The sequence below is a fragment of the Mycobacterium sp. 1482292.6 genome, assembly GCF_001672995.1.
GTDB classification, from domain to species: Bacteria; Actinomycetota; Actinomycetes; order Mycobacteriales; family Mycobacteriaceae; genus Mycobacterium; species Mycobacterium europaeum_A.
Genome location: NZ_LZKV01000038.1, coordinates 1 through 56,258, shown reverse-complemented (window position 1 = coordinate 56,258; position 56,258 = coordinate 1). Strand labels below are relative to the sequence as shown.

Annotated in this window: 61 protein-coding genes (1 of these 61 running past the window's edge); 20 read left to right on the top strand and 41 right to left on the bottom strand. The window is 65.9% G+C overall.

Features of this window, described 5'->3' with window-relative positions:
- Positions 1–894 carry the 3' portion of an MFS transporter gene (locus A5624_RS02900; RefSeq protein WP_066861218.1) on the top strand. 561 nt of this gene lie to the left of the window's left edge, so 894 of the gene's 1,455 nt are visible here — the last part of the coding sequence; its start codon lies off the left edge, out of view; its stop codon occupies positions 892–894.
- Positions 895–909: 15 nt separating this feature from the next.
- On the opposite strand, the gene A5624_RS02895 is transcribed toward A5624_RS02900, so the two are convergent.
- Positions 910–1,794, bottom strand: a complete 885-nt coding sequence (locus tag A5624_RS02895; RefSeq protein ID WP_066861215.1) for a cyclopropane mycolic acid synthase family methyltransferase — start codon at positions 1,792–1,794, stop codon at positions 910–912.
- Between the two features lie 347 nt (positions 1,795–2,141).
- Between A5624_RS02895 and A5624_RS02890 the strand changes: the two genes are divergently transcribed.
- The 3 genes from A5624_RS02890 (at position 2,142) to phoU (ending at position 5,044) form a co-directional block, all read left to right on the top strand.
- Positions 2,142–2,717 carry a hemerythrin domain-containing protein gene (locus A5624_RS02890; RefSeq protein ID WP_066861212.1) on the top strand — a complete coding sequence of 192 codons (576 nt, stop codon included), beginning with the start codon at positions 2,142–2,144 and terminating at the stop codon, positions 2,715–2,717.
- A gap of 286 nt (positions 2,718–3,003) precedes the next feature.
- Positions 3,004–4,335: an MFS transporter gene (locus tag A5624_RS02885; protein ID WP_066861209.1), complete on the top strand. Its 1,332-nt coding sequence runs from the start codon at positions 3,004–3,006 to the stop codon at positions 4,333–4,335.
- A gap of 73 nt (positions 4,336–4,408) precedes the next feature.
- Positions 4,409–5,044 (top strand): phosphate signaling complex protein PhoU, encoded by a 636-nt coding sequence (gene phoU, locus A5624_RS02880; RefSeq protein WP_066861284.1) that lies wholly within the window; start codon positions 4,409–4,411, stop codon positions 5,042–5,044.
- Positions 5,045–5,096: 52 nt separating this feature from the next.
- Here the strand turns inward: phoU and A5624_RS02875 are convergent, their stop codons facing one another.
- Positions 5,097–5,852 carry a class I SAM-dependent methyltransferase gene (locus tag A5624_RS02875; RefSeq protein WP_066861206.1) on the bottom strand — a complete coding sequence of 252 codons (756 nt, stop codon included), beginning with the start codon at positions 5,850–5,852 and terminating at the stop codon, positions 5,097–5,099.
- Positions 5,849–6,835, bottom strand: a complete 987-nt coding sequence (locus A5624_RS02870; protein WP_066861281.1) for a methylenetetrahydrofolate reductase — start codon at positions 6,833–6,835, stop codon at positions 5,849–5,851. The genes A5624_RS02875 and A5624_RS02870 overlap by 4 nt, the downstream gene beginning before the upstream one ends.
- A gap of 162 nt (positions 6,836–6,997) precedes the next feature.
- Between A5624_RS02870 and A5624_RS02865 the strand changes: the two genes are divergently transcribed.
- Complete coding sequence (locus A5624_RS02865) at positions 6,998–8,356, top strand: wax ester/triacylglycerol synthase family O-acyltransferase (RefSeq protein ID WP_066861203.1); 1,359 nt, start codon at positions 6,998–7,000, stop codon at positions 8,354–8,356.
- 35 nt (positions 8,357–8,391) lie between these two features.
- Here A5624_RS02865 and A5624_RS02860 read toward each other — a convergent pair whose 3' ends face one another.
- The gene (locus A5624_RS02860) at positions 8,392–9,219 is read right to left on the bottom strand and encodes a formate/nitrite transporter family protein (RefSeq protein ID WP_066861200.1); all 828 of its coding nucleotides are present in this window, start codon (positions 9,217–9,219) and stop codon (positions 8,392–8,394) included.
- Between the two features lie 214 nt (positions 9,220–9,433).
- Here A5624_RS02860 and A5624_RS02855 point away from each other — a divergent pair, with 214 nt between their 5' ends.
- Positions 9,434–10,651, top strand: a complete 1,218-nt coding sequence (locus tag A5624_RS02855) for a cytochrome P450 (RefSeq protein WP_066861197.1) — start codon at positions 9,434–9,436, stop codon at positions 10,649–10,651.
- A gap of 21 nt (positions 10,652–10,672) precedes the next feature.
- On the opposite strand, the gene A5624_RS02850 is transcribed toward A5624_RS02855, so the two are convergent.
- On the bottom strand, positions 10,673–11,095 hold the full coding sequence (locus A5624_RS02850; RefSeq protein ID WP_197498009.1) for an ATP-binding protein: 423 nt from the start codon (positions 11,093–11,095) through the stop codon (positions 10,673–10,675).
- Positions 11,096–11,246: 151 nt separating this feature from the next.
- Entirely contained in the window at positions 11,247–12,170 is a 924-nt protein-coding gene (locus A5624_RS02845) for a 2-hydroxyacid dehydrogenase (protein WP_369827431.1), read from the bottom strand.
- A 286-nt stretch (positions 12,171–12,456) separates the two neighbouring features.
- Here A5624_RS02845 and A5624_RS02840 point away from each other — a divergent pair, with 286 nt between their 5' ends.
- Entirely contained in the window at positions 12,457–13,314 is an 858-nt protein-coding gene (locus A5624_RS02840) for an LLM class F420-dependent oxidoreductase (RefSeq protein ID WP_066861190.1), read from the top strand.
- 10 nt (positions 13,315–13,324) lie between these two features.
- Here the strand turns inward: A5624_RS02840 and A5624_RS02835 are convergent, their stop codons facing one another.
- Entirely contained in the window at positions 13,325–14,833 is a 1,509-nt protein-coding gene (locus A5624_RS02835) for a SulP family inorganic anion transporter (protein WP_066861272.1), read from the bottom strand.
- Between the two features lie 325 nt (positions 14,834–15,158).
- Entirely contained in the window at positions 15,159–15,581 is a 423-nt protein-coding gene (locus tag A5624_RS02830) for a nitroreductase family deazaflavin-dependent oxidoreductase (protein WP_066861187.1), read from the bottom strand.
- Positions 15,582–15,701: 120 nt separating this feature from the next.
- Between A5624_RS02830 and A5624_RS02825 the strand changes: the two genes are divergently transcribed.
- Positions 15,702–16,601, top strand: coding sequence for a class I SAM-dependent methyltransferase (locus A5624_RS02825; RefSeq protein WP_066861270.1), 900 nt, complete (start codon positions 15,702–15,704; stop codon positions 16,599–16,601).
- 146 nt (positions 16,602–16,747) lie between these two features.
- The gene (locus tag A5624_RS02820) at positions 16,748–17,434 is read left to right on the top strand and encodes a class I SAM-dependent methyltransferase (RefSeq protein WP_066861185.1); all 687 of its coding nucleotides are present in this window, start codon (positions 16,748–16,750) and stop codon (positions 17,432–17,434) included.
- Positions 17,435–17,454: 20 nt separating this feature from the next.
- Here A5624_RS02820 and A5624_RS02815 read toward each other — a convergent pair whose 3' ends face one another.
- The 3 genes from A5624_RS02815 to A5624_RS02805 are packed head-to-tail and all read right to left on the bottom strand — an operon-like array spanning position 17,455 to position 19,954.
- Positions 17,455–19,074: a PPE family protein gene (locus A5624_RS02815; protein ID WP_232002189.1), complete on the bottom strand. Its 1,620-nt coding sequence runs from the start codon at positions 19,072–19,074 to the stop codon at positions 17,455–17,457.
- Positions 19,075–19,076: 2 nt separating this feature from the next.
- A complete protein-coding gene (locus A5624_RS02810) occupies positions 19,077–19,382 on the bottom strand; it encodes a PE family protein (protein ID WP_066861182.1) in 306 nt (101 codons plus the stop codon).
- Positions 19,379–19,954, bottom strand: a complete 576-nt coding sequence (locus A5624_RS02805) for a hypothetical protein (RefSeq protein WP_066861179.1) — start codon at positions 19,952–19,954, stop codon at positions 19,379–19,381. The genes A5624_RS02810 and A5624_RS02805 overlap by 4 nt, the downstream gene beginning before the upstream one ends.
- Before the next feature lie 97 nt (positions 19,955–20,051).
- Between A5624_RS02805 and A5624_RS02800 the strand changes: the two genes are divergently transcribed.
- From A5624_RS02800 to A5624_RS28430, 3 genes are all read left to right on the top strand, one after another.
- The gene (locus A5624_RS02800) at positions 20,052–20,444 is read left to right on the top strand and encodes a hypothetical protein (RefSeq protein WP_197518907.1); all 393 of its coding nucleotides are present in this window, start codon (positions 20,052–20,054) and stop codon (positions 20,442–20,444) included.
- The gene (locus A5624_RS02795; protein ID WP_066861173.1) at positions 20,441–21,229 is read left to right on the top strand and encodes a hypothetical protein; all 789 of its coding nucleotides are present in this window, start codon (positions 20,441–20,443) and stop codon (positions 21,227–21,229) included. The genes A5624_RS02800 and A5624_RS02795 overlap by 4 nt, the downstream gene beginning before the upstream one ends.
- A 123-nt stretch (positions 21,230–21,352) precedes the next feature.
- Positions 21,353–21,520, top strand: a complete 168-nt coding sequence (locus A5624_RS28430; protein ID WP_197498008.1) for a hypothetical protein — start codon at positions 21,353–21,355, stop codon at positions 21,518–21,520.
- Between the two features lie 30 nt (positions 21,521–21,550).
- Here the strand turns inward: A5624_RS28430 and A5624_RS02790 are convergent, their stop codons facing one another.
- The 13 genes from A5624_RS02790 to A5624_RS02730 all read right to left on the bottom strand — a co-directional run bounded on the left by A5624_RS02790 (position 21,551) and on the right by A5624_RS02730 (position 34,222).
- Positions 21,551–21,898, bottom strand: coding sequence for a hypothetical protein (locus A5624_RS02790; protein ID WP_066861170.1), 348 nt, complete (start codon positions 21,896–21,898; stop codon positions 21,551–21,553).
- A 9-nt stretch (positions 21,899–21,907) separates the two neighbouring features.
- On the bottom strand, positions 21,908–22,132 hold the full coding sequence (locus A5624_RS02785) for a hypothetical protein (protein WP_066861264.1): 225 nt from the start codon (positions 22,130–22,132) through the stop codon (positions 21,908–21,910).
- Positions 22,133–22,415: 283 nt separating this feature from the next.
- A complete protein-coding gene (locus A5624_RS02780; protein ID WP_066861167.1) occupies positions 22,416–23,678 on the bottom strand; it encodes a TetR/AcrR family transcriptional regulator in 1,263 nt (420 codons plus the stop codon).
- Positions 23,679–23,807: 129 nt separating this feature from the next.
- Positions 23,808–24,593, bottom strand: a complete 786-nt coding sequence (locus tag A5624_RS02775; protein ID WP_066861164.1) for a mannan-binding family protein — start codon at positions 24,591–24,593, stop codon at positions 23,808–23,810.
- Positions 24,594–24,605: 12 nt separating this feature from the next.
- Positions 24,606–25,202 (bottom strand): Mce protein, encoded by a 597-nt coding sequence (locus tag A5624_RS02770; RefSeq protein WP_066861160.1) that lies wholly within the window; start codon positions 25,200–25,202, stop codon positions 24,606–24,608.
- Positions 25,203–25,239: 37 nt separating this feature from the next.
- Complete coding sequence (locus tag A5624_RS02765) at positions 25,240–26,490, bottom strand: MlaD family protein (protein ID WP_066861263.1); 1,251 nt, start codon at positions 26,488–26,490, stop codon at positions 25,240–25,242.
- Complete coding sequence (locus tag A5624_RS02760) at positions 26,487–27,716, bottom strand: MlaD family protein (protein ID WP_066861157.1); 1,230 nt, start codon at positions 27,714–27,716, stop codon at positions 26,487–26,489. The genes A5624_RS02765 and A5624_RS02760 overlap by 4 nt, the downstream gene beginning before the upstream one ends.
- A gap of 2 nt (positions 27,717–27,718) precedes the next feature.
- A complete protein-coding gene (locus tag A5624_RS02755; RefSeq protein ID WP_066861154.1) occupies positions 27,719–28,834 on the bottom strand; it encodes an MCE family protein in 1,116 nt (371 codons plus the stop codon).
- Entirely contained in the window at positions 28,831–29,877 is a 1,047-nt protein-coding gene (locus tag A5624_RS02750) for an MCE family protein (protein WP_066861151.1), read from the bottom strand. Before A5624_RS02750 ends, A5624_RS02755 begins: the two co-directional genes overlap by 4 nt.
- Positions 29,870–30,949 carry an MlaD family protein gene (locus A5624_RS02745; protein WP_066861148.1) on the bottom strand — a complete coding sequence of 360 codons (1,080 nt, stop codon included), beginning with the start codon at positions 30,947–30,949 and terminating at the stop codon, positions 29,870–29,872. Before A5624_RS02745 ends, A5624_RS02750 begins: the two co-directional genes overlap by 8 nt.
- On the bottom strand, positions 30,946–32,499 hold the full coding sequence (locus A5624_RS02740) for an MlaD family protein (RefSeq protein ID WP_066861145.1): 1,554 nt from the start codon (positions 32,497–32,499) through the stop codon (positions 30,946–30,948). The genes A5624_RS02745 and A5624_RS02740 overlap by 4 nt, the downstream gene beginning before the upstream one ends.
- Positions 32,500–33,357 carry an ABC transporter permease gene (locus tag A5624_RS02735; RefSeq protein ID WP_066861142.1) on the bottom strand — a complete coding sequence of 286 codons (858 nt, stop codon included), beginning with the start codon at positions 33,355–33,357 and terminating at the stop codon, positions 32,500–32,502.
- 1 nt (position 33,358) lies between these two features.
- The gene (locus A5624_RS02730; RefSeq protein WP_066861140.1) at positions 33,359–34,222 is read right to left on the bottom strand and encodes an ABC transporter permease; all 864 of its coding nucleotides are present in this window, start codon (positions 34,220–34,222) and stop codon (positions 33,359–33,361) included.
- Positions 34,223–34,484: 262 nt separating this feature from the next.
- On the opposite strand from A5624_RS02730, the gene A5624_RS02725 reads away from it, so the two are divergent.
- On the top strand, positions 34,485–35,093 hold the full coding sequence (locus A5624_RS02725; RefSeq protein ID WP_066861138.1) for a hypothetical protein: 609 nt from the start codon (positions 34,485–34,487) through the stop codon (positions 35,091–35,093).
- Entirely contained in the window at positions 35,084–35,836 is a 753-nt protein-coding gene (locus tag A5624_RS02720; protein WP_156748762.1) for an Mce protein, read from the top strand. Before A5624_RS02725 ends, A5624_RS02720 begins: the two co-directional genes overlap by 10 nt.
- An 88-nt stretch (positions 35,837–35,924) precedes the next feature.
- Here A5624_RS02720 and A5624_RS02715 read toward each other — a convergent pair whose 3' ends face one another.
- From A5624_RS02715 to A5624_RS02700, 4 genes are all read right to left on the bottom strand, one after another.
- Positions 35,925–36,515 (bottom strand): arsinothricin resistance N-acetyltransferase ArsN1 family B, encoded by a 591-nt coding sequence (locus tag A5624_RS02715; RefSeq protein WP_066861132.1) that lies wholly within the window; start codon positions 36,513–36,515, stop codon positions 35,925–35,927.
- A 43-nt stretch (positions 36,516–36,558) separates the two neighbouring features.
- A complete protein-coding gene (locus A5624_RS02710; RefSeq protein ID WP_066861129.1) occupies positions 36,559–36,996 on the bottom strand; it encodes an SgcJ/EcaC family oxidoreductase in 438 nt (145 codons plus the stop codon).
- Between the two features lie 27 nt (positions 36,997–37,023).
- The gene (locus tag A5624_RS02705) at positions 37,024–37,782 is read right to left on the bottom strand and encodes an esterase (RefSeq protein WP_066861126.1); all 759 of its coding nucleotides are present in this window, start codon (positions 37,780–37,782) and stop codon (positions 37,024–37,026) included.
- Positions 37,783–37,866: 84 nt separating this feature from the next.
- The gene (locus A5624_RS02700) at positions 37,867–38,814 is read right to left on the bottom strand and encodes a DMT family transporter (protein ID WP_231997829.1); all 948 of its coding nucleotides are present in this window, start codon (positions 38,812–38,814) and stop codon (positions 37,867–37,869) included.
- 146 nt (positions 38,815–38,960) lie between these two features.
- On the opposite strand from A5624_RS02700, the gene A5624_RS02695 reads away from it, so the two are divergent.
- Positions 38,961–39,812, top strand: coding sequence for a LysR family transcriptional regulator (locus A5624_RS02695; protein ID WP_066861123.1), 852 nt, complete (start codon positions 38,961–38,963; stop codon positions 39,810–39,812).
- Between the two features lie 132 nt (positions 39,813–39,944).
- On the opposite strand, the gene A5624_RS02690 is transcribed toward A5624_RS02695, so the two are convergent.
- Entirely contained in the window at positions 39,945–41,558 is a 1,614-nt protein-coding gene (locus A5624_RS02690) for an MFS transporter (RefSeq protein ID WP_066861119.1), read from the bottom strand.
- A 188-nt stretch (positions 41,559–41,746) separates the two neighbouring features.
- On the bottom strand, positions 41,747–42,100 hold the full coding sequence (locus A5624_RS02685) for a UBP-type zinc finger domain-containing protein (RefSeq protein WP_066861116.1): 354 nt from the start codon (positions 42,098–42,100) through the stop codon (positions 41,747–41,749).
- 133 nt (positions 42,101–42,233) lie between these two features.
- Here A5624_RS02685 and A5624_RS02680 point away from each other — a divergent pair, with 133 nt between their 5' ends.
- On the top strand, positions 42,234–42,572 hold the full coding sequence (locus A5624_RS02680) for a nitroreductase/quinone reductase family protein (RefSeq protein WP_066861112.1): 339 nt from the start codon (positions 42,234–42,236) through the stop codon (positions 42,570–42,572).
- Between the two features lie 56 nt (positions 42,573–42,628).
- On the opposite strand, the gene A5624_RS28850 is transcribed toward A5624_RS02680, so the two are convergent.
- Positions 42,629–42,820 (bottom strand): hypothetical protein, encoded by a 192-nt coding sequence (locus tag A5624_RS28850; protein ID WP_156748760.1) that lies wholly within the window; start codon positions 42,818–42,820, stop codon positions 42,629–42,631.
- Between A5624_RS28850 and A5624_RS02675 the strand changes: the two genes are divergently transcribed.
- Positions 42,806–43,561, top strand: coding sequence for an alpha/beta fold hydrolase (locus A5624_RS02675; protein WP_066861256.1), 756 nt, complete (start codon positions 42,806–42,808; stop codon positions 43,559–43,561). The two genes, A5624_RS28850 and A5624_RS02675, sit on opposite strands and share 15 nt — an antisense overlap.
- Positions 43,562–43,598: 37 nt before the next feature.
- A complete protein-coding gene (locus tag A5624_RS02670; RefSeq protein WP_066861109.1) occupies positions 43,599–44,045 on the top strand; it encodes a VOC family protein in 447 nt (148 codons plus the stop codon).
- Here A5624_RS02670 and A5624_RS02665 read toward each other — a convergent pair.
- The 6 genes from A5624_RS02665 to A5624_RS02645 form a co-directional block, all read right to left on the bottom strand.
- Entirely contained in the window at positions 44,042–44,719 is a 678-nt protein-coding gene (locus A5624_RS02665; RefSeq protein ID WP_066861106.1) for a Crp/Fnr family transcriptional regulator, read from the bottom strand. The two genes, A5624_RS02670 and A5624_RS02665, sit on opposite strands and share 4 nt — an antisense overlap.
- 175 nt (positions 44,720–44,894) lie before the next feature.
- Positions 44,895–45,065 carry a hypothetical protein gene (locus A5624_RS27970; protein ID WP_156748759.1) on the bottom strand — a complete coding sequence of 57 codons (171 nt, stop codon included), beginning with the start codon at positions 45,063–45,065 and terminating at the stop codon, positions 44,895–44,897.
- 111 nt (positions 45,066–45,176) lie between these two features.
- Positions 45,177–46,610, bottom strand: a complete 1,434-nt coding sequence (locus A5624_RS02660) for an FAD-binding oxidoreductase (protein WP_066861101.1) — start codon at positions 46,608–46,610, stop codon at positions 45,177–45,179.
- Positions 46,611–46,709: 99 nt separating this feature from the next.
- On the bottom strand, positions 46,710–47,450 hold the full coding sequence (locus tag A5624_RS02655) for an SDR family NAD(P)-dependent oxidoreductase (RefSeq protein ID WP_066861099.1): 741 nt from the start codon (positions 47,448–47,450) through the stop codon (positions 46,710–46,712).
- A gap of 53 nt (positions 47,451–47,503) precedes the next feature.
- Complete coding sequence (locus A5624_RS02650; protein WP_066861096.1) at positions 47,504–47,788, bottom strand: hypothetical protein; 285 nt, start codon at positions 47,786–47,788, stop codon at positions 47,504–47,506.
- A gap of 84 nt (positions 47,789–47,872) precedes the next feature.
- Positions 47,873–48,346, bottom strand: a complete 474-nt coding sequence (locus A5624_RS02645) for a GtrA family protein (protein WP_066861093.1) — start codon at positions 48,344–48,346, stop codon at positions 47,873–47,875.
- 106 nt (positions 48,347–48,452) lie between these two features.
- Between A5624_RS02645 and A5624_RS02640 the strand changes: the two genes are divergently transcribed.
- Both A5624_RS02640 and A5624_RS02635 read left to right on the top strand, forming a co-directional pair.
- Positions 48,453–48,824, top strand: a complete 372-nt coding sequence (locus A5624_RS02640) for a hypothetical protein (RefSeq protein ID WP_066861089.1) — start codon at positions 48,453–48,455, stop codon at positions 48,822–48,824.
- Positions 48,825–48,842: 18 nt separating this feature from the next.
- Complete coding sequence (locus A5624_RS02635; protein ID WP_066861086.1) at positions 48,843–49,268, top strand: hypothetical protein; 426 nt, start codon at positions 48,843–48,845, stop codon at positions 49,266–49,268.
- A gap of 59 nt (positions 49,269–49,327) precedes the next feature.
- Here the strand turns inward: A5624_RS02635 and A5624_RS02630 are convergent, their stop codons facing one another.
- The 4 genes from A5624_RS02630 to A5624_RS02615 form a co-directional block, all read right to left on the bottom strand.
- A complete protein-coding gene (locus tag A5624_RS02630) occupies positions 49,328–50,140 on the bottom strand; it encodes a phthiotriol/phenolphthiotriol dimycocerosates methyltransferase (RefSeq protein ID WP_066861083.1) in 813 nt (270 codons plus the stop codon).
- A gap of 66 nt (positions 50,141–50,206) precedes the next feature.
- Complete coding sequence (locus tag A5624_RS02625) at positions 50,207–51,124, bottom strand: SDR family NAD(P)-dependent oxidoreductase (RefSeq protein WP_066861080.1); 918 nt, start codon at positions 51,122–51,124, stop codon at positions 50,207–50,209.
- A gap of 58 nt (positions 51,125–51,182) precedes the next feature.
- Complete coding sequence (locus A5624_RS02620; RefSeq protein ID WP_197518906.1) at positions 51,183–52,733, bottom strand: NAD(P)/FAD-dependent oxidoreductase; 1,551 nt, start codon at positions 52,731–52,733, stop codon at positions 51,183–51,185.
- 166 nt (positions 52,734–52,899) lie between these two features.
- Positions 52,900–56,258: thioester reductase domain-containing protein (locus A5624_RS02615; protein WP_156748757.1), on the bottom strand; the 3,359-nt coding region annotated here is incomplete at its 5' end.

Here is a 56,258-nt window from a genome sequence, read left to right as displayed (position 1 = left end):
CCCGACCACATCGCCTGGCGACTGATACTGGGGATCGGCGTCATCCCGTCCCTGCTGGTGCTGTATCAGCGTCGCCACATGCCCGAGTCACCGCGCTGGACGGCCGAGCGTGGCGACGAGCAGCAGGCGCTGAAAGACTTTGCGGCGTTTGCTCAATCGCGCGCGACATTCGCCTCACCTGCCGTCGGCGCGACGCCCGCCGCCAAGATCGGACTGTCCAACCGCAAGCTCCTCACGGTCCTGTTGGGCACCGCGGGTAGCTGGTTCTTCTTCAACGTCGCCGTCTATGGCAGCTACGTCAGCCAACCACTGCTCATCAAGCACATCACGCCCCACGGCAGTGTGCTGTCCAACATCGCCCTGAACGCGGTGCTCGTCATCTGTTTCGGCCTCGGCGGCGCGATCGCGGGCCTGCTGGTGCTCGACCGGGTGCCACGACGCACGTTGCAAGGGCTCGGGTTTGGCATCTGCGCGCTGGCAATGCTGCTGATAACGGCCTTCCCGATCATCAGCGCCTCGGTAGTGCCGTTCGCGATCGTGTTCGGCATGTCGTTGTTCGGGGTCGCCTTCGGACCCAACTACACCACCATGCTTCTCGCCGCGGAGTCCTATCCCACCGCGGTGCGCAGCACGTTCCACGGCCTTTCCTCCGCCATCGCGAAGGTCGGGGCGTTCCTGGGTGCGCTGTTCGTGCCGCTCCTGCTCAGCGGAGCCGGGTTACGAGCGGTGACCCTGTTGGGGTTTTGCTGCTACGCGGCGGGTATCGCCACCACCGTCTTGGTACGCGAACCCGCGGGACTCGCGCTCGACGACGTCAGCGATGGCCTTCGCCGCCGCGGCGCACGAACCGGCGTGACAACCGAAACCCCTGCGCCGGAACGGCTTTCGGCCTGATGGTCAGGTGCGAAGTCAGCTCTTGGTGAGGGTGAACTGCGCTACGTCGGTGTAGCCCTCGCGGAACAGGTCCGCGCATCCGGTCAGGTACTTCATGTACCGGTCGTAGACCTCTTCGGACTGGATCGCGATGGCCTCGTCCCTGCGCGCCTCCAGGGCGGCCGACCAGGTGTCGAGCGTGCGGGCGTAGTGCAGGCGCAGCGGCTGGTAACGGTCGAGGCTGAAGCCGGCGCGCTCGGCGTGCTCGACGACGCCCTTGGCCTGGGGCAGGTCACCGCCCGGGAAGATCTCGTCCATGATGAATTTCATGAACCGGATCTTGGTCATGGTGATGGGCAGCCCGCGCTCGGCGAATTCCTCGTCGCTGGGCTTGATGATGGTGTGCAGCATCATCACCCCATCGGCCGGCAGCGCCTCATAGGCCATCTTGAAGAAGTCGGGGTACCGGTCCCGGCCGAAGTGTTCGAATGCGCCGATCGACACGATGCGGTCGACCTTCTCGTCGAACTGCTCCCAGCCCTGCAGCAGCACCCGCTTGGACCGCGTCGAGGGGTGGCTGTCCAGACGGCGCTGCACGTGCGCCTGCTGGTTGCGGCTCAGCGTCAGGCCGACCACGTTGACGTCGTAACGCTCGAGCGCCCGGACGATCGTGGTGCCCCACCCGCACCCGATGTCGAGCAGCGTCATGCCGGGCTGCAGGCCGAGCTTGCCGAGCGAGAGGTCGACCTTCGCGTACTGCGCCTCTTCCAGCGACATGTCCTCGCGCTCGAAATAGGCGCAGCTATAGGTCCGCGTCGGGTCCAGGAAGAGCGCGAAGAATTCGTCGGACAGGTCGTAGTGCGCTTGTACGTCCTCGAAGTGCGGTTCCAAGCTGACGGCATCGCCGGGTTTTTCGGACAAGGCACAACCTCTGACTGGTTCTTATTGTTTTACCGGGTGCGATCGAAGCAGATCGCCTGACTGACGCCCCAGTGTATCCGCCCGGATGTCCGCGCCTGCCCGGCGAGTTGCTGTTCAAGGCGCCGAGCCTGCGGACGGGGGCCGACGCTGTTGCCCGCACCGCGACGTCACCGGATGACTGACGCGGGCGTCAAATTGGTATCGAGCTGCGGGGCAGGTGAACTCGACGAAGGCGTACGATCCGGCTGGCTGGACGCGGTTGACGGATCCCGCGCCGGGTTGTTATCTCAGCTGATGAACCGGGTAAGCCCCGGGCTGACCGGTGTTCAGAGAGGCGGAACTCTCCGATGGCTGACATCACCATGTTGATCCTTGCCGACCATGAGTGGTTCCGCGAGCAGTTCGCGCTGCTGGACGACCTGCAGGCGCACAGTCCCGACGACCGGGCGGCGCTCAAGCGGGTATGGCGTCCGCTCGCCGACAAGCTGGACGTGCACGCCTACATCGAAGAAAAGATCTTCTACCCGCAGTTGCTCAAACGCGGGGGCGAGGACGCCGAAGGCGAGACCCTCGACGCGATCGGTGATCACAACGACATCCGCGACGGCGTGCGCGAGGCCAACGCCGCCCCGCTCGGCAGTGACCAGTGGTGGGCGGCGGTCGGGCGAACCCGGGTGGCCAACGACGATCACATGGGTGAAGAGGAACGAGAAGGGCTGTCGGATTTTCGCCGCAACGCCCCCATCGGGCTTCGCGATGCGCTCGGGCGCCAGTACAGCGAGTTCATGGCCGAGCACCCCACCACCGAGGGGCTGCCGATCGAGGATCGCGACCCGCGTCGCTACGTCGAGCAGTTCGAGGAGACGTCCCAGACCAAACCCACCGACTTCTCGCTGCGCATCGGGAGCCTCAAAGGCCAGTGAGGCGTCCGCGACCGCCGGGACGTGACGCGAATAACCAATCCGGCGCCGGCGTTGCCGTCGCACCGTCGTCGTCGCCGCTCGCGAGGCGGGTCTAGCTGGCATTTGCCGGACGCGACCGCGCCCGCGCATGCGTTCGCCGGACCGTCGCGCCAGCCCGCCGACACGCGCGATTACCCGACCCCGCTGGTTCGTCCCGGGAATGTTTCGGGTAAGCCATCAGTCGATGGGTACTCGACGCCGCCGGAGGAAATGGGCACGTAAAGACATCAGGGTCGCCGATCCGGCGATGCGGCAGACCATCATGGGCACCGCGATCGGCAACTTCATGGAGTGGTACGACTTCGGCGTCTACGGCTATATCGCGACCACGATCGCGCAGGTGTTCTATCCCGGCAAAAGCGTCAGCGGCGTCCACCTGATCGCCACCTTCGGCACGCTGGCGGCGGCCTTCGTGGTGCGGCCGCTCGGCGGCTTCATCTTCGGTCCGCTGGGCGACCGCATCGGCCGGCACCGGGTCCTGGTGGTGACCATCCTCATGATGACGATCAGCACGACCATGACGGGGCTGCTGCCCACCTACAGCACCATCGGGATCTGGGCGCCGATCCTGCTCGTCATCGCCCGAATATTTCAGGGCCTGTCCACCGGCGGTGAGTACGTCGGCGCGATGACCTACCTGGTCGAACAGGCCCCCGACCACAAACGCGGCATGATGGTCGGGTTCTTGCCGATGGGCAACCTGGTCGGCTTCGTCCTCGCCGGGATGCTGGTGACGGGGCTGCAGACCTGGCTGCCGGACGACGACATGCTGGCGTACGGCTGGCGGATTCCGCTGCTGCTGGGCCTGCCCTTCGGCCTGGTCGCCCTGTTCTTACGGCTCCGGCTCAAGGAGTCCTCCGCCTACCAGAGCGCGCACGACGATGCGCCCTCGGCGGACGACCAAGGCGGGCAGCAGATTCGGCGGACGATCGCGGCCCAGTGGCGTCCGATGCTGATCTGCGCGGCGCTGGTGCTGACCTCCCAGGTCGCCGACTTCATGCTCACCGGGTATCTGCCGACGTATCTGCGGCTGTTCGTGCGCGTCGGACACACCGCCGGGCTGGTGATGATCGTCTCGACGCTGGCGATCTTGATGGTCACCGTGGTGCTCGTCGCCAGCTTGTCTGACCGCATCGGCGTCAAACCCATCATGTGGACCGGCTGCGGGCTGCTGATCGTGGCCTCGATCCCGGCGTTCTGGCTCATCCGCTTCGGCGGCCTGTACCCGGTGATCTTCATCGGCGTCCTGCTGATCGGCCTGATGGAGCTGTGCTTCGACAGCACCGGCCCCGCCATGTTGCCCGCACTGTTTCCCACCAACGTGCGCTACGGGGCACTGGCCATCTCGTACAACATCTCGATTTCACTGGTCGGCGGCGTTACGCCGCTGATCGCCCAAGCGCTGGTCTCCGGCACCGGCAACGTGATGGTGCCGGCTTACATGCTGATCTTCGGCGGCGTGGTGGGCGCCATCACGTTGCTGTTCACCCCGGAAGTCGCCGGCAAGCCGTTGCTCGGCTCCGGGCCTGCCGTCGAAACCGAGCGCGAGGCTCGCGAGCTCGCCGAGGGCGTCAGGTAGCGGACGGCCCGCGCAGTTTCTTCGGTTTTTGCTCGTGGGCGTTTATTTGGCCGTGGCGGGCTATCCGGTGAAGATGAGGACCGGTTTCCACCAGCGGCTGCGCACGCTGACCGAACAGCTCGCCCAGATGTGCGCGATGGCCGCTGAGGTGATCCAGCAGGCGAGCGAGGCGCTGCTGGAGGCCGACCTGACGACGGCCGAATCCGTCATCGCGCGCCATCGCAGCATTCTCGCGATGGATGCGCACGTCGAGGAGACCGCATTCGCGCTGTTGGCCTTGCAGGCGCCGGTGGCCACCGACCTGCGCGCGGTGGTCAGCGCCCTGCGGATCGCCGCGGACGCGCGACGGATGGTCGAGCTCGCGGTCCACATCGCCGAGATCGCCCGTCGCCGGCACCCGTATCCGGCCGTCTCGGCCGAGGTGCGGCCATACATCGCCGCCATGGGCGAGGCGGCCGAAGCGCTGGCGCTGGGGGCGCGCGAGGTGCTGGTGTCGCAGGATCCGCGGCGGGCCGCTCAGATTCGCCGCGACGACGACACGATGGACGACCTGCACCGGCGCCTGCTGGCGATGCTGAAGGATCCCGCGTGGACGGAGGGCGTCGCCGCCGCGGTGGACGCCACGCTGTTGGGCCGCTTCTACGAACGCTTCGCCGACCATGCGGTGCAGATCGCGCGGCGCGTCATCTTTCAGGCCACCGGGCGCTAGCCGATGCGCTTCGGCGCGGTGACAACGTGCCGCGAACGAGGCGGCTCAGCGGTCAAGCGTGACGCAGCACCAACAACTCGCCGGTCAAAGTTCCATCCTCAAGCAACCGACCGATCGTCGAACTCTGACGTTCGGCCAACTGCCAGGTCTCCGTGTCCCCATGCCGGTCGGCGAGGACACGCTCCACGGTGTCGACCCGCTCATTCCATGCGTCCTCGATCGGCGGAAGGTCCTGCGTGCCGAGTTGCCGCTCGACGTCGAGCGCGGCCCTGGTCAGCAGCTCTCGCAAGGCATCGGGTGTCGGAAAGTGGTTGCCCTCCAGCGCATTTGGCGGTATGTCGCGATGCGCGACGAAAACGAGCAACCCGACGCGCCCACCCGGCCGTACCACGCGGCGCAGCTCGGTGAGCAACGCGAGTTGATCGGGGGTGGTACACAGCACGCCCAGTGCCCAGGCGGCGGTGAAACTCGCGTCCCTCATCGGTAGGGCCGATCCCATCGCGCACACCACCGGAAAGCCGAAGAGTTTCTGTGCCGCACGGCACGCGCCGGTCTCCGGCTCCACGAGAACGGGCCGAACCGCAGTCGATCGAGCGGCGTATGCCGCGGGGCCCCCGACGCCGGCGCCGGCGTCCAACAGTGTGGCTTCGGGCGCCAGTTTCATGTGTTCGACGAGCCAGTCGAGGGCCGCCGGGCTGCCGCTTCCCCGGCAGCCGGCAGGGAGGTGGTAGTCCGGCCCGAGCTCGGCCGCCACCTGCGCGGTCCATTCGGCGACGGCGTCGAACTCGGCCTCCATGGGGTCCGTCATGGCGCCCCTCCTCCCTGCTCCCGGATGCGCCGGCCCACTTCTGCCTTGATCTCCGCACCGATGCGAGGTCCCGATGCCGAGGCCAGCCCCGAGACGTTCACCCCCTCGACGCCCTCGATCGACAGCAGCGCTCGCGCCTCGTCCACCGCCGCCGCGATCCCGGCCTCCACCGGATCCGACGCGCCCAGAACCCGTTGCGTCACAGTGGGATCGAGCTCGAGTCCCGGCAGCCCTTCCAGTACCGCCGCCGAGACGGTGTCGGTGAATACCGCTACCGCCGCGATCACCGGGATCGCCAACCCGGCCGCCCGTGCCGACTTCATGAAATCGGCGACCATGTCGGGAAAGGGCACGTGGTTGAGGACCGCCAGACTCGCTCCGGCTCGCTGCTTCTCGACCAACCGCGCGGGCCTGCGCTGTACGGGCGGGGCGGTAGGCGTTTCTGGTACCGCGGCGACGATGCCGACCGAAGCGGCCAGCGAAACCAGGCGAGGCCCGTCGAGGTCGAAGGCCTGCGAAACATCCGGGCGCACGTCATATCCGCGCCCATCGCCGGTGACGCACAGCACCGTTTCGACATCGATGCTGCGCAGTCCTCTCAACTCCTGCTCGAGCACCACGCGGTTACGGTCCCGGCAGGACAACGTGATCCACGGCGTCACACCGGCGTCGAGCAACAGCGACGCCATCAACGTGGGCGGGAAGTCGGGTTTGTTCTGGTGTTCGCCCACGAGGACGGCGTCGCATCCGGGCGCCAGGACCGTCGCCGTCGCCGCGATGTCGTCAGGATCGAACGGGGTGGCGCTGAAGTCGGTCAGCACCCGCGGAGTCCGCGCGGGTCGGGGGGCCGGGCTATGACCCGACCACGGCACCACGTCGTCGAAGACGCACGGACCCGGGCGCATCTCGCACTGTCCGTCCGGCCGCACGCCGCCGCACGGCCCGAACTCCATCCGCTTCGGACAACCCGAATCCGCCGGCATCCGCACCCCCTCGATCGTCAATACCCAAACGATCGCGCCCACAAGCGTCCCGGCGACCGCGCGATGTCGGGACGTCATTCGCGATTAGCAATCGTTCGCTGCGGCTAATACGAAAGGGGCATGTGCTGGATGGACGGCACAGCGGACGGAATGGGAACGCCTATGGAACCGATATCACCGATGGACGCGTTGTTCCTCATCGGCGAGTCACGCGAACACCCGATGCACGTGGGCTCACTGCAACTCTTCGAGCCCCCGGAGGATGCCGATCCCCATTTCGTGCGCGAGGCGTATCAGGCGATGCTGCAGTGCACGGACGTGCAGCCGTCGTTCCGTAAGCATCCGGCCTTCTTCGGCGGCATCACCAACGTCGCGTGGTCCTTCGACAAGGACGTCGAACTCGACTACCACCTTCGCCGGTCCGCGTTGCCCGAGCCGGGACGAGTCCGCGACTTGCTCGAGTTGGCTTCCCGGCTGCACGGCAGCCTGCTCGACCGGCATCGCCCGATGTGGGAGGCGCACCTGGTGGAAGGCCTGCAGGACGGGCGGTATGCGGTCTACACGAAGTATCACCACTCCCTCATGGACGGCGTCTCGGCGCTACGCCTGGTGCAGCGCGCCTTCACCCCCGACCCCGACGACGACGAGGTGCGGGTGCCGTGGAGCCTGGGTCCGCGTAAGCGCAGCGGGCGACGCGAACAGTCGTCGCTCTTCGACCGGGTGGGCCGCACCGCGGGGTCGGCGCTCGCCCTGGCGCCCTCCACACTCAAGCTGGCGCGCGCCGCGCTACTCGAACAGCAACTGACCCTGCCGTTCCGGGCGCCTCGCTCGATGTTCAACGTCCGGATCGGCGGCGCCAGACGGGTAGCGGCACAGTCGTACTCGTTCGAGCGCATCAACGCCGTCAAATCCGCCACCGGTACCACCGTCAACGACGTCGTGCTCGCCATGTGCGCCGGGGCCCTGCGCGCCTACCTCCTCGATCAGAACGCCCTGCCGGACGCGCCGCTGACCGCCATGGTCCCGGTGAATCTGCGCAAGGACGACGACGACCGCGGGGGCAACAACGTCGGGACGTTCCTGTGCAATCTCGCAACGGATCTCGACGACCCGGCCAAGCGGCTGGAGATCATCAGCGCCTCCATCCGCGACACCAAGGAGGTGTTCTGGCAGCTGCCGCCGGTTCAGCAATTGGCCCTGTCCGCCTTCAACATCGGCGGCTTGTTCTTCGGGCTGATCCCCGGTTATCTCTCCGCGGGCTCGCCGCCGTTCAACATCGTCATCTCGAACGTGTCGACCGGCAACTCAGACCAATTGTATTGGCGCGGAGCACGATTGGACGGAAACTATCCGCTGTCGATCCCGCTCGACGGGCAGGCGGTCAACATCACCGTGACCAACAACGCGGACAACCTCGACTTCGGTCTGGTCGGATGCCGCCGCAGCGTCCCGCACCTGCAGCGAATGCTCGGTCATCTCGAGGCGTCCCTGAAGGATCTGGAGCTGGTGGCGGGCGTCTGAGACACGTTGCGGCGCTGGTAAATCGCTGCCGCCGCTCACGAGGCAACGGTGTCGGTGGCGTCGGCGCGCTCTTCCTCCAGCCGGTCCTTGCTGCGCAGCAATCGCAGCAGCGTGACGAACAGGAGACCGCCCACCAGGTTGCCGACGACGGTGTAGCCGAACCAGCCCAGCCAATCGAGGTAGCCGAACGGCGCCTTGCCGGTGATGAGCGCGCCGAAGATGAGCAGCGAATCCAGAATCGAATGGAACAACCGCAGCCCGGCGAGGAGGAACGCCGCCGCCACGGCCGCGGCGATCTTGGCGGGCACCGAGTCGGTGCCGTGTTGCATCCGGGTCATCAGCGTGATCACCATGCCGCCGAGCACGGCCAGACAGAAGCTCTGGGCCGACAGCGGCGCGGTGGCGAAGTGGGTCGCGGATTCGACCGTCTGAGAGTGCAACTCGGGAAAGCCGGTCATGATCAGCCACATGATCACCCAACCGCCGACGAGGTTGGCAAACATCGTCCCGGCCCACAGTTTGAGCAGTTGCGTCAGGCCGGCGCGCTTGGCCGCCACGGTGACGACGGGGATGATGAAGCCCTCGGTAAACAGCTCGCTGCGACCGAGCAGCAGCGCCAAAAAGCCGATGGAGAACGCCAATCCGGCCAGCAGCGGGCGGTGGGTGGCGTCCAGGACCGACAGATAGGCGAGCACGCCGAGCGCCACTTCGGTGCCCCCGAAAAACCCGGTGACCAGCACACCGCGCCAGCTCCGGTGCAGTCGCTGGGTACCCTCGCTCAGCATTCTGCTGAAGGCGTCTTCGAGCTCGTCCTCGATTGGACTGTCGGTTTTGCCGAGCTGTCGTCGGATGTTCTGGCCCATAATGAAGTCCTCGCAGTTGAACGGCCGAAGAAACGGTCATATACCCATTTCCCTGGTGGTCCTGCGGCCGTGACGCGTTAGCTATCCCACATGCGCCATGCGCCGTGGCGGGCGCCGATTTGCGCAACCGCGGCCACAATCCTTTGTGGGGAATACCACAGCGCCTACTGTAAGGTCCACGGTAAGTCAGCGCAGGCGGGGAGAAGGGTGAACCATGCCAAGCACCACTGATACGCGCAGCCAGCTGCGGCCCGACGTCGATCTGACCGACGGCGCCTTCTACGCGGGCGACTCGCGACCGGTCTACCGATGGATGCGCGAGAACGAGCCGGTCTTCCGGGACCGCAACGGCCTGGCGGCCGCGGCGACCTACCAGGCGGTGATCGACGCCGAGCGGGCACCGGAGTTGTTCTCCAACGCCGGCGGTATCCGGCCGGACCAGGACGCACCGCCCATGATGATCGCAATGGACGACCCCGCCCACCTGCTGCGGCGCAAGCTGGTCAACGCCGGCTTCACCCGTAAACGCGTCAAGGACAGGGAGTACTCGATCGGCGCGCTGTGCGACGCGCTGATCGACAACGTCTGTGAACGGGGCGAGTGCGACTTCGTCTGGGACCTCGCGGCTCCGCTTCCCATGGCGGTGATCGGCGACATGCTCGGGGTGCTTCCGGAGGAACGCCAGATGTTCCTTCGCTGGTCCGACGACATGGTGACGTTGCTCAGCAGTACGACCGCACAAGAGGATTTTCAGGTCTCGGTGGACGCATTCGCCGCCTACACCGAATACATGACGGGCATGATCGCGGCGCGCAAGGCCGAGCCCACCGATGACTTGGTCAGCGTGCTGGTACATGCGGAGGTGGACGGCCAGAAGCTGGCCGACCATGAGATCGTCACCGAGGTGTTGTTGCTGCTCATCGGCGGCGACGAGACCACCCGGCACACGCTGTCCGGCGGCACCGCGCAGATACTGCGTCACCCGCAACAGCACCGGCGACTGGTCGACGACGTGGCCCTGCTACCCAACGCGATCGAGGAAATGCTGCGCTGGACCGCCCCGGTCAAGAACATGGCCCGCACCATGACCGCGGACGTCGACTTCCACGGCACGCAACTCCATCAGGGCGAGAAGATCATCTTGCTGTTCGAATCGGCCAACTTCGACGACGCGGTGTTCGACGACCCGGAGAGCTTCCGGATAGACCGGTACCCCAACAACCATCTGGCATTCGGCTTCGGCACCCACTTCTGCCTGGGCAATCAGCTGGCGCGCCTGGAACTGTCGATGATGCTCGAGCGGCTGCTGAAACGCCTCCCGGACATGCGGCTGGCCTCGGAGGACCCGCTACCGCTGCGGCCGGCCAACTTCGTCAGCGGTCTGGAACGCATGCCGGTCGAATTCACGCCCACGGCAAGGTCGGGCCCCTGATCACGGACTGGGTCCGAGGCCTCACCGCTGCTGGCCGGCGAGCTCCGCGTCGGTCGCGTAATCCAGGTAAACGCTGGTGCCGTTGGGCCGGGCGTGGATGGTGCAGTGGTCGGACAGGCGGTGCATCAGCATGATGCCGCGCGAGGCGTGCGGATCGTTCGACTGCCTCGATGAGGGCTTGCGCCAGCTTCCGCGGTCACTGACGCAGACCCGGATCGACTCGGCCTGCGGGTCGTAGCTGGCCTGGAGTTTCATGACGCCAACCTGCTGATGCGAGCGATAAGCGTGCTCAACGCAATTCGCCAGCGCTTCGTTGACTCCGAGGACGACGTCCTCGCGGATTTCCTCCGGCGCGCGCACCTCTTGCGCCAGCCACCGTTGCAGCGCACGGCGCCACGCCGCCACCGTGTCGGGGCGGGCTGTGCCGGCGAGCGTCAGCCGCACCGGCGTGGCTGTCTCCGGCAGTAGTGGACTCATGAAAGCCGCATACCCAGTTGCAGTTGGAGCAATAACCTTCTGCGAGTATCGCTTCGGCCACAGATCGATAGCCGCGCAGAATCACCAGGTCACGGCGCCGACGGCGTCGCGGCGGGTGCTAGCGGTGCGGCGACAGGACGGGTGTGACCAGTTCGCCCGTGCTGAGGTAGCTGTCGAGATTGCGGATCGCCAGCAGGGCCATGGCCCGCCGGGTCCGCGCGGTGGCGCTGCCGATATGGGGCAGCAGCACAACGTTGTCCAGGCCGAACAATTCGGCCGGTACGTGTGGCTCTTCGGCGAAGACGTCCAGGCCCGCTCCCGCCAATTCGCCCGCGGCCAGCAATTCCACCAGCGCGTCCTCGTCGACCACGCTGCCCCTGGCGATGTTGATGAGGTAACCCTCGGGGCCCAGAGCCCGCAGCACCGCGCGGTCGACCAACTTGTGCGCATTGCGGTCACCCGTGGTGGCGATGACCAGGACGTCCACCGACTCGGCCAGCTCCACGGGCGAATCGGCATAGCGGAACGGTGATCCCTCGATGCGGTGGCGGTTGTGATAGGCAATGGCACAGTCGAATCCGAGCAACCTGGTCGCGATCGCCGAACCGATCCGGCCCAGTCCCAAGATGCCGACCTGCAGGCCGCTGACGTCCCTGGCGTAAGGAAACGCGCCCTCGCGCGCCCATCGGCCGGCGCGCACGTAGCGGTCGGCGGCGCCGAAACGGCGCAGCGTCATCAGGATCAGCCCCACCGCGGTGTCGGCGACTGTGTCCGACAACACATCGGGCGTATTGCTCACGCCGATGCCGCGGCGTTTGGCCGCCTCCAGATCGATGAGATCCACGCCGGCCCCGTTGTTGACGATGACCTCCAGATTGGGCAACGCCGCCATGGTGTCCGCATCGACGCCGGGCGATCCCGACGTCACCAGCACGCGCACACCGGCTCCGTGCTCGGTCAAAAACCGTGTGCGGTCGGGGCCGCCGGGCAGCTGCGGAATCTCATACCGGGCGGACAGCTCCGCTGCGAACGTCGGCTCCATCTCGCCGACCCTGAGCACCCCGCTGACTTTCTTCGCCGTCACGACTTCATCATCCTCGACGGCGGCATGGGGCCGGCCGACCGGCGGTGGAATATCCCGACGACGACCGTGGTTGATCAGCGCGGCGGTGTCGGCCATTCCCCGGGGACCACACCAGAACCGTCGCTGCGAGCGACCACTTGCGCCAGAGGCGAGAAGCCGGCACCGCCCCCAAACCCCTGGCCCGCGGGCTCGCGCGGGAGTTTCGTCTGGGAAGCAATCCCGCTATCGCGCGGTTGCACAGCGAATGCGTATCGGAGTCGTCTTTCCGCAAACCGAGCTCGGCTCGGACCCCGCCGTCGTGCGCTTGTACGGTCAGCGCGTCGAGGAACTGGGGTTCACCCACATCCTGGCCTACGACCACGTCGTCGGCGCGGACCCGACGGTGCATCGCGGCTTTCAGGGCCCCTACGACATCGACTCGACGTTTCACGAGCCGTTCGTCATGTTCGGCTACCTGGCCGCTGTCACCTCGTTGGAACTCGTCACCGGTGTCATCATCTTGCCGCAACGCCAATCGGTACTGGTGGCCAAGCAGGCCGCCGAGGTGGATGTGCTGACCGGTGGCCGTTTCCGGCTCGGCATCGGATTGGGTTGGAACGCAGTCGAATTCGAGGCGCTTGGCGAGTCGTTCACCAACCGCGGCAAGCGTTCCGAGGAACAGGTCGAGGTCATGCGCAGGCTGTGGACCGAACGGTCGGTCACGTTCAACGGCCGGTACCACACCGTGACGGGGGCCGGCCTGGCCCCGCTGCCCACCCAGCGGCCGATACCGGTGTGGTTCGGCGCCGCGTCGGATCGTGCATACGAACGTGCCGGTCGGCTCGGCGACGGTTGGTTCCCCATGGTCGAGCCCGGACCCGGGCTCGACCACGCGCTCGAGCAGGTGGGCCGCGCGGCCGAGTCCGCGGGCCGCGACCCGAAGAGCCTCGGCATGGAAGGCCGGGTCAGCTGGACCGAAGACCGCGATAAGCTCGCCGCCACCATCGCCGCCTGGAAGGCCGCCGGGGCCAGCCACCTGTCGGTGAACACCATGAAGGCCGGCTTCGCGAACGTCGACGAACACCTCGCCGCCCTCGAGCAGGTGGCCGACGACCTCAGATAGCGCCGCGGCTTTACCGGCTTCCCGCCGCGGACAACTCCTCGACCAAACTCAGGTGCGCGTTGCGGCGGCCGGCTTTCGATCGCTTTGGCGCGGGCTCAGTCGGCTCGACCGTGTCGCGGACATGGACCTGCCCGCCCGTAGCGCAGTGGCGGCGCTGCCAGTCGCTGATCGCTTGGTGCGCCGCGTGATCGAGATAGCTGGTCAGCAGGTGGATGGTGACCGACGTGCGTTCGGGGACCGACGCCAGGACGCCGGTCAACCGGGGCAGCGCCAGGAAGGTGCAAGCGCCTTCGACGACGACGTGCCATCCGTCACCAACGGGCTTGGCCTCGATCCTGGCGCGCACCACCCGCCATCCGGTGACGGCGACGGCCAGCGCGAGCCCGATCATCACGCCGTGCAGCAGATTGAGGAAGACGACGCTGCCCACGGTCACCAGGTAGACGGCGAGATCGCCGTTGCGCAAGGCGGTTTCGATATGCGCCGGTTTCAGCAGCTCGATGCCGATGACGATGAGCAGGCCGGCAAGTGCCGCCGTGGGAATCTTTTCGACGAGCCCCGCGAACGGCACCGCGAAGAGCAATATCCAAATGCCATGCAGGATGGTCGATGCACGCGTCTTCGCCCCGGCATTCACGTTGGCCGCGCTGCGCACGATGACACCGGCGATGGGAAGCCCGCCGATGGCGCCCGACGCGATGTTGGCCGCGCCCTGCCCGATCAGCTCACGGTTGAAGTCGGTTCGCGCCCCGGTGTGCATTCGGTCGATCGACACCGCGGTCAGCAGACTCTGCACGCTGGTGATCAATGTGACCGTGATGACGGCGATAACGACGGCTGCCCAATTGCCGTGCGGCAGCGACGGCAACCGCAGTGCCTCGAGGACGGAGCCCTCCAAGACGATCCGGGACACATGGAACGGGAAGATCATCGAGATGGCGGTGACCGTCACGATCGCCACCAGTGGACCCGGAACACGGGCCACCCGGGCCGGAACCCAGCGCCAGGCCACCAGAATGGCGATCACCAGCAATCCCAGCACGACTCCCGGGCGGTGTGCGCTCAGAATCTGGGCGGGCAATCCGGTGACGTTGCTCCACGCCGAGCTTTTCGAAGCGCCGCCCAGTAGCACATGAACTTGCTGCAGGGCGATCGTAATTCCGATGCCGGCCAGCATGGCGTGCACCACGACCGGCGAGATCGCCAGTGCGGCCCGGGCAATCTTGCTGAACCCCAACAGGACCTGCAGAATCCCTGCGATCACGGTGATGAAACATGTGATCGCCCAGCCGAACTGGGCGACCAGATCGGCGACAACCACGGTAAGCCCTGCGGCCGGACCGCTCACCTGCAGTGGTGAGCCGCCGAGCCACCCGGCGACCACTCCTCCGACGATCGCCGCGATCAAGCCCGCGAGAACCGGTGCGTCCGAAGCGATCGCGATACCTAGTGACAGCGGAAGCGCCACCAGAAAAACCACCAACGAGGCCGGCAGATCGTACCGGAGCGTCTCTCGCATCCGATCGAGCCGGGACGGAGCCACCGCCTCCAGGTCATGTCGACCTGGCTTTTCCAGCTTGTGCACCGGCCCTCCCCGAATTGGTCTTTAGCGGTGGGCTTTCAGCTATCCGCCCGGTCACGGCAGGATGATCACTCGTAAAGCCGTGCGGCGCAGGCGGTTACAGATACCACGAACGTCGATGTTCGGCTGGAGATGCCTGGCCTATGCGTTCGAAGGTAAGTGGACGGAGATAAAGGGGTCAACCGGACGGGCCGGGCGCATATCGAATGCAAATTTTTCGGCGGCCATTGCAAGCAGCCCGCAGCCAGCCGAGGGAAAATGGTTACTCCAGAACGAAAACCGGGATTTGCCGTGCCGTTTTCGTCTTGTAATCCGCGTAGGGCGGAAAGGCCTCAACGGCCCGCTGCCACCACTCCTCGCGCTCGGCGCCGTCGAGCTCGCGCGCTGTCATCCTGAGCACCTTGTCGCCATCCTGCAATGTCACGGCCGGATTCGCCTTCAGGTTGAAGTACCACAGCGGATGCTCGGGGGCGCCGCCGTGCGACGCGACAATGACATAGCGGCCGTCCTTCTCGACCCGCATCAACGGCACGTAGCGCTGCTTGCCGGACTTCGCCCCGGTGACGGTCAGCAGCACGATCGGCCGGTCGAAAACCTCGACTCCGTCGGTGGTGCCCTGACTCAGGATCTGTTCGGTCTGGTCGCGCACCCAGCCCCTGGGGCTCAACTCGATTTCGTCAGCCATACCTAGACCGAACACCCCGGATCCGCGACTCCATTCCCCGGGTCCAACTAAGGCGTACAGTCGAGTCGTCAACTTATATGAGCTAACTAATCGCGTCGCAGTCGCGGAGAGGAGATGGGTGTGGCCCGCACCGAGAACGACACCTGGGACCTGGCGTCCAGCGTCGGAGCCACGGCAACCGCGGTCGCCGCGCAGCGGGCGATCGCCTCCAGCCCACCGGATGCTTCGTTGAATGACCCGTGGGCCGACCCCCTCGTCCGCGCAGTCGGCATCGACAGCTTCATCAAGCTGCTCGACAATCAGCTCGACCGCAGCGACGATCCGCTGCTGAACCGTCAGGCGGTCAAAGAGCAGATCACGGTGCGGACCCGGTTCTTCGATGACTTCTTCGTTCAAGCGACCGAATCGGGCATCAAGCAAGCGGTGATCTTGGCTTCCGGGCTGGACACCCGGGCGTATCGGCTGCCCTGGCCGGCGGGCACCGTCGTGTACGAGATCGACCAACCTGAGGTGATCGAGTTCAAAACGCGGACGCTGGGTGAACTGGGCGCCACCCCCAGCGCGGAGCGCCGCACGGTGTCGATCGACCTGCGCGAAGACTGGCCGTCCGCCCTCACCGCCGCCGGATTCGATCCTGCACAGCCGACCGCGTGGAGCGCCGAGGGACTGCTGGTCTACCTGCCGCCCGAGGCGCAGGACCGCTTGTTCGACAACATCGCGGCCGTTTCGGCGCCGGGCAGCCGGATCGCCACCGAACACCTGGACCTGCGCAGCATCCCCTCGGACTGGGCGCAGAAACTGACCGAGCGGTCCCGGCGCATCGGCTCCAGCATCAATCTGGCCGAGCTGTTCTACACCGGCGAGCGCAACACCGCCGCCGAATACCTGGGCGCCCGTGGCTGGGACGTCGATATACGGACAACCGAGCAGGCGTTTGCCGCACACGGGTTCGCGGTGCCCGACGACGAATTGGCCTCATTCGGCGACGCTTCCGGCTACCTGACGGCGACGCTCAAGTAGTTGAGCCCCCGACGGCCTCGGTTGCTGCGCAGCTGGGGTCGGTCGGCGCGCCAGTTCCCCAATCAATCCCTCCGTCGCCGTGCCACCGCACGCCCCCTATATCAGCGTCATTGACATATATCAGTGCCGTTGATATAAACGGTGGCATGACCCAACCGACGCAAGAGATGTTCGAATCCGCCTACCGGGGCGAGGCTCCCGAAATGGGCGAGGGCAACCGGCCGCCGTGGAGCATCGGCGAGCCGCAGCCGGAGATCGCGGCCCTCATCAACGATGGCAAATTCCACGGCGACGTGCTCGACGCCGGTTGCGGCGAGGCGGCCGTGTCGCTGTACCTCGCCGAGCGAGGCTTCACCACCGTGGGCCTGGACCAATCCCCCACCGCCATTGCGTTGGCAACCGAGAAGGCCGCCCGCCGGGGCCTCACCAGCGCGACCTTCGAGGTCGCGGACATCAGCGCCTTCACCGGCTACGACGGGCGCTTCGGAACCATCGTCGACAGCACGCTCTTCCACTCGATGCCGGTCGAACTGCGTGAGGGCTACCAGCAGTCGATCGTGCGGGCCGCAGCGCCGGGCGCCTCGTACTTTGTGCTCGTCTTCGACCGCGCCGCGATGCCTGCCAACGGGCCGGTCAATGCGGTGACCGAAGATGAGCTGCGCGAGGTGGTCTCGAAGTACTGGGTGATCGACGAGATCCGGCCGGCCCGCATCCACGCCAACGTGCCCGAGAGCTTCCTGTCCGGCTTCCAGGACTTCGCCGCCGACATTCGCGATGAGGACAACGGTCGCAAGTCCGTGGGCGCCTGGTTACTGTCCGCGCACCTCGGCTGACGCGGACCGGGCCGCGCGGCCTACGGGCCGTCCCACCCCTCCGGCAGCATCGGCGTGCGCGCGCCGTCGCCGGACTCGTTGTCGCCCAACGTGATCAGGCCCGCCGCCCGCAGGTCGGGCCGGGGTAGCGTCCCGGCGAAGCCCCGTGCCGACGCGCCGGAATCCGAGGGCAGGTGCCGAGCGGACGTCACCGGTGCAGCTACGGCGGCCGGGTGGTCATCGGCCTCGATGAATTCGTAGCGGTATCCGGGGTCGACGACCGAGCGCGGGCGCGGGCGTGAGCGTCCGTGGCGCTGCTCCGCCGCGGCCACCCCGGCGGCCGACGCCGCGTTCTGCGTGGCGGCCGCCGCGCTGTGGGCCCGGGTCTGCGCCGTCGATTCCATGCCGAGCCCAACGTTGCCCACCAGGTAACCGAAGCCCTCGGTTCCGGTCACCGGGGCGGGTGGTGTGGGTGGAGCCGCGGGCGGCGCAGCCGCCGAAGTCGTGGGCGCCGGGGTCGACGCCATCGACGTCGCCGTTGCTACCGGGCCGGCCGGGGCCGTGGGCGCCGTCACCGGAGCGGCCGATACCGCCGGCGGTTGCACGCCCATCACCGCGGGCTGCGGCACGGGAGGAGCGGGCACGCCGGCCGGCGCGGCCAACCCGGCCAGGCCCGCCAAGCCCGTCAGGCCGGCCAGGCCTCCCAGGCTGGTGATCGACAGGCTCAAACCGACCTGCAGCAGCAGCGGCAGTTCCTGGAGAATGAAGCGCAGTGTCCGGATCGTCCAGTTGATGATCCGGTAGGTCTGCCACGCGATGAAATAGTTGATCAGCGCCGGGAATTGGGACGGGTTGAGCAGGCCGGAAAGGTTCTGCTGTAACCAGGCCACCGCCTGGGCGTTGCCGTTGAAGAAGTTGCCCAGGTTCTGCAGGTACTCCGATGGACTCCAGTTGGGTTGGCCCTGCCCGGGGATCTGCTCACCGTCGGGCCCGAACAGCATTTCCCAGATCTCTTCGGGCGTGGGCAATTGGAAGGAACCCGTGCCGCCGCCTCCACCGCCGCCGGTCCCAGTGCCGGTGCCGCTTCCCGGTCCGGTTCCGGTGCCCGTGCCGGATCCCGAGCCGCTGCCCGCCTTACCCCCGGTGCCCGCTCCGGCGGCGCTGCTCATCTGCACCGCCGCGGTCGTCGCCTGGTAGGTGGTCATGGTGGTGGCCGCCTGGGTCCACATCCGCGCGTAGTCGGCCTCGTTGAGCGCAATCGGAATGGTGTTGACGCCAAAGAAATTCGTCGCCACCAAGGCCGTGTGCGTCGCATGGTTGGCGGCCAACTCCGGCAGCGTGGGCATCGCGGCCAACGCGGCGGTGTATGCGGTGGCCACCCCCTGGTGTTGAGCGGCCGCCTCGGCGCTCAGCGCGCCGGCCAGCTGCAGCCACGCCAAATACGGCATGTGCGCGGCGACGTAGCTGTCGGCCGTCGGGCCCTCCCACACCGGAACCGAGCCGGTCAATACGGAAGTCAACTCCGTTGCCGCCGAATCATATTGGGCGCTCAACGCCGTCCACGTCGCTGCGGCCGCCAGCAAGGGGCTCGGCCCCGGTCCGTTGCTCAACAGCGCCGAATGCACCTCCGGCGGAAGGGCCATCCACACCGGCGCGGTCATCGTCAGCCTGCGCCCAGATAGGTTGACGCACCCGCCGCGTCGCCGGCGGCGTAACCGACGCCGGCCAGACTCACGCCCAACCCGGCTCGACCCAACACCTCGACGCCCTTGGCCGCCGCGGCCGAGTGCTGGCTTCCCCGCTCGCTGAACACGGCGGCGGCCGCCAGCGACACGGGATCGGCCGCCGGTGGGACCACCAGCGAGACCACGGGCGCCGCCGCCGCATGCGCGGCCGCCAGCGCAGCGGTGATCGCGTCGACCGCCGCGCTCGTCGCGGCCAGGCCCTCGGGGATAACTCGCAGCGTCACAGCGGCCGCTCCTTGTGTCGTTTTGTCACCGAACCGGCGCCGGCCGCCCTGGCCGCAGGCGGCCAACCCATACCTAGGGCCACCACCCAGGCGAGCACACCGGCTACGAATCCGAAGATCAGGTGCCACGCCGCCCGCTCGAGCATTCCGTTCGATACCCACGCCGACATGGCGTGCCCTGAGGCGACCGAACTGGCAAGCGCGACAAGGTGAATGGGCGCAGCGGCCAGCGCCAGTAACCACCGATGCGAGCGCACCACCGGAACGAAACCCACCGTAAACAGCAACGCCGCCGCGGCCACATAGCGACTGCTCCACAGTGGATCGCTCAATCCATGGATCGGCAGCGCCGTAATCGATGACGCCGCGCCGACCGCCAGCACCGTCTCGCGTCGCGCCGTCACCAGCGCGACCGCCACCAGCAGGGTCAGCCAGATCAGCCCGCGGTGACCGGGCAGCCCCAGGGGTATCCGGATGTCGGTCGAGGTGATGATGACCGCGACCGCAACCAGCGGAAATGCCACCTCGCGGACGGCGGTGAATCCGGCCGTTGGGCGCATCAGCACGGTCATGCGCAGATCATAAGTCGCGAGCCCTACACTAATCCTCATTTACGGCGAATTCACAGGATAGGACCCGTAAATGCGCAGCAATACGCTACTGCCTCGGGTGGTTGCGGTTTTCGCCCTGGCAGCGGGACTCGTGGCGTGCGGCGCGTCGGAGACCGAGGTCCAGCTCGTCGTGCAGAACAACCACCGGGTGCTCGACCGATTCACCCTGTCGCGACTCGAGCAGCTGCCCCAGGTTCGGGTCGCGACGCCGCAATCACACCGCGTGCAGCAGGGACCCAGCGTGCGTTCGATCCTCGACGCCGCGGGCGCTACCGGGGTCATCAGCGTGCGGGTGGAAGGGCGCGACCCGGCCCAGACCCTGACGGCCGGCGAGCTCGACGATCGGACCATCCTCGGCTTCACCAAACGCCACACACTCAAGCTCATCGGCGCGAAGCTCAGCCGCGATCAGTGGGTTCGCGACGTCACCGACCTGGTGGTCAACCCGTGATCGGCGGTAGCGCGCTGGCCGGTGTCGACCTGCTGATCGGCGTCGATGACACCGACAACCCGTACACCCCCGGCACCGGCCGGCGGGCCCGCGCGCTGCTGCGTGAGCTACAGGCGGCCGGACTCGGCTCACCCGCGGGCGCCACGAGACATCAGCTGCTGGTCGATGATCGGATCCCGTACACGTCCCATAACTCGAGCGCGTGTCTGGCCTGGCGCAGCCCCGGCGGTGATCCGCACGCGGTGCGCACCGGGATCATCGAGTTCGCCGGACACTTCCTGGAAACGGTGTGCCCGCCCGATGCGGATCCGGGGCTCGCCGTCGTCGTTCCGGGCGAACTCGCCGGCAGCGCGGCGCGGCTGGTCGACTTCGGTCTCCGTGCCAAACGGGAAGTACTGTGCGCCAACGCGGCTCGCGAACTCGCCAGGACACTCGGCATCCACCTGTCCGGCCACGGCGGCACCCGGGAGGGGACGACCGGCGCGCTCGCGGCGGTCGGTCTGCACCTGTCGGGCAACGACGGACTGTTCATCACGTTGCCCGGAATCCGCAAGCTGCCCGACCGGGCCACCATCGAGACCGTATTCGACCTGACCCCGATCGACCTCGCGCGCGACGACGCTTTCCGCCAGCCGCGGCCGGGCGAGATGATCGACCTGGGCGACTGGGTGCGGCCGGTCTTGCTCGACGGGCTGGCCGTGTTGCTACTCGAACCGCCCCGACCGCAGGGCGACGGAACCAGGTCGTGGCGAACGGCACCGCGCGCGGTGGTCAAACAATATTGATTCCCCGCTCGATCCCGTGCACGTGAGCTGCGCGATCGGCGTCGGCGGCCGCGCGCGGGTTTCAACGGCCGTCATTCGGGCGAACCTGACGAAAGGCATTTCAGACGTTCAGAGGAGATCTCGGTGGATCAGCAAGTCAACTTCGACCCGCCCGCGGCGCCCGAGGACGCCCGAAAGGCAACCGAGGAACAGCGCAAGCTGCAGGAGCAGCTCGAGCACCAGGAGGAGGATCCGAACGGCCCCGGATTGCACCAATCCCGGCACGACCTACCGGACGAGAGCACCCGCTAGTTGCCTCAACCTTGGCTCGGCGAAAGCCCGTTAGAGACAAGGCAGTTCAGTTTGCCGGACCGCCGGTGTGGACCGCCGGTAGTCGTGGGCAAGCGCCACGCCCGCCTGCCACGTCAACGTCAATCCGCCCAGCGCCGCCGCGGGAATCGCCCATAACCGCCGGATCAGGAGCGCGTGATCGCACTGGTCGACATACTTGCCGCCCACGCCGACCGCGCTGGACGCCTGGGCCAGATCGGTGACAAAGCCGCTGCCGCACTTGACTTGCCAGCCGAACTGATCGTAGGCGTCGATGAAAACCGGCAGGTACAGCGCGAAGAGCCCCCCGGCCAGCAACACCACGGCAGCGGAGACGACCAGCGGCCCGCGGTTGGTCATGCGCCCCCCTTAGGTCATGCAGACGTTGGCGAAAAGCAGCACCGGCCAAGAGACGATCGAGCCGAGGAATGAGACCACCAGGTCGACGCCGTGCATGTCGTGCAGATGCTGGGTGTGGGTGCTCGACCAGATCACGCCGACGATCAGGTACGGCGTCCCCAGCAGGATCCCCAGGCCCAGCAGCTCGGCGATGGTCAGTTGGTACTCCAGGACTGAGCGGATCCTGCTGAGCATGGGCATGCCTTTCGCGCGGGTGCTGCCGGGTTCGAAGCCGACCTACACCGAAGTGCTAAGGACCCACCGCGTCCCGGCGTGCGGACTAGACCCATACATGTTAATGCCCATTCGTGCGATTCGGTAGTGCTGCGCTCGATTCGGCGGCGCAGTCACGCAGCAGCCGAACGCTCAGATATGGTGGCGCAAAGGGGCGTTCGGCTCGCGCTCGATGCATCGCAGCGGTTTGTTTCCAAGAAGCAAGTGCGGGAAGATTCTTTGCCGGGGCTTCCGCAACGGCATGTCAGCGGCGCTGCCGGCCACCGCGTGGCGCGCTCCGAGGCGCTGCGACCGGTCGTCCCAGCAGCGTGACCTCCATCAGGCGGCGCACCGTGAGTCCGGCGGCCGCGCTGGCGTCGGGGTAGACGAGTCGGCCGGTGTCCACCGCGAGGGCGAACGCGGCGTGGACGGCGTATCGCGCGCGGCCGAGCGTGAGCTCCGGCCTGGCCGCGACGGCGAGGCTGGCCCAGGATTCGACGGTGGAACGCTGAATGTTGTACAGCAGTACCGCGTCGGTGTCGGGCAGGTTGTGCCGCTCGGTGTAGTAGACGCAGGCTAATTCGGGGTTGGCGAACGAGCGGCTGACGTAGGCCTCGATGAGTTGTGCGAGCGCCTGTTCCGGGTCGGCGCTGGTGGCCAAGATGCTGGACAGGTCGCCGGAGAGTTGGTCGGCAGCACGCCGGTAATAGACGGCCAGAATGTTGGCCTTGCCCGGAAAGTACTGATAGATGCTGGCAACCGGGATGCCCACCGCCGCCGCGATGTCTTCCATCCCGGTCTCGCGATAGCCGCGTTCGTTGAACAGGCGCATCGATTCGTGCAACAGAAGTTCATAGGTTCCGGCTGCGCTGGTCAGCGTCACCGTGCGCGGCTGCTCGGATCCGCGACCGCGCTGGGTTGGCAAGTCGGCCCGCAACACCGCGGCCGAGATGTCCGCCAGCGCCGCGCGGATCTCGGAATTGCCCAGCCGCGACCGATGGTCGGTGATGCTGCCGATTACGCTCAGGGTGGCCGCCGACAGGATCCAGCGTTGCCGCGACGTGAGTTTCGGGCGAAGCCTCATCAGTGGACGCTGCAGGCGCCGGTTGATCAGTTTGATCTGTTCGGCCAGGGCGTGTTGATCGTCGCCACGTAAGTAGCGGCCCTCCCAGCGATACAGTCCGCCGGCGGTGCGGTTGACGATCGTGGAGTCGATCAGCGCACCGACCAGGGCGCTGAGCTGCTCTTCGGGATCGCCATCGGCGGGCAGGTCATCAGCGAACGCAGTGGCGTCGACCAGTTGCTGTCCCAGCGCCAAGAAGACTTCGCGGAACAGGTCGTACTTGCCCTGCGAGTGGCGGTACAGCGCGGCCGCGGAGATCCCGACCCGCGCCGCGATGTTTTCCATGCTGACCGCGTGGTAGCCCAACTCGCTGAATGCATCGGTGGCGGCGCGGGCGATTTGGATCTTGCGGTCCTTCGGGCGCCGCTTTACTTGATCTGCGGAGGAGCGGCTAGCCGATGGCATACAGATCACCGTAGCCGCAGCAGCGGCCGTCGGGGCGATCGGTCGACAAGCGGTATCGCGGAGCCGGCAAGCCTCCCGCGCGCCGCTGGGCGCGGCGTCCTACCCGAGGTCATCAGACGTCTATCCCCGCTACGCCCCGCCGAATTCCGGGCGCAGGACCGAGCTCAGTGCGCTGAGCGGAATGTGTGGCTCGACGGCCCCTCCGTCCATGGACCATTGCTCCGATTGGCCGTACTGGATAGGCGAGTCGTGTCCCACCGGGTAGTCCGGCATGTACAGCACCAGCTCGTCGGGCGTGAGCGCCCAGGCTTTGTAGCCGCCCGAGAAGACCTTGTCCGGTGTCCACCGATCGAGGGTGAACGGATACGTTCCCGGATTGTGTTGCCATGCGGCATGGTCGAGCGCGTCCTGGATGGACGGCTCGGCCAACGGTGGAATTGCGGTCAGCGGGTCGAGGCCCGGCTTGGTGATGTCGGCCAGCTGCAACCGCCTACCGCCGGCCATGTCGAAGGTGAACGTGCGATAGGCGTTGTTGAATGCCGGGCCGTCGGCGTGGTAGTCCTCGTGGAAGGCCACGCTGAGCGCGCGCCCATGGGTGAACACCTGATAGTTCTCCTCGCCCCAGCTGTCTTGGACCATTGATGCGCCCTTGGTGCGCCAGTTGTTCATCAAATTCCGCAGGTATTCACGGATGGGTGGACCACTGGTGGGGTTCTCGACCAGGTCGCCGGGCAACGCCATCTTGATGTCGCGGACCGCCTTTCGCTCGGACAACACCGACGTGTGGCAGTACTGCCCGTCCCAATCGCCGCCGAGCTCGCCGCAAAACGACTGCGCCGAGGCCGATGCCGCCGGTGCGCTCAACACCGCGGCGGCCACCAGCGCCGCACCGGCCGAGACTCGAATCAACCGCATGACCGAAACGCCCTAGGGTAGTTCGACTTTGCTGGCCAGCCAGCGGCCGCCGACGTTTTCCATCGTCATCTTCATCCGACTTCGGTCAACCCGACCGTCGGGCCGCACGGCGTTGCTGACGGTTTGGTCGACCATCAACAACACCACCACCTTGGTTTTGCTCTCCGATTGAATCGCCGAATCCACGACGGTGCCATGGGCTGCGGCCTTGTTGTCGATGAGCAGTTGCCGAAGCTGGGCGCTGGCTTTGGTGTACGTCTCCTTGAAATCGCCTGTGGCCCCGTTGAGTACGGCCGAGAAGTTCTGGTCGACCTGGCTGGAGTCGATACTGGTGAGCACCTGGGCGTAGTCGATCGCGGTCCGCTGGGCCGCCTGCCCGGCCTGGTCCACCGCGTGCTCGTCCCACAGCTTCCAGCCCAACCCACCGGCGAGGACGAACGCCCCGGCGTAGACGGCGGCGACAACCGCGATGCGGCCCCGACGTTTCCATCGCCAGGTGCGGCCTTTCGCGTCCTGCCCGTCGGCGTTCGCGGAGGCTTCCGGCTGGTCGTCAGGCGGGGTCTCGGTGTCTTCGCTCGTACTGCAGTCGTGGTCGGCGGTTAGTGTCACGGCGGTGTCTCCTTGCGGTGGTGAAGGGCTCGTGGGCTTAGTGGGGCGGTTCGATCGGCAGGGTCGGTCCGCCGTAGGGCGTGGGAATGGTGAAGCGTCCCTTGGGTGTTGGATCGGCGGTCTGGCCGAGGTCGGCGCCGGGGGGCGGCCCCGCGGTGTCGTCGCCGCCCGGTCGGGGCGCATTCTTGGCGCCCCGGATCAATACCTGGGGGTCGTCGTCTCGGCAGTAGGTGTACAGGAAGGGCTCGGGGTAGTCCGCCGATGACGACGGCCGCCGCGGGGTGCCGTAATCGCAGGTGTAACGCGGGTAGATGTCGGCGGTCGCCCACAGCCCATGCTCGTGCATGGTCGTCATCAGGGCCTCGAGTGTCGAGCCGCGGTAGTCGGGGAAGACCGCGTTCAGCGCCGGCACGCGGAGATAGACGATCCGCGCGGTGGTGACCAGATTGGCCAGTAACCCGACCATGGTGTCGGAGTTGTCGTCGAACAGGTTGTCCACCGAGGACAGGGCGTGCGGGGTTCGATCGACGAATCTGCGGTAGCCGCCGTCCATCTTGTTCACGCCGGTCATGAGGTCCCCGATATTGCGGGACGTCGCACCCAACCCGGCGTTCTTGTCCGACAGTGTCGTCAGGACCACCCGGCTGGTCTTGAGCATGGTCACGGTCTGCGGCAGCACCGGGTCCATCGTCGACAGCAGGAAGGTGGCGCCGTCGATGATGTCGGTGAGCTTCTGCGGCCCATCCTTGCTCAAACTCAGTTCGCGCTTGACGGTTTCGAGCTTCTTCGGGTCGGTTTGGGCCAGCAGGCCGTCGGCGTCGGCGAGCACTTGCGACAGCGGAATCGGCGTGGTCGTGCGCTGTGGGCCGATCACGCTGCCGTTCGACAGGAACGGGCCGGCGTTGGATGCGGGCTCGAAATCGATGTACTGCTCGCCCGCAGGGGACAATCCGGAAACCCGGACCGGGCTGGCGGCGGGGATCCTGGTATTCGCATTGATATTCGCGATCACCTCGACGCCGGTGGGTACGGGCCGCAGCGATTGGATGCGCCCGACCCGGATCCCCCGGACCGCTACGTCTTGATTGGCCAGCAGCCCACCGGATTCGGGCAGCCGGATGGTGACCCGGTAGGTCGACTCGAAGGGGTTGATCCGCAGCGCCCCGATCGCCAGGTAGGTCACGCCGACGACGAGGGTCAGAGCCAGGGCAAGGCCGGACAGCCACGCGCGCCGCCGGTGTCCCGCTTTGACCGCGGCGACGATGAACCGGCCGAGGGTGTCGATCACCGCGGTGGTTCCGGAATCATGGGATCCGGCGGCGCTTGACCGGCGGGTGCCGGTGGAAGCGGCGGACCGACCGGCGTCCAAGGGCTTTGGCCCATCGGTGTCTGCGGGCCGCGGCCGACGACCCGTTCCTGTAGGCGCCACAGGACGTATTTGATGGACCCGATCATGTAGTTCCAGTCGCGGCGCATCGGTCCGTGGAACACGGGATCACCCTTGAATCCCCCCGTCTCCGCCCCGGTACCCGGCCGCGAGCCCATCACCAGCCGGTCGAAGCTGCCGCGCACCGAAATCGCGTCGCTGGGCGTGGCTTTCACGAACGGCGGAATCAGCCTGTTGAGGCCGGCGAGGCTGGTATCGGGGCTCAACACGACGTCGTTCCATGCGGCGGCGATCGTGTTGGCGTCCTTTATTACGCTGCGGCCCGTCTTGTCGGTGCCCGCGATCGACGGGAATTTGGACAGCTGATGGGTCGTGGCGCCGAGTTCGTCTACCACGTCGGCGATTTCGTCGGCGTTGCTGGACAACACGTTGGTTGCCGGGCCGACGGCTTGCAGGATTTCGGAGAGCGCCTGGTTCTTCTGATCCAGCCGGTCGGCGAGTTCGGCCGTTTCGGTCACCGCCGCATCGATCTGCTCGGAGCGCGAATTGAGCTTGCTCAACAGCAGATTGGTCCGGTTGATCAAGTCGCCGAACGCGCGTCCCTGATCACCGGTCGCCTTGCCCGCGCCGTTGACGATGTTGGTGAAGTTGCGGACCGCGCCGCCGTTGACCAGCAGCGCGGCCGAGCTCAGCACGCTTTCCACGGTGGCGGCGGCACGGGTCGCAGGCAGCCCGATGGTGTCGCCGCTTTTCAGCAGCGGCGCGCGGGGATCCATCGGGGTCGGTGGCTTGATGGCGACGAACACGTCGCCGAGCGGTGTCGCCGATCGCAGTTCTGCGGTGCTGCCGGCCGGCACCCGCACGCCGTCCATGATGCGCAGGGTGGTGACCGCGGTGTAGTTGCGCGCGACCATCGATTCGAGTTGCCCGACGTCGGCGCCGGCGAGTTTGACTTTCGCATGGGCTGGAAGGTTCAGCGCGTTGGAGAAGACCGCGTTGAGCAGGTATCCGCCATTGCCGATCCCCGGCGCGGGCAGCGGCAGGCTGGATAGCCCGTTGGTGGCGCACCCGGAACTGACCATGGCTGCGCTGAGCGCCACTACCAATTTGTGCTTGACGACGTTCATCGCTACTGCCCCATCGCCGAGAGGCCGTCGAGAATGTAGGTCAGGCCGAAATCGGGTCCGTAGTCTTGCAGTGTGCCTGTGCTGCAACCGAGTTGACGCAAGTGCATGAGATTGCAGAGCTCCTTGGCGGACTGGCTGTCGGTGAGGGCCTTGTCCAGCAGCCCGTGCACGCGGATCGCGCCGTTGTTCCGATCGACGGTGTTGTAGAGGTTTTCCAGTGTCATCGGGAGCACGTCGAGCATCTCGGACACTCCGCGCTGGTCCTCGACGATCGTCTTGGCGACGGTGTCGCCGTTGCGGACCGCCTGCTTGAGGTTGTCCCGGTTCTGCTCGATCAGCGTGGTGACTTCCTCGAGGATGCGGTTGATGGTCCGTCCGGTGGCGCCGGTGCCGAACTTCTCGTCGGCGAGCATCTGGCTGAGTTGGCGTGTGGTCGAGCCGAATTGACGCACTTTGGTGTCGTTGCGGGCGGCGGCCTCGGTGATCGAGCTGAGGTCGGTGATAATCGTGGTCAACTGCTCGCGGGTGGTCCCGCCCCGCTCGGAGCTGAGCCGCAGGGCGTTGGAGAGTTGGTCGAGAGCGGACAGGATCTTCTTGCCGTTGCCGTCGGTGATGGCGACCGCGGAGTCACTGAGGTCGGCGACGGGGCCCCCACCCCTTCCGTCGCCCTTCAGCGATTTGGACACCTTGTCGAGCATGTCCAGCACGCGGTCGAAAGCCACCGGCGTCTTGGTTCGGGTGAGTCCGATCGTGTCGTGGTTCTTCAGCACCGGGCCGCCTCGGTAGGGCGGAGTGAGTTCCACCTGCCGGTCGGTGAGGATGGAGGTCGTGATGGTGACGGCGCGGGCGGCCGCCGGGATCTTGACCTTCTTGTCCACCGTCAACTCGGCCTCGACGTAGCTGCCCTTGGACGTGACCTTGCTGACCTTACCCACCGGCATGCCCAGCACCGCCACCACGTTCCCCTCGTAAAGCCCAGCGGCGCTGTCGAATTGCGCGATCACCGTCATGGTGTCCAGGCGCGACTTCACGTAGTGGCCGACCAGCCCTACGGCGATGGCGGCCAGCGCCGCGACCGCGACACTTACGGCGATGAGTTTGCGCCTGCCGGTGGTCATTTGCAGTCCTTGAAGTACTGGATCATCTTGAACTCTTTGGCGCGACCGCTGATGGCACACATCCATGAATCGATGGCGAGACCATTGGGAAGGTTGAACTCGACGACCGGCCCATAGCCGGTCGCGTTGGTCAGACCGCGCAGGGCCACGGGGGCGACTTGCAACAGGTTTCGCAGCAAGTCGTCGTGCTGGCCGACCATGTTCGTCAGCTGGTGCAGGTTTGCGAACAGCTCGTCGAGCAGCGGCCGGTTGTTGACGACGATCTTGTCGAGCTGGTCGACGAGGTCCGTCAGTCCGGCGAACATGGCGTGAAAGGTGGCCTCCCGGGCCACCAGGTGCCCAAGCAGATCCTGGCCCTGATCCATCAGATGGCCGATGTTGGTCTGCTGGCGCCGCAGGGTATTGACTACTCGCTGAGTGCTTTTCAGTAGCGTGCCGAGTTGGCCCCGACGGTCCGCGGTGATGGTCGACAGGGTCTGCAGATTCGCGACGGCCTGCGGTATCAGTGGCGGTACGCCGCCAAGCTGCTTGCCCAGCACCGCGAGCGACTGCGCGAACTGGTCGGAATCGACCTGCTCGAACGTGGTGGTGGCGTCCTCGAGTAGTGACTGCAGGTCGTAGGGCACCTCGGTGTGGCTCAGGCTGATCGTCCTGGCCGGCAGCGAGCCCGGGCCGTCGGGAACCAGCTCGAGGTAGCGCGAACCCAGGATGGTCATCACCTTGATCACCGCGCGGGTGTTCTTGCCGAGGGTGATGTTGTCGCGCACGCTCAGTCCGGCTTCGACGTGATCGCCGTCGAGCTTCATGCTGGTGACGTGTCCGACCTCGATGCCGGCGACGGTGATCGGGTTGCCGGGTCGAAGCGTGGCGGCCTGCAGGAATTCGGCGGTGTAGTGGGTGTAGCCGATGCCGAGCAGCTTGATTCCCAGCGACACCGCGACGAGGACGGCGACCAGCGCCAATCCCGCCAGCCCCAGCCAGGTCCTGTTGTATGACTCGAGCGGACGACGCCGCGACCACCGGGCCCTGAGCGAGTCAGCCATTGGCCATGTTCCTGCATCGCGGGGTATGCCACCCCATGTTCTTTGTGGTGATCGGGTAGGCGTTGCCGGGGGTGGCCGCGTTGACGATGAATGTCGTGATGTCGTTGAGCCCCGGGAAGAAGCCGGTCGCGTTCAGGTCGCACGCGTAGGCGTTGCCGTAGGAGCCCTCGCTGACGGCGCGCGCGAAACCCTTGAGCAGCAGCGGCAGGTTGTCTCCGGTGAAGGCCAGCTGGGGTTCGATGCCGACCATGTGCTTGCTGAACCCGGGCTCTCGGGTGATCAGTTCGTTCAACGACGGGTCAACGTCGTCGGCGATCGCCGAGAGCCGACGGGTCACCCGAGCGATCGAACCCACCGAGTCCTGTAGCCCCGCGCGGCGGTTGTCAAAATTGGCCACCGCATCGCGGGTTTGGTCGAGTGCACGGTCGAGGTCGTCGTTCTCGCGGGCGACGGTGTCGGTGACCTTCGTGAGGTTGCTGATCAGATCGCCCAGGGATTGATCGCGGGCGGACAGCGTTCGGGTGATCGTCGAGGTCTGCTGCACCAGTAGCGGGATCGATGCCTGATCGCCTTGCAGCGACTGCAGGACGCCCTTGGTGAGGTCGTCGGCGTCCTTGGCGTTGAGCAGGGTGAACAGCGGCTCGAAACCGTTGAGCAGCTTGCCGACGTCAAACGAGGGGTCCGTCTGCTGCACCGGTATCACGCTTCCTGCGGAAAGTGTTGCCCTGTTGCCGATCTCGCCCAGCGACAGGCCCAGGTACCGCTGGCCGATGATGTTCTGGTAGGTCACCGATGCCACGGTGTTCTCGTAGAGATGCTGATCGTTTTCGACGATGAACGAGACCTTCGCCAGTTTGCCGGTGAGCTCGATGTTTTCGACGCGCCCGACACGCACGCCGGCCATTCGGACGTCGTCACCGATGCGCAATCCGTAGACGTCGGTGAACATCGCCGCGTACGGCGTGGTCGGACCGGCCACGTCACGCCGGAGGGTGGCGTACACCATCCACGTCACGGCGATGGCGATCGCCATGAAGATCGACAGCCCGATCAACGGCCCCCGTACCTTCACTTCGGCCCGCCTACCGGTTGTGGTTGCGCGGGTTTCAACGAGACGGACGTACCGCGCGCCACCGGGCCGAGCAGCAGTTGGGTCGCCACCGACGCCGAGCGTCCCTGCCCGGTGATCAAGCCCAGCTGGTCGCGTTCGTGTTGGCTGCCAACGGGTCCGACGTTGCCGCCGAATCCCGACGGCGCGACCGCGCCGGGTGGGCCGGGGTTCGGCCCCGGCGGAGGCGGCGGCGCGTCATCGGGATCGGCGGTTCCCGGGACCCGGGGCGCCGGACCGATGGGCCACGGCCACCACGGTAAGGGCGGGTTGGGGTCTTGCAGGCTGGGGTTCGGGTTGTACGGGGGCGGTCCGACCGGAACGAGGTTGCCGTCGGGCCCAACCTGGGTGCCCGGGGGCGGCGCCAGATCCGCTGGCGGGTGATAGTTCTGCGGTAGCAGAACCTCGGGCAGGTCGGGCCGGACCGCGATGGTCGGGGCGGTATAACAGCTGGGCCCCAGCAACTGGCCGTACCGCGGGCAGTCGGCGCGGGTGTAGGTGTAGCTCGGTGTCAGCGCCAGATTGACCCGCATGTTTCCGGTGTCGAGTTCGGGATCCCATACCTCTTCGAAGAACTTGTCGGACAACCGGTTCAATCGAGTGAAGATGGGCACGAACTTGTCGCTGTGCAAGGCGAATACGCCCAGGACCGGTGTGAGGTTCTGTGTCATCTCGATCAGCTGATCGGTGTGGTTGTCGAACGCTTGGCGGTTGACCCCGATGGTGTGATGTGAACCGGTGACCAGCGAGCGAAATTGCTCCCGCTTTTCGGCCAGCGTCTGCATCGGTTTGACCGCATCATGCAGCACATCGACAAGCTCGGGTGCCGTGGACTGCAGACCCCGGGTGGCATCCAACAGCGCGGAGACCGTGGTCGGCCCGGGATCGGTGGCGACGATGGAGTTGAGCTCGTCGAGCACGCGAGTCAATTGCGCGCCGGCGGTGAGTAGCGCACTCCGGCGGTTGTTGGTGGCGGCCGCCACGGCGGCCAGAAGTCCCACGCTGTGGTCCTCGCGGCCCCGGCCGGTTGCGGCGAGGATGTCACGCAGCTTGCTGATCGTCGTCTGGAAGATCACCGTCGAAAGCTGCTGGTCTTCGGGGATCCGCGCCCCGCTGCGGATGCTCGAACCTGGTCCGCCGTCGACGAGTTGCACCGACGACACCGCGAACACATTGCTGGGCACCACGCGCGCGGTCACCGCGCCCGGAATGTCCTTGGCGTATTCGGGTTTGAGGTTGATCTGCACATAGTTGGGTTTGCCGTATGCCGCCGGGACGACGTTGTCGACGGCGCCGACGAGCAGCCCGTGATACTTCACGTCCGAGCGGGCGGGCAGGCCGTCGCCCACGTTCGTCAGCTCGGCGACCACGCGGACGTAGTCATTGAGTTTTCCGGTGGATTTCAACAAGAGGGCGCCCGTGATGAGTCCCGCGATCAGCAGCACCGTGGCGCCCATGGCCAGCAGCTGGTGATCGGAGGGTCCCCGGCCGTCGAAATCTAGCGAATTCGGCATTCAGCCACCGAATCTCGCGCCGGCGTCGATGCTCCACAGCGCCATGGTGAGCAACATGTTGACCATGATCACGACGGTGATGCTGGCCCGCATGGCGTGCCCGGCGGCCACTCCCACGCCCTCGGGCCCGCCCGCGGCATAGAAGCCGTAGTAGCACTGCACGGTGGAGGACAGCCACACGAAGACAACGCATTTGAGCACGGAATAGGCAATGTCCTTGGCATTCAGCATCATCGTGAAGTAGTGCAGGTACGGACCGATGGAGCCACCGCTGATCACCTCGGCGACCACCTGACACGTCAGGTACGTCACCGCCAGGCACGCGATGTAAAGCGGGATGACCGCGATGACAGAGGCCATCAGCCGCGTCGTGACCAGGAACGGGATGGGGCGGATGGCCAACGATTCCAGGGCATCGATCTCTTCGGCGATGCGCATGGCACCCAGCTGCGCGGTGAAGCGGCAGCCAGCCTGCATCGCGAAGGCCAGCGAAGCCATGATCGGCGCCAGCTCGCGGGTGTTGACCAGCGATGAGATGATGCCGGTCGCGGGGCCCAAGCCGAGCAGATTGAGGAAGTTGTATCCCTCCACGGCGACCAGAGCGCCAGCGGTGAAGCCGAGCACCACCGCGACGCCAGCCGTGCCGCCGCCGACCACGATCGAGCCGTTGCCCCAGGCGATGTTGGACAGCAGTTGCAGGAATTCCGTGCGGTACTGCCGCAGCACGGACGGCACGGCGAGCACGGCCCGCACGAAGAACACCAGCATGTGCCCCAGCCGCATTGTCGGGGCGGCCGCGGCCCGGTAGGCGCCGACAAAGGGGCGGGCCAAGGTGGGGACATAGGCGGACGCCGTCATGTCACAACCCGGTCCTGGGATACAACGCGTTGTACAGCTCGCTGATCCCGACGTTGACGATCATCAGCACCAGAATCGATTCCACCACGGCGGCGTTGACCGAATTCGCGACGCCCGCCGGACCGCCCTTGGTGAAAAGCCCTTTCTGACAGGCGATTACCGCCACGATGGCGCCGTAGATGACGGCTTTGAGCAACGCTACGACCATGTCCTCGGTGGTGGCGAACGACGAGAAGGTCGCCACGAAGCTCCCGGGCGCGCCGCGCTGGAAGTAGACGTTGAACAGGTAGCTGGCCAAAAACCCGACGAAGCAAGTGATTCCGGTCAGGGCAACGCCGACCATGATGGCCGCGGCGAAGCGCGGCACCACCAGGCGGCGAATAACCGAAACACCCATCACCTCCATGGCGTCGGTCTCCTCGCGCATGGTGCGGGAACCGAGATCGGCGGTGATCGCGGACCCGACGGCGGACGCCATGAGGACCGCGGCCACCAGCGAGGCGGCCTGGCGAATCACCGCGAGCCCACTGGCCGCTCCGGCGAGTGACGTCGCCCCGACCTGGTTGGCCAGCAGGGCGAACTGGATGGACAGGGTCACCCCGATCGGCAGCGCCACCAGCACCGTCGGCAGCACCGCCGTGGCGGCCATGAACGCGCCCTGGCGGATGAACTCGGCCCATTGGAAGCGCCCGGTGAACAGGTCGACCATGCAGTACTCGATGGTGCGCAGCGCGAGGATGTACTGCTCGCCGAGGGTGTTGAGTGAGGCCAGGGGGTGCCGCACAACGTACCCCGCGGACCACTCCTGGATAGTGGCCACGCCCTCGGACGCTCGGTCATCGGTGAACGGTCGCTGTGCCCCCACGGGCGGCTATGTTAACCGCTGCTCGGCTTCTGCGAAAGATCCGACTCCGTCGACTGCGTCGCCTTCGCCGCCACGTCGGGACGCGTTCTCCCACGGTGACCCGTGGTCATCCCGCTGCTTCGCCTGGTAATGGCCCCTTGACGCATCGCGGGCTTCGCGAGAAGATCCCCTACCATGGCGCTGATGTTAATGATCGTTTGGCAATGAGATAGTGGTTCGGTATTCGGTGACCGCGGGATATCGTATTCCTGGGGAAGAGCGGATGAATCTGACGAGGTTGCGACGAGCAGGTGGCGGCCTATCGTGCGCCGGTCCAGCACTGGCCGTTGCCATCTCGCTGTCCGGATATGCCGCCGCCGATGCCGGCCAGCCCCCGCCGCCATTGCCGGTTTTCACGCCCGCGCCCAGTGAATGGTCGCCGAACTTCGACATCTGGCCGTACAACACGTTCACCGCACGGGTGACACCGGAGATGATCGGCGGAATGTCGGACTCGTGCCAGTGGTTCAAGGCGCAGTTCGAACCGCTGATGGACCAGATCAACGACTTCAACCGCTACCTCGGCGACCGGCATGACGATTACTCGGTCGGCGGCGTGCAGGGATACGCCCGCGCCGTGGTCGCCAACATCGACCAGTCGACGGCGTTCCTGGCGCCTCGAGTCAAGCCACTGATCATTACCAACCAGCCCGACAACTTCGGACCGTACTCGCCGGTTTACGGCGGTGAATCGATGACGCACTTGGCATTTCAACTGTCGCGCATCAGCGACAGCATCAAGAGAAAGGATCCGTCAGGAGTCACCCACGCGAACATCGTCTCGGCCACCGGCTGGGCGAACGCGCTTCGCGACTCCGGCGCGTGCAACTGATGAATCACCGCCCAGCACTACGACCAGTCGGCAACCCGGGAACGTGGTTGGTAAGCCGCTTTCGCCTCGCCGTGGCGGATATCGGCAATGACGCGACGCATCCACCGGCGCCCACGGGCGCCGATGCCGACGAGTCCGGCGGCGATGTGACGCCGGCCGACGTATCACCCGACACGAGCGACGACGCCGAGGAGACCGCCGAGCCCGACACGGCGGGCGACAACCAGGAGCTCGCGGACGAGGTGCGCCCGGATGCCCGAAAGCCTCGCCGGTTCAACGCCGTTCGCTGGACCGCCGCGGCCGTGCTGGCCGTCTTGATCGCGGGTTCGGGTTATGAAAGCTGGCTGTTGTTTCAGCACCACCAGCGGGAGGTCGCGGCCGCCCAGGCACTGGCTGCGGCCAAGAAGTACGTTCTCACGCTCACCAGTGTGGACACCAATGCAATCGACAAGAACTTCACCGACGTCCTCGACGGGTCGACCGGTGAATTCAAGGACATGTACACCAAATCCAGCGCCCAGCTGCGCCAGACGCTCATCGACAACAAGGCGGCGGCGCATGGGAGTGTGATCGAGGCCGCGGTCCAGTCCGCCACCGAAGACAAGGTGGACGTGGTGCTGTTCGTCGACCAGTCGGTGAGCAATGGGGCCGCCCCGGCCCCTCAGCTGGATCGCAGCCGCGTCAAGGTGACCATGGAGAAGGTGGACGGCCGCTGGCTGGCCAGCAAGGTCGATCTGCCTTGAAGCTGTTGCCCTAGAGTCGACTCGAGGCCGTGGTGGTCGGCGACCGCCTTGAGCGGTGGACACGTGTGCTGGTCCCACAGCAGCGGGGTCATCGAGCGCATCCTCCGGTGAAACCGCTGTCCGTGGGTGCGGCGAGGGCGGTGTCGAGGGCGTGATCGGGCAGTTGGAACCAGGCCATCGGCTCCGGCGGTGCGGGGGGCGGTTCGACCAGCCGGCGATGCCACCAGCCGACGTCCCACCACGTTTCGTGTTTGAAACCGACGCTGCGGAAGGTGCCAACCGGGGTGAAACCCAGCGCTTCGTGCAAGCCGACGCTGGCGGAGTTGGGTAACGCAATGCCCGCATACGCGTTGACATAGCCTTGCGCGACAAGCACATTGAATAGCGCTACGTAAAGCCGGCGGCCGTGGCCTCGGCGGTGAATCGATGCGTCCAGGTACAACGAGACGTCGACCGACCAGCGGTATGCCTCACGCGCGCGGTGCGGACTCGCGTAGGCGAACCCCTTGACTCGATCACCGTCGGCCACGACCAGCCAGGGCAGCCGCGCGAGCGTCCTCGTCATCCGGGAGCGCATCTCGTCGGCGCCTGGGGGCGTCGCCTCGAAGGAGATCGCCGTGTCGCGCACGTAGGGCAGATAGATCTCCGCGACCGCGTTCGCGTCGGCCGCCGTGGCCATTCGCACCCTCATGACCACACAACGCTAGTCGGGCGGCGATGCTTCAGGAAAAGAATTTAGCCATGAGCTTTTCGGCGATCCACCGGTGTGCGGTGTTCTGCGAGGCGACGAGTTGCCAGCGACCGTCCGCCCGTACGGCCACGCTGGTGTTCACGCGGGCGTTGCGGCGACTGCGCCGTCGTCCCGCTCTGACCACCGACGCGTTCGCGTGGATCAGCGCAACGTCGGGTGTGAGAAATCGGACCCCGACGATGTCTACTCGCAGCTGTGTTCGGTTGAGCAGCTTCCTGAAGAGCGGAACATACGATGCCGCGATGGCATCGCGTCCGACGTGACGGCCGCCCAGAAAGGTGATGTAGTCGGCGTCGGTGGTGAACACGCTCGCGTAGCCCGCGGGATCGCCTGCGGCCCAGGCAATTACCTGTCGATCGATGAGCGCCCGAATGGCTTGCTCGTCGGCCTGCTGGTCGCCGGCTGTCATGACGCCTCCCGCGGGTGGGTTATCCGGCTACGCGATCTCGGGACTGATCATCGACGCGATCGCATTGCGCGGCACCGACACTTGCGTCGCTTCCATCGCCGGCTGCAGCGCGTTCTGATCGAAGAAGAACACGATCGCGTCATTGGTGATCGCGAAACTCTGGTAGTTGGTCGGCTGGAGCCCGGTGGCCGGCGGAATCGACACCTTCGCCCGATACCGGTCGGCCAGGGTCTTCTGCACGACCGGCAAGATCGTTTGCAGCGGTTGACTTCCCGGCCGGAACAACGCATCGAAGGTGATCGGTTGTTGGTTGGCCAGGTTGAAGTTGAAGGATCTGTACCACACCAACGGGTGGGCGGCGCCGAGATTCTGATAGATCTCGGTGACAACCGACTGGGTGCCGGAGGCCGGGGGACCCGAACTGTACCGGGTACCGGTAACCTTCAGCGCTGTCGGCGATTTCAGCGCGTTCACCGGTCCGCGCGCGCTGCCGAAGTCGTCGTTGACCTTGGTCAGATAGCCGATCATCGTCTGCTCGTCGGGATAGTTGGCCGGAAACACCATGCTGATGTCCGACAGTGGAGCCGAGGCGTCGAAGTGGCACATTTGATTGGTGTCGACGCTCGCCGGGTCGCACAGTTGCGCGTCCGCGTGGGCAACGGCAGGGCACGTGAACGCGGCTGCCGATGCAAAGGCTGCCACCACCGCCGCGACCCACCGTGATCCTGGACGACGCCCCCTGCCAAAGTTCACCCATGCCTCCGTTGCATAACCCGCAGGGTGCATTGTCACAGACGGGCAACATCGGATGAACGGACGGTCGACGAGCTATCGGCAATGCCGCTGCGCCCAAGGCGCGCGCTCGCTGCCTCAGCGCGGCGCGTCCTGCAACTCGCCCTGCGGCAGCCTCGCGGTGGGCGCGCCCACCCTCGCTGGTCGGCGCCGGCCGGATGCCCGGGTGTTGATCCAGCACGCGAGCCCTCCCAGCACCAGGCCGACCGCGATCCCCGCATCGGGACGTTGATCCAGGATCATCCACGACAACACTCCGGCCACGGCGGGAATGACGGCGAACAGCATCGCCACCGCCGTTGCACCGTGGGTATTGATGGCCCGCACGTAGAGGCTCACCGCGAGCGTGGCGTTCAGCAGGACCATGCCGCTGACCGCGATCACCGCCTTGACGCCGTCGTGGACGGTGAACGGCGTGACGATCGCGAACGCCGCGGCGGGTATCAACCCGACGGCATTCTGCATGGCACTCATCACCCGGAAGTCGACGCCGGTGCAGAACCGCTGCTGATACACGCCGCCCGCCGAAAGTCCAAGCAGTCCCACGACAAGCAACACGATGACCGGATCGACGCCGTGGGTGCTCATCAGCCTTCGGGAACAGGCGGCCAGCACCGCGACGACGCCGAGCGCCAGCGCAACCACTCGCAGGACGCCGAGCGGCTCCCGCAGGAACGTCGTCGCCAGGATCGCGGTGGCCACCGGATTCATCGCAATCACCACCGCACAAAGCACCGCCGGCGCCCCGAGCTGAACGGCCTCGTACAAACAGCAGAACTGCACGCCCTGGATCAGCAGACCCGTGACCAGGACGTGGCCGAACTGCGCTCCGCGCGGCCAGCCGGCCCTGGCCACGATCGACCAGATCGCCAGGATCGTCGCGGCCAAACTGAATCGCAGCACCAGCGCGGCCATCGGCGTCATGGCGGTTACGGCCAGGGTGCCGATCGGGTATCCGAGGGCGTAGAAGAAGGTCACCGCCGTGGCGGTGGTGACTGGCATGCGGGGCAGAGGCATGCCACCCATGTTGGCTTGAACGACCGACGCAGTCCAACGATTATTGGCGATCACGATTGATCGCGAGACCTTATCGCTCCCCCGGCAGGGCATGCTTATTCGCGACTTGGTTGCCGATTATTGATTAGTTTGATTGATCGGATTACAGTGCGGCTATGCCCCAGGTGCTCGATATCGCGCCGCTGCGCAGCCTCGTCGCCGTCGCCGACTGCGGCGGTTTCCACCGTGCCGCCGCCGCCCTGCACCTGAGCCAGTCCGCGGTCAGCCAGCATCTGCGCCGCATCGAAGCGGTGGTCGGTGAACCGATAGTGCAACGCTCGGGACGGGGGGTCGCCTTCACCGAGGTCGGGCAGAAGGCACTACGCCATGCGCGCACGATCTTGGCGGCGCACGACAACGCGCTCGATGACCTGGGTGCGACCGAACACAAGGTCCTGACCATCGGCGCCACCGAACACGGCGCCGATGTGATGCTTGCCGGCCTGTCCCGGGTGTTGCGCGAGCGACTCCCCGACCTGCGGGTGCGCTTCCGGCTCGACCGCAACGTGTCGCTGGCCGATTCGATCGACCGCGGTTTGGTCGATCTGGCCATCATGCTCGACGGGGCGGGTCTGGATCGCGCTAACGCGTCGGGAGTTGTTCAGTTGCAATGGGTTTCCGCGCGCACACTGACGCTCTCACCGCGAGAGCCGCTGCCGCTGGTGATTTTCGCCGAGCCGTGCACATTGCGTGAGCCGGCCTTCGCGATTCTGGAAGGCCACCATATCGAGTACGAGATCGCCGCCGAGTGCGGTGATTTGTCCGGCCTCTACGCGGCGGTGCGATCGGGGCTCGGTGTGGCACTGCTGCCGATGATCGGCAAGTTCCCCGACGGGCTCAGTCCTGCCGAGGGGCTGCCGCCCGCCAACAACGCCTCGATACTGGTGCGCGGCCGTCACGGCATCGACCCCGACTTGCTGGGGACGGTCGACGATGCGGTGCGCGACTTGCTGGCCGCCGCAACCTGATTCGGTTCTCGTCCTTGCGGACGCCGGCCCTTGCCGCGATGTCGTTCGTGTCGTCGCGTCGTAGCCGTGCTCGGCCGGAGCCGCCCATGCGGCGTCAAGGCTCACGGGATCGCTCCAACCGTCCCCCGCGGTTCAGCGGCGTAATCGCAGCGCCAGGAAGTACTCGTGCTGTCGACTGCGGTCCACGGTGTAACCCATTGCCTTGGTGACACCCTCGGTGTCGTATTCCAGCCAGCGCTCGGTGCGCTGGCGCTCGAATTCGGTCCAGGAGGCCACCGTAAACCTCTCGAGAAACGTATCCGGTTGTCCGACACTGTGATACAGGCGCCAACTGTGTCCGCCGGTCCGCAGGCGGGACTGCCTGACCGCGCGCATCGCTTCGGTGAAGTCGTGGCGGTTCGCGGGCGGAACCTGATAGCGGACGGTCACCAGCACCGGCCCATCCTGCGGGCATGGTTCGAACACCAGTGTGGGTGACGGCCAGGCGGTGGAAACGTCGACGCTCAGCGTCCCGGTGCAGGGCAGCAGCGGGAGGATGAAGATGCTGAGGGCGACGACGCCGAGCACCACCGCCGACCCGATCAGCGCGGTGTGCATCCCCGCCCGCGTGGCGAGCGCACCCCAGACGTAGGAGCCGATCGCCTGAGATCCGGTCGCGACGAGCAGATACACCGCGAGGCCCCGAGCGCGCACCCAACGCGGCAGGGAAAGCTGCGCCGCGGCGTTCAACGTCGTCAGGGTGATCAGCCATGACGCACCGGACAGCACCAAGATCGGAGTCGCCGCGGCGAACGGCAGCCACGCCACCGCCAGCGGTGCCAAGGCGTACACGGCGGCCGACCCGGCCAGCAGGACGTTATCGGAAACCTGCTGGCGTAACCGTGCGGCAAACGCCACCGAAAGCACCGCCCCCAAGCCGATCGCCGCCAGCGCCACCCCGTAGCCGCTGGCGCCCAGGTGCCACCGGTGTGCCGCGGCCACCGGCAGCAGGGCGAGCACGGCCGACGCCGGAAACAGGAAAAGCACCGCGCGCAACAGGATCCTGCGGAAGATGGGGCTGTTGTCGACATAGAGCAGACCGGTGAGGATGGCGTGGCCGAAATGTTCCCGCTCCAACGGGGCGAATTGCTTGGGCCGCTTCCAGGCGGCGAGGGCAACGATGATTCCGGCGAACGACACCGCGTTGATGGCAAAGGCCGCCGCGGGTCCGGACACGGCCACCACGACACCCCCGATCGCCGGTCCGATCGCTCGTGCGGCGTTGCCCGCGACGCTGCCCAGGGTCGAAGCGGCCGGTATCTGCGCGCGAGGGACGACCTCGGGCTGGATCGCCTGCCAGGCCGGCCCGGCCAGTGCGGACGCGCAACCGATGGCCACGGTGAACGCCAGCAGCGACGTCGGGGTCATCCGCCCGAGGTAGGTCAGCACTGCCAGCGCCAAGGCGACCAGCACCGCGTAGGACTGCAGGACAAAGAGCAACCGCCGCCGGTCGAACAGGTCGGCGAGTACGCCGGCGCAAAGACCTAGCAGCAGCGTCGGTCCGAGGCTCGCAGTCTGCACCAGCGCCACGATGACGTCGCTACTGTGCTTTTCCACCAAGAACCATTGGGCCGCAACGCTTTGCATCCATGTCCCGACGTTGGACGCCAGCTGCGCGATGAACAGGCTGCGGTACACGCGGTTGCGGAGCGGTGCCCATGCCGACGGCTGCTCAGCCTCGGCGCTCTCCCGATCCTGAATCACCATTGGATCTGCGGGCCACCACCGTGCTCGAACCGCATACCACAGCGAAGCGCATCGGCGGCCACACACGCGAGGGGGTCGGCGAATACCAACGGCGAGCCGAGATCGACCTCTGGCATGACAGAACGCCTTTCGCGTGGTAGCGGGATTAAGAGTCTAAACCGGGCCCCGCACGCCCGCCACGCGAAGCGTTAGCCGTCTCGATGGCGCAGCAGCTCGAACCAGTTGTGTGGAACCCGCCCGCGCGGCCCGGGAACCGACTGATCCTCGGGGCGGCACTCGGGCGGCGCGAGCTCGGGACCCTCGTAGTAGTCGTTGGCCTCGTAGTTCCAGAACCAATCCTCGCCCGGCTCGAATGACCGGATGATCGGATGCCCGGTCTGCTGCCAGTGCTTGGTCGCATGGCGAGAGAACGAGTCGTCGCAGCAGCCGATGTGCCCGCAAGCCGCACAACGACGCAGGTGCACCCACCAACCGCCGGTCGCGTCGCACTCGAGGCAGCCCACGCCGCTGGGCGGTACCGAAGGGTCGACAGGAGCAGTCATCGGCGCCCCCTCCCTCGTGCATGGCAGCTGTTAGCGCATCTGCGCGGGGATGCTACCCGCTTGTCCCTGCGGCCGGCACCACGTTTGCTGCGATACTTTCCACGTGCGTTCCGAACAACTTGGCCGCCTCCTGATGCGAGCCGCGCCCCTTTTCAATGCGCCGATAGCCGCGCTGGCCAACTCCCGCCGCTTCGGCGGACTGCTCAACCGCAACATCACCATGCTGACCTACACGGGTAGACGCTCCGGGCGCACCTTCAGCATCCCGGTGTCCTATCGACGTAGCGGGAACGAGATCGTCATCGGCGTCGGCATACCCGAGGCGAAGACGTGGTGGCGCAACTTCCTGAACACCGGCGGACCCCTGACCTTGCGCCTCGACGGGGCCGACCGCGCTGGACATGCCGTCGCCAAGCAGGATGAAAGAGGACGCGTAACCGTCACGGTGCGGCTCGCCGAGGCGCATTCGTGAACTCCATAATGCCCAACCGGGCGAACCGCCGTGGGCGGCACCGAGCGGAAACTGCTTCACGACAGGGTGTTTGAGTCCTCGGAGGTCGAAAACTGTTTGCCCGTTCGCGCCAGATGCCGATCACGCCAGCCTGGTTCACCGCAGCACTGAATCACAGGCCGGACCACGTCGACGTGGACGTCGACGGTTGCCGCATACATCTGCGCGTCTGGGGTGATGCCGATCAACCGCCCGTGGTCCTCGTCCACGGTGGTGGAGCGCACTCGGGTTGGTGGGATCACATCGCGCCGTTCTTTCTCCAAACCCATCGGGTGATCGCACCGGATCTTTCCGGGCACGGGGACAGCGAAGCCCGTGGCAGCTACGACTTGCGAACGTGGGCGAGCGAAGTGATGGCGGCCGCGGCGGCCGCGGGACCCGCCGGACGACCAACCATCATCGGCCACAGCATGGGCGGTTGGGTCGTATCCACGGCGGCGATGCACTACAGCCCCCAAATCAACAGCATGCTGGTGATCGACTCCCCGTTGTGGGAGCGCGCCCCGGAGGAAGGGCGGCTGCGCAGGCACAAGCACAACCAATACCGGACGAAAGATGAGATCCTGGCCCGCTTTACGGCGGTGCCCGCCCAGGAGTTGCTCCTGCCCTACATCCGACAGCACATAGCGGCCGAGTCGGTGCGCAAAACCGACGAGGGCTGGATCTGGAAGTTCGACCCGGCGATCTACGGCGGTGAATTTCTCGAACCGACACCGGCCGACGAGGAGTCGCTGGAGACCATGCTGGCCGCGATGCGTTGCCGGGTAGGCTATTTGCGGTGTGAGGCCGGGCTGGTGCCTCCCGCGATGGCCGAACGCATCCGTTCCCTGCTTCAGCTGCGTGGCCCGTTCGTGGAATTGGCCCTGGCCGGCCACCACCCGATGCTGGACCAGCCGCTCCCCCTCGTCGCGACCTTGCGGACCCTGCTTGAATTCTGGTCGATCACTTAGGGTTTGACTCGTCTATGCATTCCAGAGAGGGGCCCGCATGCCTGAGATGCCTAGTGTCGGTTCGTGGCCGTCGGCGTTGCCCGCAGTGCAGGTCCGGGTGGCCCGACCCACGGCCCAGCTGCAGCGGATAGTCCGGTTCTACCGGGACGTGTTGTCGCTGCCCCAGCTGCATTCCGCGGATGACGGCGAATGGGCGGTCGTCATGTTCGGGCTGCCCGGCGATCAATACAACCTCGAGTTCGTCGCCCATCGCGACGGTATCGACGGAACCGCGCCGACGCGGGAGAACCTGCTGGTGTTCTACTTCAACTCGGCTGACGATCAGCAAGCGGTCGCGAGCAGGTGCCGCGACGCGGGAGCCGAGCAGGTCGTGCTCGACAACCCGTGGTGGGCCCGCAATGGGGCGATAGCCTTTCTCGACCCGGACGCGTGGACGATCGTCCTGATGCCGGCGCCCGTGCCCTTGGCGCACGCGGGGCGTTAAGCCCTGGCGCGGCGGGCCAGTTTCGCGGGTTGGTCGATGATGAGGGCCTTGCCCTGCTGGCGGATCCATCCGCGTTGGGTGAAGTCGGACAGGGCTTTGTTGACGGTTTCGCGCGACGAGCCAACGAGTTGGGCGAGTTCCTTCTGCGTGAGGTGGTGCTCGACGAGCACCGATCCCCCGCTGCTGGTGCCGAAACGCATTGCCAGGTCCAGGATTTGCTTGGCCACCCGGGCGGGGACATCGGTGAAGATCAGGTCGCACAGCGTGTTGTTGGTATGCCGAAGCCGGCGCGCCAGCACCCGCAGCAGCTGCTCGGCAATTTCGGGCCGTTCGACAATCCATGTCCGCAACGCGCGACGGTCCATCCTGACCGCTTCCACCTCGGTCAGGGTGATCACCGTGGAGGTCCGCGGGCCGGGATCGAAGAGCGCCAGCTCACCGAACACGTCCCCGGGACCCAGCACCGCGAAGACGGTTTCGCGACCGTCTGTGGTCTGATGGCGGATCTTCACCGCACCCGACAGGATGACGTAGAGGTCATCGCCCAGCTCGCCCTCGACGAAGACGGTGCGCCGGCGCGGAAACGACACGTGCTCCAGGTGGCGAGCCAACGCCTCGACCGCATCGGGAGCGATCCCCTGGAAGATGCCGGCTCGCGCCAATACTTCGTTCACGCCGCCCCTTTCAACGCGTTTCGCACGGCGTTGCGCGCGCTAGGCGCTGCTCCAGAGTGGGGGCGTCTTGGCTCGCTGTCCAGACTTTACACCAGGCCCGAGATTCGTAACGCGGCAGGTCAGGCCGCGGGCTGGACGTGCAGCGACGCGCCGTTGAGTGGGCGGAGCGGGCCGCTTATGCCGCCGACGTGGTGACGGTCGACGCGATGGTCACCTCGGAGTACAGGTTTCCGCATGCATCACAATCGACCTGATACTCGAGCTTGTGGTCATCGCGTTCCAGAAACCGGTACTGCGCCCACGCCATGCAGCGGGGGCACCGCGCACGACCGTGCTCGATTGCCATTCGCTAAACCCTTCACTCGCCGAAGACACACTGGAAGTACCCCGTGCCAAGCCGGTCTAACCACCGAGTGTCGACTGCCCATGGACGCCGGGCCCGGGACGGCGTTCGGCCCTAGTAGTTGAGCCCCGAAAACATGATCCGGCCGGGATCGTATTTCTGCCGCACGGCGCTCAGCCGCGATAGGTTCGGGCCGAAATAGCGCGAGGGCGACTGGTTGGCCTCGATGTAGTTGACATAGCCGCCGACCGAATACTGTTGCACGGCTTGATGTGCCGTGGTAAGCCAGTTGGTCGCGGCCGCGGGATCGCCCGTTTCCACATACCACTGCACCAGCGCCGACTGGCGCCGCCACGGAAAAGCGGTGGCTCCGGGCGCCACCGTGGCGAGGGCACCGTCCAGCGCGTGCATGATGGCCAGCATGCGCCCGGCGCCGCGGGGAAACGCATTGACCGCCGCGGCGATCCCCTGCGCCACGCCCGCGTTGACGGTGGTGAAGACGTCTGATCCACCGACATAGCCGAGCGGTGACGGGTTGAGATTGCCGACGGCCAGATAGTTCACCAGGTCCAGGTAGTTGAACGTGTGGTTCTCCGTGCCCGACGGCTGCAGCCCCACCGCCTGGGTGATCGCGGCCGCGGCGCTGTTGCCTGACCCGGCCGGGCAGGTCGCCAGGATCCGGCAATGCACACCCATCGCGTCGACGGTGGCGTCCGCCAACGCCCAACTGTTCTGGTCGGCGGTGCGCAACCAGTTCTGCCAACCGACGAGGACCTGCGCGAAGGACTGCGGCGGGAAGTTGAGGTTGACGACGTCGACGTCTTTGGTGGGAAACGTGGCGAAGGTCAGGGAGGTGGTCACGCCGAAGTTGCCGCCACCGCCGCCGCGCAGCGCCCAGAACAGGTCGGGATTGCTGGCGGCGGACGCGGTGACCGCTTGACCGCTGGGCAGCACCACCGACGCCGACGTCAGCTGGTCACAGAGCAGGCCGGCATGCCGGGATTGGGCCCCCATGCCGCCACCGAGCGCATGCCCGGCGGCACCGACTGACGGGCAGGTACCGGTGGGGATGCCCCGACCGGCAGCGGCCAGCGTCCGGTGCATCGTGTACAGACTCGTGGCCGGCGTCACCGTGACCTGTCCCGTCGCGGCGTCGTAGTTGGCGTCCCCGGGCAGTTGGCGCAGGTCGAGCACCATGGTTCCGTTCGCGGTCGACGCGCCGATATAGGAGTGTCCGCCGCTGCGGGGGGCGACCTTCAGGTTGTGGGCTGCCGCGAAGGCCATCGCCTTCTGAACGTCGGCCGCCGATGTCGGGGTGACGACCGCCGCCGGCGTCGACCCGTTGTAGTTGGTGTTGAAAACCTGCTTGGCTCCGGCGAATTGGGGGCTGTCCGGAAGCACCACCTTCCCGCCGAGCGCCGTGGACAGCCCCTCCCAACCTGTGGGTCTCGGGTCGGCCGCCACTCGGGGTGCGCCGAGGACCGCGCCGCTGGCCAACGCCCCGACGGCGCCCCGCAAAAATAGCTGCCGCGAGATCTCACGCGCCATCGTCGGGCTCCCGCGATTGCCTCATGCCTCGAATTGTCAACGACGGCAAGCGCGGTGCCGCACGACGTGTCGGGGGGTGATCCAAACGTGCTCGAACCGTTACCCGGCGCCTTTGCCGTTGTCGACTCGATAGACCGCGCCGTGGATGGCGGCCGCGGCGTCGCTGGCGAGGAATGCGATGACGTTGGCGACGTCGAGGGGTTGCATCATGCCGCGCGGTGAGGCCGTGCGCATGATCAGGTCGTAGTTGGGATCGTCTGGCGCGCTGAACTGTTCGATCTGCGGCGTGAGCATTCCGCCTGGACATACCGCGTTGACGCGCAAGCGGTCCGCGGTGTATTCCACGGCCAACGCGCGGGTGAGGCCGATCAGGCCATGCTTGGCGGCGCAGTAGCCGGCCGAGTAGGCCTGGCCTTCGACACCGGCGATGGAGCTGACGTTGACGATGTTTCCACCGCGCTCCAGCAGGTGGGGCAGGGCAGCCCTGCACAGGTAGAACGGTCCGTTGAGGTTGACCGCAAGGTCCTGTTCCCAGTCGTCGTCGGTCATCGACTCGGTGCGGCGCATCTGGTGTCGCCCGGCGACGTTGACCAGGACGTCGAGGCCACCGAAATCACGCACGCACTGCTCGACCGCGTCCCGGCAGGCCTGCGCCGACCCGATGTCCACCGACGCAAACCCGCCGCTTTCGATATCGGCGAAGACGTCAGCCAGGCGCCGGGCATCGCGGCCGATGCCGAAAACCGTTGCGCCCTGCCGGGAGAACAACTTTGCGGTTTCTGCGCCGAGGCCCGACGACGCCCCGGTCACCAACGCCACTTTGTCTTGTAGTGCAGCCATGCCCGTTCCGTCCTTCTTGGCGACAGTCGATTCGGCAGACTACTTGGTGGGATCTACCAGGACCGCAACCGCACCACGCTGCCGCGCCGAAGATGCGGTGGCGCAACTATTCTCATGCCGTATCTGGCGGCGATGTCGGAGACGATGCGCTCGGCCCGCACGCGTTGCCGGATGCGGCGCACGGCGATCATCGCGAGCAGGCCGATGGCCTGCCTGCTCAGGGCGATGCGGCTGGTTCGCTTCCTCCAGCTCGGCGGCGGCCAGGCCGGCCGCCGTCCCGCGTAGTAGCCGAGGCAGGTTGCCGTCGCGAGCGCGGCGATCACCGCGATTACCGTCACCTGTCGAGCGTCCTTCGTCGCCGTCGCGCGGAGGTCACGGGTGGGCTACACCTCGGCCACCAAGTCCCGGATCGGTGGGGCCGCTCAGCGCCGGAAGACGACCCACCTCATCGCGCTGTACATGTACACCGCTTCACAGCCGCCCGCCGCCAGGCGCGACAGCTGATAGTGCACGCCGATGGCCGCGAGCGCCGTGGTAACCCCGAGGATGAAAGCCAGATAGTTGACGGCGACCACCACGGCGTAGGTCAGCACCTGAGGCCCGACCGCGGCGTGGGACCGAAAGTTCAATACGCGATTGAGGACGTAGCTGAGTGTGAAAGCGCATCCGTAAGCGATCGTCACGGCGATGGGCACCGGAAGGGCGAGCCCGCTGCGCAAGCCCGTCAGGATCGTCAGGTCGAGGCCGAAGGTGAAACCGTTGATCACACAGAAGCCCACGAGCGTCGGCGCGACGACCGCCTTCAGGCCGAACGGCAGCCGGCCGACAACCGCCTCGCACCAGTTGTGGAACCGGCCGGCCACGCCTGAGTGGCTGGCCGAGGGTTCCGCTCGCACCTGAGCACGGTGACATGACCAGGTATCTATTGGGTGATCAGTTGGCCAACTTCCACCGATCGCGCATCGTTCCTTTCGCTGCGGATTACGCCCTACGATTCGGAATGTGGACGAGATGCCCCACTACACCGGCCCGATAGATCCGGCGAACCGCAATATCTTTGGGGCATGCCTGTCGCTGATCGGGTTGGCGACGATGATGCTCGCCCTTCTGCTGCTGCTGACGGTCTCGAGCAACCGCGCTTTGGCGTTCAAATTGGAAGCCGGGTTCTTTCCGCCGTCCTCCGAATCCGCGGTGCAGTCGGCGCGCACCGAGGTCGTCATCGCGGCCGTGTTAATTGTCCTGTCGACCGCTTCGGCGATTACGGCGGTCATTTTTCGCTCGACCATCGCGTGGCGGCTCATCGGTGGCGTGACGCTGCTGGCTTCGCTCCTGGCCGGCCCCTTGCTCTGGGTCTGCTATGACATGGCATTCTGAATCCGCCGTCCTGCCACTATGATTCGTGTCAAGCGTGTCCCCGATTTCAAGGGCGAGGACGTCGTGTTGTTGGCGGCCGACGGCACCGGTATTGACACCCTGCTCGCGACGCTGGCCGACGCGCTAGGGGAGGGCTCGTCACGCCTGGCGGGCGCCGATGTCGTCCACGACTTTGTCATCGAGGCCGGTGCGGCCCACATCGAACTCTGGGACGATCGCGCCCTGTGGCGGCTGGACCCCGGGAAGGCGACCGAAATCGTCGAGAAGTTACGGGTGCTGAGTGCCAGCGGGCGCCCCGGCCACCACTACGTCGACGACATGTCGGGCCCTGCGCCCACGCTGGTGCTGTCACGCGACGAATACCTCGCGCCGAGCTGGCTGACCGCGGGCAGGGAGCCGCTGTTTGGTGACTTCGCGCCGGGCGCCGGCGACGAGTCGCCGTAAGCGTGCGGGCCGCGGGCGTGTGAAAACCCGTTGCTCATAATGGGTTTTGCAACATCGCATCAGTCAGTGGCGAAGCAGTACATTCGGTAGATCAGTTGCTCGTCTTCGAGTTTCTGGCAGATGTTCCTGAATAACCTGTCGACGTAGAAATTCGGGAGGCGGGACTGCTCTTTCAAGACCGGCAGATTATTCTCTACGCCACGCGCAACTTGTTCACTGATGTTCCTTTCGGAAACGAGCCGCATCGGGGCGTTGCGCAATTCGTGGTCCCAATTGCCGATGTCCAGGCGGCGGCGGACGTCGGCGTAAAGGAAATGGCTTCCCGGGCTCAGCACCCGAGCGACTTCGGCGAGGAAGCGGTCGAAGTCGGCGTAGCCGTGTGAGGCTTCGACGTTGATCACCACGTCGAACGATTGATCGGCGAAGGGCAGGCTCTCTGCGTGGCCCTGGACGAAGTCCAGGCCGGGCTGTTGGTGCTTTCTGCGGCAGAAGTCGATGCCGGCGGAGTTCAAGTCCAGCCCTGTATAGGAAGCTGGAGCCAGGGTGCGCACCAGGTAGGAGGCTCCGCCGCCGTGTCCGCAACTGACTTCCAATACCCGCTTGTCGGTGAGATCCACTTGGGTGGCGACGCGGTGGTATAGCTGAATGAAGTATCGGTCCGACTCGTCGGAATTCGCCAACGGCAAGGCCATCGGCGGATCCTCCTCATAACCCCAGCTGAGGAATACCAGATCATCGGTGCTGGAATAGCGCGTGGCGAAGGGGTACCAGTACCGGCTGAGGGTTGAGTTGTAGCGGTTCCAAAGGGAATACGAATACTTCGCAATGGATCTGCGGCACGTATCGAAACCCAAGCGGTCTGTGACGCTCATCGGTACAGTATGGACGCCATCCTGGCCCGGCGAGGCAGACTGACTCTTAGATGCGCTCGCCGTGTGTCAGACCGGGAAAGTGACCCCGGTCAGCTCCTCTGACACCGCCCAGAGTCGGCTCTGCAGCGCCTGGTCGTGCGACTGCTTGCTTGATCTGACGACCTTGGGGTGGCCGTGATTCTCCAAGATGCGGTCTGGTCCGTAGTACTGCCCGCCCTGCGCCGCTGAATCGGTGGCGGCCCGCAGTGTGGGCAGCGCGCCCATCTCGGCGCTCTGCGCCCACACGTTCCAAACTATTTGAGCGGGCGGCCGAATCCATGCCGGCATGTTGCGGAGCAATTCGGTCTTCGACCCGCCCGGGTGCGCGGCCAGCGCGACAGTCGCAGTGCCGTTGCGGGCCAACCGGCGCTGTAGCTCGTAGGTGAACAACAGGTTTGCCAGTTTGGACTGCCCGTAGGCCTTGACGCGGTTGTAGGCGCGTTCCGACTGCAGATCATCGAAGTTGATTTTCGCCAGGGTGCGATGTCCGACGCTGCTGACGGTCACCACGCGTGAGCCGTCGGTCTGCAGCAGTCGGTCTAGGAGCAACCCCGTCAATGCGAAGTGACCGAGATGGTTTGTGCCTAATTGCAATTCGAACCCGTCCTGGGTGCGGGCCTTATCCGTGTAACAGACGCCGGCGTTGTTGATCAGTAGGTCGATACGTTGGTGCACCGACTTGATCTGCTCGGCGGACTTGCGGATCGCCCGCAACGACGTGAGGTCCAGATGCTGTATCGCGACGCTGGCGTTTGGATGTTGGGCGGTGATCCGGGCCGCAGCATCCTTGCCCTTGTCGGGGTGACGCACCGCGAGCACCACATCGGCGCCTTTGCCGGCCAGCGCGACCGCGGTGTGGAAGCCGATCCCGGTGTTGGCCCCGGTGATGACGGCGACGCGGCCGGATTGGTCGGGAATATCGACGACGGTCCACTTGGTCCTCATCGGTCGTTCTCCTTGGACTCACAGGGCAGTTGGGAGGTCTGACGACCGTGTCCGAATGTCACTCTTCACCTGCGGCTGCCGTCGGAATGCCCCGGCCCGCGCCGTCATCGCCACCACCGGTGGCGGCCGGTCGGCGTCGTGTTCGCTCGGACGCCCGGCCGAGCGACCGCACCAGCAAACCGTATAAGCCTGGGCCGAAGGGCCATTGGGTCACAATTGCCCCGGTCGCTCCGCGATAATAGTTGTGCGCCGACCCCCATACCGTGCGGTTCACCTGTTTTTGAAGCCACGCGTGATATCGATCCGTCCAGCTGTGCTTCACTTCGATCGCCGTGATGCGTTGCCGCTGCATCCGCTTGACCGCATGGACGATGTACCCGGCCTGGTGCATCAGCATCGACAGGACTACCGCGCCATTGGTCCCAGGTCCGTACATCATGAAGAAATTGGGGAACGTTGGAACCGTGATGCCAAGGAAGGCTTTCGGTTCTTCCTGCCAGAATTCTTGCAGCAGCTGGCCGGTGCTCCCCCGAACCTCCATGGTCCCGAGATAATTCGTTGCTTGAAAACCGGTAGCCATCACCAGTGCGTCGATGCGCCGTTCGACGCCCGCATCATCGACGACGCCGGTCGGCGTCACCGAGGCGACGGCATTCGATACCAGCTCGACGTTATCGAGCTTGAGCGATGGATAGAAGGTCGAGTTGAAAACCAAGCGCTTACCCCAAAACGGGTAGCTGGGCGTCACCGCCTCCTTGAGATCGGGCCGGTCCCGAAATTCCTTCTCAATGTGCTTCAGGGCGGATTTTTGCCCAGCGGAATGAAACAACGTTCCCTGCCGAAAAGGGGCACCCCGAAGGTAGAACGCCTCGGCCAACGCCAGCCACTTCACCCGCGCCCAGCGGTACCGCCACGGGAGGCCCAGCGCGGCTCGCTGTCTGGGCGTGTAATCACGCGCGTCCTTCGGTACAACCCAACCTGGCTCGCGTTGAAACACGTAGAGCTGCTTCACGATCGGCGCTAGTTCTGGCACGATCTGGGTCCCCGTCGATCCGGTCCCCACTACCGCGACTGTCAGATCCCGGAGATCATGCTCAGAGTCCCAGCGCGACGAGTGGAACTTGGGACCTTGAAATGAATCCAATCCGGGCCACGTCGGGTATTTCGGAATGTTCAGGAATCCCGTCGCTCCGACCAGGGCATGGCACCATGTCGCTTCCCCCGTGCTGAGCGTCAGATGGTAGATATGCGCCGCTTCGTTCCACCGCGCGGACTTGACCCCCACGCCACAGTGCAGATGAGAACGCAGGCCGAACTCATCGATGGTGTCGTTGAGGTACCGCAGAAGCTCGGGTTGCTTGGCGTGGGTTCTGCTCCACCGGTGTTGCTTGAAGGGATACGAGTAGACGAACGAGACCGTGTCCACCTCGGCGCCGGGGTACCGGTTGTACCACCAGGCGCCGCCGGGCTGCTCAGCCTGTTCATAGATCGTGAAGGTGTCGATGCGGGCTTTTTTCAGCAGCACCGCTAGGCCGATGCCTCCGAATCCTGCGCCGACTATCACAATCCGGGGCGTCCCGACGCCGCCGAAGGGGCCCGCCGCGCTCATGGATTCCGATCCACACCGTGAGTAGCGATCGGGTTGCGGCGGTTGGCGTGCCCCAACCCCCCGGCGCACCATTTTTGTTGCAGCACGGCGAATCTCGGTGGCGTCACTTGCCGGCCGTCAACAGCAAGAGTTGTCCGGCCGCGCCCAAGCACCTGTGCGTTGGGAATCATTGATAGAGGTCCGTTTGCTCGGCGCGTACACCGGGCTGGAGTAGCCCGAGCAAACGCAGGTCGGTGGCGTACTTGATGATCGTCGACGCGGAAATACGTGGAATGTCGTTGTCTGGACCAACATTTGCTTTGCGCACAGCAGCTCGGAATCGATCCACCGGCGCAAAGGAGCCCACTGTCGGTTCCGGTGGCCGCCGGTCCTTGGTGTCACCCATCAGCGCCAGCAACATGGACAGCACCGAGTGTTGGCGCTGTCGCTCCGGCAAAGCACGCAATCCGACCTCGAATCGGTCTAACCACTGGCCGAAGTCGTCGATGCGCTCGATCGGATAACCGGCCTCGATCAGCCAGTCCACAAATTGGTCAAGCCCGGCGCCATCATCGTGCGGGTTCATCACGTGATAGGTCTCGAACCCCTCAGCGCCTTGTGCGCCCAGCGCGGCAATCGCCTCAGACACGAAATCGACTGGCAGTCCGTCATAGTGCGCACGTTGCCGGTTTCCGGCCTCATCCAGCTGGTAAAAAGAACGCGGTGCGACGCCGGTGGCGACCACACTGAGCACCATCCGGGTGATCATGTCCGTCAGATTGAGCTGGGCCGCATAGGTGGTGTCGGCCAGGATCATGCCGCTGCGGAACACCGCAGTCGGCATCCCGCATAGGTCGTGGGCCTCGCGCAGTAAGACCTCACCGGCCCACTTGCTATTGCCGTAGCCGTTGGCGTAGCTGTCGTCGACGATGCGGTGGGCGCTGATCAGCCGGATGTCGGCATCCTCGGTGAACATCGAGGGCTCGATCTGACGGCCGACGTCGTATGTCGAGACGAATGTGTAGCGCTTGAGCTTCGTAGTGAGCGCAAGGCGGATCAGAGTAGCGGTGCCCACGACATTGGGTCCGAAGAGTTCACGGTAGGGCAGGACGAGGTTGACCAAGGCCGCGCAATCGACGATCAGATCCACGCTGGCGGCCAGGCGCTGCCAAGCCAGCGCATCTATGCCCAGACTGGATTTGCTCGTGTCCCCGGCGATGACCTCCAGACGGTCGGCGGCTAGTTCACGGAAGTGCCGCAGCATTTCCCTGTCCTTGCTGTCGAAGGTGCGATCCAGTCGTTGCCGCGCATGCTCGTCGGAGTCGGCCCTTATCAAGCAGATCAGCTTGCCGCCTCGCGGTTCGAGCTTTTTCAGCCATTCCAGGACGAGGTAGCGCCCGAGGAAGCCGGTTGCCCCGGTCAGTAAGACTGTTCGGACTTCGGCGCTCGGGCCGGGCAGCGTCGGCGCGGCGGACAGCGTGGCGGCGTCGATGAATTTGTCTAGCGTGAGATCGCTGGCGTGCACCTCGGTGGGGGTGTCACCGTGCACGGACGCAAAGCTGGGTCCTCGAGCCTCGCCCTCGGGCATCGAGCCAACGATCATGTGTTGACGCAGACCGGTGACCGTCGGTGCGTCGAACACGGCGCGCACCAAAAGGTCGGCGTTCAGCCTGGAGTTAATCGCTGCGACCAAGCGCATTGCCGACAACGAATCCCCGCCCAACTCGAAGAACGAGTCGTCGACTCCGACCCGTTCCAGCCCGAGTACCTGGGCATAGATACCGGCGAGGGCCTCCTCGACCGCATCCGAGGGAGCGCGGTACCTGTCGATGCCGCGATACTCCGGTACCGGCAGAGCGCGCCGGTCAAGCTTGCCCGAGATGGTCAGTGGGAAAACGTCGAGCACTACATAATGCGCGGGAACCATGTAATCAGGCAACTGCTCGGTCACTCGCTCACGCAGGGCGCTGAGTGCGGAGTTGGTGTGGGGATTATTGGTGAGCGCGGCGCGATGCCGGGTGTCGTCGGAGGGCAGGTACAGGTCGCTCAGAGGTGAGAGTTCTGCGGAGGCTGGGTCATTCGCTGAAATGAATACAGCGTCGAGGGTTCCGGATTCGGCGCCCCACGTGACGGCGACGCGGTATCCGGCGGTTCGGCCGATCCGGTGCAACTGTTCTGGCGTGGCGGTGTTTCGGATTTCGGCGGCTTCGGCGAAGGCTTCGTCCAGCGATAGTCCCGCGGTGATTGCTCGTTCGATGTGGACGTCGGTGGCCAGACCGGTGCGAGGGATTTCGGTGACGCGGACGGCACCGGGACGCCGGGACGTCAGCCGATTGCACAGGTCTTGCGGGCTATCGAATTGGTTCCACGTCCAAGCGGACACAGCGGCCACTGAGCGTACTGGGACGGGAGCGGTATGGGCGACGACGTCGTAGCGATACCGAGTCAGTTCATTGTCGGCCAACCCGCGTTTGACGCGGATGTCGACCCCCGTCACCTCCGGGTGACTAGCGGCCCAGGCGGTGAAAAACTCTGGCGCCACGAGCAATTCGGCGTCGCTGAGGATCGCCCGGTGTACGCGTTCGCGAATCTCGGCAGCGTCGGTGCCTGCGGTGCGGGCGAGTGCCACAGCGGCCTGGAACGCCCTGTGCAGACTGTGGTTACGGACGTCCCCGATGAAAAGTGTCCCGCCGGGGGCCAGTAGATCGACCGCGTTGTCCAACAGGCCGGTCAGATACGCCCGGTTAGGGAAGTACTGGATGACCGAGTTGAGGATGATGGTGTCGAAATAACCCGGGCGAAGCGCTTCGGTGACGTGGGCCGGCTGAGTCAGCAACTGGACTCGATCACGCCACGGGATCTGCAGTTGGTCCAGTGACCGACCAAGTTTGTCGATGGCCACCTTCGACATGTCGGTGGCTACGTAATGGTCGCAATGCGGGCCGATCTGTGACAGCAACAAGCCCGAACCCACACCGATTTCCAAAACCCGTCGCGGTTGCGTCTCCATGATCCGATCCACCGTGGCCGCGCGCCACTCCACCATCTCCCCGCGCGGAATCGGGTCACCGGTGTAGCTGCTGTTCCAGCCCCGGAAATCGGCACCGAACGCTGACTCTTCGGCTTCATCTCCATACACGTCGTCCCAGATGTGTTGCCATTCTTCGACAATTTCGGCGTTATGGTCAGGTGCGGTGCTGCGATCGAGGGTGAGGTATGCGACGAGCCGTTTGTCTCCGGGTTGGTCTTCGCGGGCAATGACGACTGCCTGCTTGATGCTCTCGATTCGGTTCAAGGCGGCTTGGATTTCGCCGAGTTCGATGCGGTAGCCGCGAATCTTGACCTGCTCATCCGCGCGGCCCACATAGCGCAACTGCCCATCGGGTGTCCAGCACACCAAATCCCCGGTGCGATACATCCGCGCACCCGGCCCCCCGAACGGACACGCCACAAACCGCGACCCCGTCAACGACGCACGCCGCCAATACCCCACCCCCACACCAGCACCGGCCACATACAACTCACCAACCACCCCCACGGGCACCG

Coding starts and splice junctions, on each gene's coding strand:
- A5624_RS02890 (WP_066861212.1), top strand. CDS start 2,142: ATGGCTGACATCACCATGTTGATCCTTGCCGACCATGAGTGGTTCCGC.
- A5624_RS02885 (WP_066861209.1), top strand. CDS start 3,004: ATGCGGCAGACCATCATGGGCACCGCGATCGGCAACTTCATGGAGTGG.
- phoU (WP_066861284.1), top strand. CDS start 4,409: ATGAGGACCGGTTTCCACCAGCGGCTGCGCACGCTGACCGAACAGCTC.
- A5624_RS02875 (WP_066861206.1), bottom strand. CDS start 5,852: ATGACGGACCCCATGGAGGCCGAGTTCGACGCCGTCGCCGAATGGACC.
- A5624_RS02870 (WP_066861281.1), bottom strand. CDS start 6,835: ATGCCGGCGGATTCGGGTTGTCCGAAGCGGATGGAGTTCGGGCCGTGC.
- A5624_RS02865 (WP_066861203.1), top strand. CDS start 6,998: ATGGAACCGATATCACCGATGGACGCGTTGTTCCTCATCGGCGAGTCA.
- A5624_RS02860 (WP_066861200.1), bottom strand. CDS start 9,219: ATGGGCCAGAACATCCGACGACAGCTCGGCAAAACCGACAGTCCAATC.
- A5624_RS02855 (WP_066861197.1), top strand. CDS start 9,434: ATGCCAAGCACCACTGATACGCGCAGCCAGCTGCGGCCCGACGTCGAT.
- A5624_RS02845 (WP_369827431.1), bottom strand. CDS start 12,170: ATGGAGCCGACGTTCGCAGCGGAGCTGTCCGCCCGGTATGAGATTCCG.
- A5624_RS02840 (WP_066861190.1), top strand. CDS start 12,457: ATGCGTATCGGAGTCGTCTTTCCGCAAACCGAGCTCGGCTCGGACCCC.
- A5624_RS02835 (WP_066861272.1), bottom strand. CDS start 14,833: ATGCGAGAGACGCTCCGGTACGATCTGCCGGCCTCGTTGGTGGTTTTT.
- A5624_RS02830 (WP_066861187.1), bottom strand. CDS start 15,581: ATGGCTGACGAAATCGAGTTGAGCCCCAGGGGCTGGGTGCGCGACCAG.
- A5624_RS02820 (WP_066861185.1), top strand. CDS start 16,748: ATGACCCAACCGACGCAAGAGATGTTCGAATCCGCCTACCGGGGCGAG.
- A5624_RS02815 (WP_232002189.1), bottom strand. CDS start 19,074: ATGACCGCGCCGGTGTGGATGGCCCTTCCGCCGGAGGTGCATTCGGCG.
- A5624_RS02805 (WP_066861179.1), bottom strand. CDS start 19,954: ATGACCGTGCTGATGCGCCCAACGGCCGGATTCACCGCCGTCCGCGAG.
- A5624_RS02790 (WP_066861170.1), bottom strand. CDS start 21,898: ATGACCAACCGCGGGCCGCTGGTCGTCTCCGCTGCCGTGGTGTTGCTG.
- A5624_RS02785 (WP_066861264.1), bottom strand. CDS start 22,132: ATGCTCAGCAGGATCCGCTCAGTCCTGGAGTACCAACTGACCATCGCC.
- A5624_RS02780 (WP_066861167.1), bottom strand. CDS start 23,678: ATGCCATCGGCTAGCCGCTCCTCCGCAGATCAAGTAAAGCGGCGCCCG.
- A5624_RS02775 (WP_066861164.1), bottom strand. CDS start 24,593: ATGCGGTTGATTCGAGTCTCGGCCGGTGCGGCGCTGGTGGCCGCCGCG.
- A5624_RS02760 (WP_066861157.1), bottom strand. CDS start 27,716: ATGAACGTCGTCAAGCACAAATTGGTAGTGGCGCTCAGCGCAGCCATG.
- A5624_RS02755 (WP_066861154.1), bottom strand. CDS start 28,834: ATGACCACCGGCAGGCGCAAACTCATCGCCGTAAGTGTCGCGGTCGCG.
- A5624_RS02750 (WP_066861151.1), bottom strand. CDS start 29,877: ATGGCTGACTCGCTCAGGGCCCGGTGGTCGCGGCGTCGTCCGCTCGAG.
- A5624_RS02740 (WP_066861145.1), bottom strand. CDS start 32,499: ATGCCGAATTCGCTAGATTTCGACGGCCGGGGACCCTCCGATCACCAG.
- A5624_RS02735 (WP_066861142.1), bottom strand. CDS start 33,357: ATGACGGCGTCCGCCTATGTCCCCACCTTGGCCCGCCCCTTTGTCGGC.
- A5624_RS02725 (WP_066861138.1), top strand. CDS start 34,485: ATGAATCTGACGAGGTTGCGACGAGCAGGTGGCGGCCTATCGTGCGCC.
- A5624_RS02715 (WP_066861132.1), bottom strand. CDS start 36,515: ATGGCCACGGCGGCCGACGCGAACGCGGTCGCGGAGATCTATCTGCCC.
- A5624_RS02710 (WP_066861129.1), bottom strand. CDS start 36,996: ATGACAGCCGGCGACCAGCAGGCCGACGAGCAAGCCATTCGGGCGCTC.
- A5624_RS02705 (WP_066861126.1), bottom strand. CDS start 37,782: ATGCACCCTGCGGGTTATGCAACGGAGGCATGGGTGAACTTTGGCAGG.
- A5624_RS02700 (WP_231997829.1), bottom strand. CDS start 38,814: ATGGGTGGCATGCCTCTGCCCCGCATGCCAGTCACCACCGCCACGGCG.
- A5624_RS02695 (WP_066861123.1), top strand. CDS start 38,961: ATGCCCCAGGTGCTCGATATCGCGCCGCTGCGCAGCCTCGTCGCCGTC.
- A5624_RS02690 (WP_066861119.1), bottom strand. CDS start 41,558: ATGGTGATTCAGGATCGGGAGAGCGCCGAGGCTGAGCAGCCGTCGGCA.
- A5624_RS02685 (WP_066861116.1), bottom strand. CDS start 42,100: ATGACTGCTCCTGTCGACCCTTCGGTACCGCCCAGCGGCGTGGGCTGC.
- A5624_RS02680 (WP_066861112.1), top strand. CDS start 42,234: ATGCGAGCCGCGCCCCTTTTCAATGCGCCGATAGCCGCGCTGGCCAAC.
- A5624_RS02670 (WP_066861109.1), top strand. CDS start 43,599: ATGCCTGAGATGCCTAGTGTCGGTTCGTGGCCGTCGGCGTTGCCCGCA.
- A5624_RS27970 (WP_156748759.1), bottom strand. CDS start 45,065: ATGGCAATCGAGCACGGTCGTGCGCGGTGCCCCCGCTGCATGGCGTGG.
- A5624_RS02660 (WP_066861101.1), bottom strand. CDS start 46,610: ATGGCGCGTGAGATCTCGCGGCAGCTATTTTTGCGGGGCGCCGTCGGG.
- A5624_RS02655 (WP_066861099.1), bottom strand. CDS start 47,450: ATGGCTGCACTACAAGACAAAGTGGCGTTGGTGACCGGGGCGTCGTCG.
- A5624_RS02635 (WP_066861086.1), top strand. CDS start 48,843: ATGATTCGTGTCAAGCGTGTCCCCGATTTCAAGGGCGAGGACGTCGTG.
- A5624_RS02630 (WP_066861083.1), bottom strand. CDS start 50,140: ATGAGCGTCACAGACCGCTTGGGTTTCGATACGTGCCGCAGATCCATT.
- A5624_RS02625 (WP_066861080.1), bottom strand. CDS start 51,124: ATGAGGACCAAGTGGACCGTCGTCGATATTCCCGACCAATCCGGCCGC.
- A5624_RS02620 (WP_197518906.1), bottom strand. CDS start 52,733: ATGAGCGCGGCGGGCCCCTTCGGCGGCGTCGGGACGCCCCGGATTGTG.